Origin of the sequence: Microbacterium radiodurans (assembly GCF_008710705.1) — a bacterium.
Classification (GTDB): domain Bacteria; phylum Actinomycetota; class Actinomycetes; order Actinomycetales; family Microbacteriaceae; genus Microbacterium; species Microbacterium radiodurans.
Window position 1 is genome coordinate 683,775 of the sequence record NZ_VYRZ01000003.1, and the last position, 52,983, is coordinate 736,757.

Annotated in this window: 57 protein-coding genes and 1 tRNA gene (1 of these 58 cut by a window edge); 36 read left to right on the forward strand and 22 right to left on the reverse strand. The window is 70.2% G+C overall.

Going from position 1 to position 52,983, the window contains the following annotated elements; all coding sequences use genetic code 11:
• The 4 genes from F6B42_RS13490 to F6B42_RS13505 all read left to right on the forward strand — a co-directional run.
• Positions 1-251: the 3' portion of an extracellular solute-binding protein gene (locus F6B42_RS13490; RefSeq protein WP_191089370.1), read on the forward strand. Its footprint begins 973 nt before the window's first position; only the last 251 of its 1,224 coding nucleotides appear in the window; the start codon falls outside the window, past its left edge; its stop codon occupies positions 249-251.
• 88 nt (positions 252-339) lie between these two features.
• Entirely contained in the window at positions 340-1,695 is a 1,356-nt protein-coding gene (locus tag F6B42_RS13495; RefSeq protein WP_150420188.1) for a carbohydrate ABC transporter permease, read from the forward strand.
• Positions 1,695-2,537 carry a sugar ABC transporter permease gene (locus F6B42_RS13500; protein ID WP_150420189.1) on the forward strand — a complete coding sequence of 281 codons (843 nt, stop codon included), beginning with the start codon at positions 1,695-1,697 and terminating at the stop codon, positions 2,535-2,537. Before F6B42_RS13495 ends, F6B42_RS13500 begins: the two co-directional genes overlap by 1 nt.
• Positions 2,534-3,850, forward strand: coding sequence for a cellulase-like family protein (locus F6B42_RS13505; protein WP_150420190.1), 1,317 nt, complete (start codon positions 2,534-2,536; stop codon positions 3,848-3,850). Before F6B42_RS13500 ends, F6B42_RS13505 begins: the two co-directional genes overlap by 4 nt.
• Before the next feature lie 24 nt (positions 3,851-3,874).
• Here F6B42_RS13505 and F6B42_RS13510 read toward each other — a convergent pair whose 3' ends face one another.
• Together F6B42_RS13510 and F6B42_RS13515 are read right to left on the reverse strand one after the other, a co-directional pair.
• A complete protein-coding gene (locus F6B42_RS13510) occupies positions 3,875-4,819 on the reverse strand; it encodes an FAD-dependent oxidoreductase (protein WP_150420191.1) in 945 nt (314 codons plus the stop codon).
• Positions 4,820-4,821: 2 nt separating this feature from the next.
• On the reverse strand, positions 4,822-5,172 hold the full coding sequence (locus F6B42_RS13515; protein ID WP_150420192.1) for a LysR family transcriptional regulator: 351 nt from the start codon (positions 5,170-5,172) through the stop codon (positions 4,822-4,824).
• A 65-nt stretch (positions 5,173-5,237) separates the two neighbouring features.
• On the opposite strand from F6B42_RS13515, the gene F6B42_RS13520 reads away from it, so the two are divergent.
• The 3 genes from F6B42_RS13520 to F6B42_RS13530 all read left to right on the forward strand — a co-directional run bounded on the left by F6B42_RS13520 (position 5,238) and on the right by F6B42_RS13530 (position 8,219).
• Positions 5,238-7,049 (forward strand): DEAD/DEAH box helicase, encoded by a 1,812-nt coding sequence (locus tag F6B42_RS13520; protein WP_150420193.1) that lies wholly within the window; start codon positions 5,238-5,240, stop codon positions 7,047-7,049.
• A 115-nt stretch (positions 7,050-7,164) separates the two neighbouring features.
• Positions 7,165-7,311 (forward strand): hypothetical protein, encoded by a 147-nt coding sequence (locus F6B42_RS13525; RefSeq protein ID WP_223878509.1) that lies wholly within the window; start codon positions 7,165-7,167, stop codon positions 7,309-7,311.
• Positions 7,308-8,219 (forward strand): SDR family NAD(P)-dependent oxidoreductase, encoded by a 912-nt coding sequence (locus F6B42_RS13530; protein WP_150420194.1) that lies wholly within the window; start codon positions 7,308-7,310, stop codon positions 8,217-8,219. The genes F6B42_RS13525 and F6B42_RS13530 overlap by 4 nt, the downstream gene beginning before the upstream one ends.
• On the opposite strand, the gene F6B42_RS13535 is transcribed toward F6B42_RS13530, so the two are convergent.
• The 3 genes from F6B42_RS13535 to F6B42_RS13545 form a co-directional block, all read right to left on the reverse strand.
• The gene (locus F6B42_RS13535; RefSeq protein ID WP_223878510.1) at positions 8,216-8,806 is read right to left on the reverse strand and encodes a hypothetical protein; all 591 of its coding nucleotides are present in this window, start codon (positions 8,804-8,806) and stop codon (positions 8,216-8,218) included. The genes F6B42_RS13530 and F6B42_RS13535 overlap by 4 nt on opposite strands.
• A gap of 6 nt (positions 8,807-8,812) precedes the next feature.
• The gene (locus tag F6B42_RS13540; RefSeq protein WP_150420195.1) at positions 8,813-9,961 is read right to left on the reverse strand and encodes a zinc-dependent alcohol dehydrogenase; all 1,149 of its coding nucleotides are present in this window, start codon (positions 9,959-9,961) and stop codon (positions 8,813-8,815) included.
• 130 nt (positions 9,962-10,091) lie between these two features.
• Positions 10,092-10,964: a manganese catalase family protein gene (locus F6B42_RS13545; RefSeq protein ID WP_150420196.1), complete on the reverse strand. Its 873-nt coding sequence runs from the start codon at positions 10,962-10,964 to the stop codon at positions 10,092-10,094.
• A gap of 232 nt (positions 10,965-11,196) precedes the next feature.
• Here F6B42_RS13545 and F6B42_RS13550 point away from each other — a divergent pair, with 232 nt between their 5' ends.
• Positions 11,197-11,958, forward strand: a complete 762-nt coding sequence (locus tag F6B42_RS13550; protein ID WP_150420197.1) for an MBL fold metallo-hydrolase — start codon at positions 11,197-11,199, stop codon at positions 11,956-11,958.
• A 119-nt stretch (positions 11,959-12,077) separates the two neighbouring features.
• Complete coding sequence (locus F6B42_RS13555) at positions 12,078-12,917, forward strand: SDR family oxidoreductase (protein ID WP_150420198.1); 840 nt, start codon at positions 12,078-12,080, stop codon at positions 12,915-12,917.
• A gap of 20 nt (positions 12,918-12,937) precedes the next feature.
• Here F6B42_RS13555 and F6B42_RS13560 read toward each other — a convergent pair whose 3' ends face one another.
• Positions 12,938-13,303 (reverse strand): histone-like nucleoid-structuring protein Lsr2, encoded by a 366-nt coding sequence (locus F6B42_RS13560; RefSeq protein ID WP_150420199.1) that lies wholly within the window; start codon positions 13,301-13,303, stop codon positions 12,938-12,940.
• Between the two features lie 22 nt (positions 13,304-13,325).
• A complete protein-coding gene (locus F6B42_RS13565; RefSeq protein WP_396652471.1) occupies positions 13,326-14,144 on the reverse strand; it encodes a LuxR C-terminal-related transcriptional regulator in 819 nt (272 codons plus the stop codon).
• A gap of 162 nt (positions 14,145-14,306) precedes the next feature.
• Here F6B42_RS13565 and F6B42_RS13570 point away from each other — a divergent pair, with 162 nt between their 5' ends.
• The gene (locus F6B42_RS13570; protein WP_150420201.1) at positions 14,307-14,657 is read left to right on the forward strand and encodes a DUF485 domain-containing protein; all 351 of its coding nucleotides are present in this window, start codon (positions 14,307-14,309) and stop codon (positions 14,655-14,657) included.
• Positions 14,658-14,707: 50 nt separating this feature from the next.
• A complete protein-coding gene (locus tag F6B42_RS13575; RefSeq protein ID WP_150420301.1) occupies positions 14,708-16,303 on the forward strand; it encodes a solute symporter family protein in 1,596 nt (531 codons plus the stop codon).
• A gap of 58 nt (positions 16,304-16,361) precedes the next feature.
• On the opposite strand, the gene F6B42_RS13580 is transcribed toward F6B42_RS13575, so the two are convergent.
• Positions 16,362-16,883, reverse strand: a complete 522-nt coding sequence (locus F6B42_RS13580) for a methylated-DNA--[protein]-cysteine S-methyltransferase (protein WP_150420202.1) — start codon at positions 16,881-16,883, stop codon at positions 16,362-16,364.
• Between the two features lie 237 nt (positions 16,884-17,120).
• Between F6B42_RS13580 and F6B42_RS13585 the strand changes: the two genes are divergently transcribed.
• Positions 17,121-20,777 (forward strand): AAA family ATPase, encoded by a 3,657-nt coding sequence (locus tag F6B42_RS13585; protein WP_223878511.1) that lies wholly within the window; start codon positions 17,121-17,123, stop codon positions 20,775-20,777.
• Entirely contained in the window at positions 20,764-20,958 is a 195-nt protein-coding gene (locus tag F6B42_RS13590) for a hypothetical protein (RefSeq protein ID WP_150420204.1), read from the forward strand. Before F6B42_RS13585 ends, F6B42_RS13590 begins: the two co-directional genes overlap by 14 nt.
• 6 nt (positions 20,959-20,964) lie before the next feature.
• Here the strand turns inward: F6B42_RS13590 and mscL are convergent, their stop codons facing one another.
• Genes mscL through F6B42_RS13605 form a run of 3 tightly spaced genes read right to left on the reverse strand, consistent with a single transcriptional unit; the run spans position 20,965 to position 22,394 of the window.
• Positions 20,965-21,429: a large conductance mechanosensitive channel protein MscL gene (gene mscL / locus F6B42_RS13595; RefSeq protein ID WP_150420205.1), complete on the reverse strand. Its 465-nt coding sequence runs from the start codon at positions 21,427-21,429 to the stop codon at positions 20,965-20,967.
• A 31-nt stretch (positions 21,430-21,460) separates the two neighbouring features.
• The gene (locus F6B42_RS13600) at positions 21,461-21,784 is read right to left on the reverse strand and encodes an FmdB family zinc ribbon protein (RefSeq protein WP_150420206.1); all 324 of its coding nucleotides are present in this window, start codon (positions 21,782-21,784) and stop codon (positions 21,461-21,463) included.
• Positions 21,785-21,797: 13 nt separating this feature from the next.
• Positions 21,798-22,394 carry a 5-formyltetrahydrofolate cyclo-ligase gene (locus tag F6B42_RS13605; RefSeq protein ID WP_150420207.1) on the reverse strand — a complete coding sequence of 199 codons (597 nt, stop codon included), beginning with the start codon at positions 22,392-22,394 and terminating at the stop codon, positions 21,798-21,800.
• 66 nt (positions 22,395-22,460) lie between these two features.
• On the opposite strand from F6B42_RS13605, the gene galU reads away from it, so the two are divergent.
• The 3 genes from galU to F6B42_RS13620 all read left to right on the forward strand — a co-directional run bounded on the left by galU (position 22,461) and on the right by F6B42_RS13620 (position 24,972).
• Complete coding sequence (galU, locus tag F6B42_RS13610) at positions 22,461-23,339, forward strand: UTP--glucose-1-phosphate uridylyltransferase GalU (protein WP_150420208.1); 879 nt, start codon at positions 22,461-22,463, stop codon at positions 23,337-23,339.
• Positions 23,340-23,358: 19 nt separating this feature from the next.
• Complete coding sequence (locus tag F6B42_RS13615) at positions 23,359-24,006, forward strand: GNAT family N-acetyltransferase (protein WP_150420209.1); 648 nt, start codon at positions 23,359-23,361, stop codon at positions 24,004-24,006.
• A 66-nt stretch (positions 24,007-24,072) separates the two neighbouring features.
• The gene (locus tag F6B42_RS13620; RefSeq protein ID WP_150420210.1) at positions 24,073-24,972 is read left to right on the forward strand and encodes a large exoprotein; all 900 of its coding nucleotides are present in this window, start codon (positions 24,073-24,075) and stop codon (positions 24,970-24,972) included.
• A gap of 16 nt (positions 24,973-24,988) precedes the next feature.
• Here F6B42_RS13620 and F6B42_RS13625 read toward each other — a convergent pair whose 3' ends face one another.
• Positions 24,989-26,182: an amidohydrolase gene (locus tag F6B42_RS13625; RefSeq protein ID WP_150420211.1), complete on the reverse strand. Its 1,194-nt coding sequence runs from the start codon at positions 26,180-26,182 to the stop codon at positions 24,989-24,991.
• Positions 26,183-26,260: 78 nt separating this feature from the next.
• Between F6B42_RS13625 and F6B42_RS13630 the strand changes: the two genes are divergently transcribed.
• Together F6B42_RS13630 and mgtE are read left to right on the forward strand one after the other, a co-directional pair.
• Positions 26,261-26,333: transfer RNA gene (locus tag F6B42_RS13630), tRNA-Ala, on the forward strand.
• A gap of 240 nt (positions 26,334-26,573) precedes the next feature.
• Positions 26,574-27,932 carry a magnesium transporter gene (gene mgtE / locus F6B42_RS13635; protein WP_150420212.1) on the forward strand — a complete coding sequence of 453 codons (1,359 nt, stop codon included), beginning with the start codon at positions 26,574-26,576 and terminating at the stop codon, positions 27,930-27,932.
• Between the two features lie 397 nt (positions 27,933-28,329).
• Here mgtE and F6B42_RS13640 read toward each other — a convergent pair whose 3' ends face one another.
• Entirely contained in the window at positions 28,330-29,403 is a 1,074-nt protein-coding gene (locus F6B42_RS13640; protein WP_150420213.1) for a Glu/Leu/Phe/Val dehydrogenase family protein, read from the reverse strand.
• Between the two features lie 106 nt (positions 29,404-29,509).
• Here F6B42_RS13640 and F6B42_RS13645 point away from each other — a divergent pair, with 106 nt between their 5' ends.
• On the forward strand, positions 29,510-29,986 hold the full coding sequence (locus tag F6B42_RS13645) for a YbaK/EbsC family protein (RefSeq protein ID WP_150420214.1): 477 nt from the start codon (positions 29,510-29,512) through the stop codon (positions 29,984-29,986).
• Between the two features lie 20 nt (positions 29,987-30,006).
• Here the strand turns inward: F6B42_RS13645 and F6B42_RS13650 are convergent, their stop codons facing one another.
• Positions 30,007-30,480 (reverse strand): SixA phosphatase family protein, encoded by a 474-nt coding sequence (locus tag F6B42_RS13650; RefSeq protein WP_150420215.1) that lies wholly within the window; start codon positions 30,478-30,480, stop codon positions 30,007-30,009.
• A gap of 4 nt (positions 30,481-30,484) precedes the next feature.
• On the reverse strand, positions 30,485-31,765 hold the full coding sequence (locus F6B42_RS13655) for a DUF445 domain-containing protein (RefSeq protein ID WP_150420216.1): 1,281 nt from the start codon (positions 31,763-31,765) through the stop codon (positions 30,485-30,487).
• A gap of 59 nt (positions 31,766-31,824) precedes the next feature.
• Between F6B42_RS13655 and F6B42_RS13660 the strand changes: the two genes are divergently transcribed.
• Positions 31,825-32,097, forward strand: a complete 273-nt coding sequence (locus tag F6B42_RS13660) for a metal-sensitive transcriptional regulator (RefSeq protein WP_150420217.1) — start codon at positions 31,825-31,827, stop codon at positions 32,095-32,097.
• Positions 32,098-32,250: 153 nt separating this feature from the next.
• Here the strand turns inward: F6B42_RS13660 and F6B42_RS13665 are convergent, their stop codons facing one another.
• On the reverse strand, positions 32,251-33,420 hold the full coding sequence (locus F6B42_RS13665; RefSeq protein ID WP_150420218.1) for an acyl-CoA dehydrogenase family protein: 1,170 nt from the start codon (positions 33,418-33,420) through the stop codon (positions 32,251-32,253).
• A gap of 43 nt (positions 33,421-33,463) precedes the next feature.
• On the opposite strand from F6B42_RS13665, the gene F6B42_RS13670 reads away from it, so the two are divergent.
• Positions 33,464-33,871 carry a pilus assembly protein CpaE gene (locus F6B42_RS13670; RefSeq protein ID WP_150420219.1) on the forward strand — a complete coding sequence of 136 codons (408 nt, stop codon included), beginning with the start codon at positions 33,464-33,466 and terminating at the stop codon, positions 33,869-33,871.
• A 33-nt stretch (positions 33,872-33,904) separates the two neighbouring features.
• On the opposite strand, the gene F6B42_RS13675 is transcribed toward F6B42_RS13670, so the two are convergent.
• Complete coding sequence (locus F6B42_RS13675) at positions 33,905-35,110, reverse strand: MFS transporter (RefSeq protein WP_150420220.1); 1,206 nt, start codon at positions 35,108-35,110, stop codon at positions 33,905-33,907.
• A gap of 392 nt (positions 35,111-35,502) precedes the next feature.
• Between F6B42_RS13675 and nrdH the strand changes: the two genes are divergently transcribed.
• The 5 genes from nrdH to F6B42_RS13700 all read left to right on the forward strand — a co-directional run bounded on the left by nrdH (position 35,503) and on the right by F6B42_RS13700 (position 40,846).
• Positions 35,503-35,736 (forward strand): glutaredoxin-like protein NrdH, encoded by a 234-nt coding sequence (gene nrdH / locus F6B42_RS13680; protein WP_150420302.1) that lies wholly within the window; start codon positions 35,503-35,505, stop codon positions 35,734-35,736.
• 10 nt (positions 35,737-35,746) lie between these two features.
• Entirely contained in the window at positions 35,747-36,190 is a 444-nt protein-coding gene (nrdI, locus tag F6B42_RS13685; RefSeq protein ID WP_191089382.1) for a class Ib ribonucleoside-diphosphate reductase assembly flavoprotein NrdI, read from the forward strand.
• Complete coding sequence (nrdE, locus tag F6B42_RS13690) at positions 36,160-38,328, forward strand: class 1b ribonucleoside-diphosphate reductase subunit alpha (protein WP_150420222.1); 2,169 nt, start codon at positions 36,160-36,162, stop codon at positions 38,326-38,328. Before nrdI ends, nrdE begins: the two co-directional genes overlap by 31 nt.
• Before the next feature lie 35 nt (positions 38,329-38,363).
• Positions 38,364-39,341 (forward strand): class 1b ribonucleoside-diphosphate reductase subunit beta, encoded by a 978-nt coding sequence (gene nrdF, locus F6B42_RS13695; protein WP_150420223.1) that lies wholly within the window; start codon positions 38,364-38,366, stop codon positions 39,339-39,341.
• Positions 39,342-39,676: 335 nt separating this feature from the next.
• The gene (locus F6B42_RS13700) at positions 39,677-40,846 is read left to right on the forward strand and encodes an RtcB family protein (protein WP_150420224.1); all 1,170 of its coding nucleotides are present in this window, start codon (positions 39,677-39,679) and stop codon (positions 40,844-40,846) included.
• 93 nt (positions 40,847-40,939) lie between these two features.
• On the opposite strand, the gene F6B42_RS13705 is transcribed toward F6B42_RS13700, so the two are convergent.
• From F6B42_RS13705 to F6B42_RS13715, 3 genes are all read right to left on the reverse strand, one after another.
• Complete coding sequence (locus F6B42_RS13705; RefSeq protein ID WP_150420225.1) at positions 40,940-41,197, reverse strand: hypothetical protein; 258 nt, start codon at positions 41,195-41,197, stop codon at positions 40,940-40,942.
• 110 nt (positions 41,198-41,307) lie between these two features.
• The gene (locus F6B42_RS13710; protein WP_150420226.1) at positions 41,308-42,612 is read right to left on the reverse strand and encodes an MFS transporter; all 1,305 of its coding nucleotides are present in this window, start codon (positions 42,610-42,612) and stop codon (positions 41,308-41,310) included.
• 34 nt (positions 42,613-42,646) lie between these two features.
• Positions 42,647-43,117: a MarR family winged helix-turn-helix transcriptional regulator gene (locus F6B42_RS13715; protein ID WP_191089371.1), complete on the reverse strand. Its 471-nt coding sequence runs from the start codon at positions 43,115-43,117 to the stop codon at positions 42,647-42,649.
• A gap of 73 nt (positions 43,118-43,190) precedes the next feature.
• On the opposite strand from F6B42_RS13715, the gene F6B42_RS13720 reads away from it, so the two are divergent.
• Positions 43,191-44,096 (forward strand): carbohydrate kinase family protein, encoded by a 906-nt coding sequence (locus tag F6B42_RS13720; protein WP_223878512.1) that lies wholly within the window; start codon positions 43,191-43,193, stop codon positions 44,094-44,096.
• Here F6B42_RS13720 and F6B42_RS13725 read toward each other — a convergent pair whose 3' ends face one another.
• Both F6B42_RS13725 and F6B42_RS13730 read right to left on the reverse strand, forming a co-directional pair.
• On the reverse strand, positions 44,097-44,627 hold the full coding sequence (locus F6B42_RS13725) for a C40 family peptidase (RefSeq protein WP_150420229.1): 531 nt from the start codon (positions 44,625-44,627) through the stop codon (positions 44,097-44,099).
• A 287-nt stretch (positions 44,628-44,914) separates the two neighbouring features.
• Entirely contained in the window at positions 44,915-45,286 is a 372-nt protein-coding gene (locus tag F6B42_RS13730; RefSeq protein ID WP_150420230.1) for a VOC family protein, read from the reverse strand.
• Positions 45,287-45,431: 145 nt separating this feature from the next.
• Here F6B42_RS13730 and F6B42_RS13735 point away from each other — a divergent pair, with 145 nt between their 5' ends.
• From F6B42_RS13735 to F6B42_RS13775, 9 genes are all read left to right on the forward strand, one after another.
• The gene (locus tag F6B42_RS13735) at positions 45,432-45,857 is read left to right on the forward strand and encodes a MarR family winged helix-turn-helix transcriptional regulator (RefSeq protein WP_223878513.1); all 426 of its coding nucleotides are present in this window, start codon (positions 45,432-45,434) and stop codon (positions 45,855-45,857) included.
• Between the two features lie 22 nt (positions 45,858-45,879).
• Positions 45,880-46,341, forward strand: coding sequence for a DUF3817 domain-containing protein (locus F6B42_RS13740; protein WP_150420231.1), 462 nt, complete (start codon positions 45,880-45,882; stop codon positions 46,339-46,341).
• A 9-nt stretch (positions 46,342-46,350) separates the two neighbouring features.
• Positions 46,351-46,797 (forward strand): DoxX family protein, encoded by a 447-nt coding sequence (locus tag F6B42_RS13745; RefSeq protein WP_150420232.1) that lies wholly within the window; start codon positions 46,351-46,353, stop codon positions 46,795-46,797.
• Between the two features lie 23 nt (positions 46,798-46,820).
• Positions 46,821-47,564 (forward strand): DUF1684 domain-containing protein, encoded by a 744-nt coding sequence (locus tag F6B42_RS13750; protein ID WP_191089372.1) that lies wholly within the window; start codon positions 46,821-46,823, stop codon positions 47,562-47,564.
• 70 nt (positions 47,565-47,634) lie between these two features.
• Positions 47,635-49,146, forward strand: coding sequence for an ABC transporter substrate-binding protein (locus F6B42_RS13755; protein ID WP_150420233.1), 1,512 nt, complete (start codon positions 47,635-47,637; stop codon positions 49,144-49,146).
• A 35-nt stretch (positions 49,147-49,181) separates the two neighbouring features.
• Positions 49,182-50,129 (forward strand): ABC transporter permease, encoded by a 948-nt coding sequence (locus F6B42_RS13760; RefSeq protein WP_223878515.1) that lies wholly within the window; start codon positions 49,182-49,184, stop codon positions 50,127-50,129.
• The gene (locus F6B42_RS13765; RefSeq protein ID WP_150420235.1) at positions 50,126-50,998 is read left to right on the forward strand and encodes an ABC transporter permease; all 873 of its coding nucleotides are present in this window, start codon (positions 50,126-50,128) and stop codon (positions 50,996-50,998) included. Before F6B42_RS13760 ends, F6B42_RS13765 begins: the two co-directional genes overlap by 4 nt.
• Positions 50,995-51,834 carry an ATP-binding cassette domain-containing protein gene (locus tag F6B42_RS13770; RefSeq protein ID WP_150420236.1) on the forward strand — a complete coding sequence of 280 codons (840 nt, stop codon included), beginning with the start codon at positions 50,995-50,997 and terminating at the stop codon, positions 51,832-51,834. Before F6B42_RS13765 ends, F6B42_RS13770 begins: the two co-directional genes overlap by 4 nt.
• Positions 51,827-52,603, forward strand: coding sequence for an ABC transporter ATP-binding protein (locus tag F6B42_RS13775; protein ID WP_150420237.1), 777 nt, complete (start codon positions 51,827-51,829; stop codon positions 52,601-52,603). Before F6B42_RS13770 ends, F6B42_RS13775 begins: the two co-directional genes overlap by 8 nt.
• Positions 52,604-52,983 lie beyond the last annotated feature (380 nt).

Genomic DNA, 52,983 nt, shown 5'->3' on the forward strand with positions numbered 1-52,983 from the left:
TCCTCGCGAGCCCCGAGATGCTGCAGCTCGCCTACGACCTCACCGGTTCGGTGCCCTCGGCCGACATCCCCGTCGACAACGAGGCGACGCTGGGTCTCATCGAGCAGGGCGAGTACGCCTTCCCGAGCCCGTCGATCCCCGAGGCCGCCCAGTTCTGGCTGGCGATGGACTCCGCGGTCAAGAACATCTGGAACGGTGCCGACATCGACACCGAGCTCGCCACGGCCACCTCGGTCATCGAAGGTCAGTGACGACTCGTCACCGTCCATGCAGCGGCGCTCCCGCCCTTCGCTCCGGCGAACGCGCGGGGGCGTCGCTGCCCGGAGAAGGGTTCACGACATGTCGCTTCTGACGCGACGACCGGCTGACGAGGCGACGCGCCCCGCCACCCCGTCCACCCCCGCCCCCGACGCCCGACGGGTGCGTCTGCTGGCACTGGCGTTCATGGGGCTCGCCCACATGACCGTGCTCAAGCAGCGGTACAAGGGAGCCGCGTTCGCCGCGGTCGAGGTGCTCTTCCTCGTCGCCTCCCCGGCGCTCATCGGCAACGTCGTGGGCATGATCACCCTCGGCACCCCGCAGCCCGAGCTGCCGGTGCGCGAGCGCGACAACTCGCTGTTCATGCTCATCGACGGCGTCCTCGCCGCCGCCGTGATCGCGGTCTTCCTCGCCGTCTACGGCATCTCGGTGCGCAGCGCCATGCTCGACCACCGCCTCGGCGTGAACCGGGAGAAGACGTCGGCGCGCCGGCAGCTCTCGGCGATCACGACGCGAGCGTTCCCGGTGCTCGGTCTCGCGCCGATGATCCTGCTGATCCTGTTCTTCGTCTTCGTGCCGCTGGTCTTCTCGGCGCTCGTGGCCTTCACCAACTACTCCTCGCCGAACAACATCCCGCCCGCCAACACGGTCGACTGGGTCGGCTTCGACAACTTCGCCGCGATGTTCGGCGGCGACCAGCTCTGGGCGGGCGCCCTCGTGCGCGTCTTCATCTGGACGGTCGTGTGGGCGGTGCTCGCGGTCGGCACGTGCTTCTTCGGCGGCATGATCCTCGCGGTCATCCTCAACGAGTCGAACTTCCGCATCAAGCCGATCTTCCAGGCGATCTTCATCCTCCCGTACGCCATCCCGGCGGTCGTGTCGCTGCTGGTGTGGCGCAACATGCTCAACGGCGCGTTCGGATCGGTCAACAAGCTCCTGCTCGATCTCGGCATCATCGACACCGCCATCCCGTGGCTCACCGAGCCGACCCTCGCCCGCTTCACCGTCGTACTGATCAACCTGTGGTGCGGGTTCCCCTACTTCATGCTGCTCACGATGAGCGCCATGACCGCCATCCCGCAGGACGTCCGCGAAGCCGCGGCACTCGACGGGGCCACCGGCATCCAGCGGTTCCGCTTCGTCACGTTCCCGCTCGTGCTCTTCCAGACGGCGCCGCTGCTGATCATGTCGTTCGCCGCCAACTTCAACAACTTCGGCGCGATCTACTTCCTCACCAACGGCGGACCCAACGAGGCCGACACGACGCGGACGGGCGCCGGTTCGACCGACATCCTCGTCAGCTGGATCTACAAGATCACGATCGAACTGCTCCAGTACAACTACGGAGCGGTCATCGCCGTCGTCATCTTCCTCGTGCTCGCGCCGTTCGCGATCCTGCAGTTCCGCCGCACCAAGGCCTTCAAGGGAGAACTGTGATGCGCATCGACAAACTCGGCGCCGCGGTCTGGACCACCGTCGTCATCATCGGCTGCGTGATGCTGTCGATCGTGGTGATCTGGCCGATCCTGTTCACGCTCAGCTCGGCCGTCTCGCCGGGCCGGTCGGCGGCGGCCCTCTCGCCCATCCCGTTCGCGAACGGGTTCACGCTCGACAACTTCTCGAAGCTGTTCACGCAGACCCTCTACCCGCAGTGGTTCCTGAACTCGTTCATCATCGCCGCGTGCACGTGCATCGGAACGCTCGTGATCGCCTCGCTCTCGGCGTACGTCTTCTCGCGCTTCTCGTTCACGTTCAAGGGGTCCCTGCTCACGAGCATGATCGTGCTGCAGATCTTCCCCTCGTTCGTCGGCATGATCGCGGTCTACGTGATCCTCATGCGCATCGGCGCCCTCGACACCCTCTGGGGGCTCGTGCTCGTCTACCTCGCGGGCAACCTGCCCTACAGCATCTGGCTCGTGAAGAGCTACCTCGACACGATCCCGCACGGCCTCGACGAGGCGGCCCGACTCGACGGAGCGTCGCACTTGCGGACCTTCGCGACGATCATCATGCCGATCGCCAAGCCGATCCTGATCTTCCTCGCCGTCACGACGTTCGCTGCTCCCTGGATGGACTTCATCTTTCCGAAGCTCGTGCTGCGCAGCCCCGAGATGCAGACCCTCGCGCTCGGCCTCGTCAGCTTCGTCTCGCAGAAGAACAGCGATTTCACCGCCTTCGCCGCCGGTGCGATCATCGTGGCGATCCCGTTCATGATCTTCTTCCTCGCCACCCAGAAATCCCTCATCACCTCGCTGTCGACCGGAGCCCTCAAAGAATGACGACGCCGATCCGGGCTTACCAGCCCGTGCCGATCCCCGCCCATCTCCCCGAGAAGCTGACCATCACCCTGTGGGACTTCTCGTGGTACGTCCGCACCGGTGCGGGGGAGCCCTTCGCCGACCTGGAGGCGGCAGCCGCGGACGCCGTCGCCCGCGGCTACAACACGGTGCGCATCTGCGCGATGCCGTTCCTGCTGTTCGGCACCGACATCGACACGTCCGATCTCGAGCTCGACCGGCTCGGCGGCGCGTACGCCCAGAACGTGCGCTGGTACGACGTCGCATCGCCGACTCGCATCGACGCGCGCGCCCATCTGCTCGAGCTGTTCCGCGTGCTGAAGCGTCACGACATGTTCGTGATCCTCTCGTCGTGGGAGTACCAGCAGTCGTCGGTGTTCGCGACGGATCCGGCCTGGTGGGACGCGCTGCGCGCCGTCGCGCCCGATGACCGTCCGCTCCGTCTCGCCGAGAGCCTCGCCGATCTCGTGGCCTTCGTCGCCGCGGAGGGCCTCGACGACCGCATCGCGTTCACCGAGCTGCACAACGAGGTTCAGGCCGGCTACCTCGGCGAAGGGCTGCCGGACGCCGCCGTCGACCCCGACGCGGCGATCGCCGCGCTGACGCCCCGGCTCGACCGCGGCCTCGCCGCCTTCCATGCGCGTCACCCCGCGCATCCCGTCACCGTCAACTACGCCGGCGTGCCGGTCGGCGCGATGCGCACCCTCCCGCGCGAGATGGACGTGCTCGTCACCCACCCGTACGTCTACGGCGTGCTCGACGAGATCACCGCGGCGTTCGATCTGCGGGGGAGTCTGGCCGACTTCCCGGTCGAGGCCGTGCGCGCGGCGGGCCTCCTCCGCGCCGATGCGCCCGAGCCGACGAGCTGGGTGCTCCCCGACGAGGTGTCGTGGAAGATGCAGGCGACCATCGTCGGCAAGCCCGAGATCTACCTCATGGACTGGGTGGATGCCGCGGCGTTCGACCGCTTCCTCTACGAGCGCTACCAGGTGCACCACCACGAGATGGTGCTGAAGCTGAAGCTGTGGCTCGACGTCGCCGCCGACCGCGCGGCGGAACGCGGCATCCCGACCGTCTTCGGCGAAGGCTGGGTCGGCTACACGCCGCTTCACGGCGACTTCGAGGAGGGACCGATCGGAGCGCAGTTCTGCCGGCTCGCGATCGAGGAGTCGGTGCGCATCGGCGCGTGGGGAACGCTCGTCTGCTCGAACGCCGCCCCGCATCATCCGATGTGGCAGGACGTCGCACTCCAGCGCGAGTGCAACGACCGCTTCCTGGCTTCGGCGCGGGCCTGATCGGGGCCGTCGATCTCCCCGCCGTCAGGCGAGCAGATCGCGGACGTACGCGGCGGTGCCCCACGAGAGCGTGACTCCGGCGCCGCCGTGTCCGTACGCGGCGATGACCGGGTCGGCCCGGCCCGCCAGACGGTGTCGCGGGACGGCCTCGATGCGGACGGTCGGGCGTGCTGGCCGAAGGCCCGCGGCGGCCCCCAGCACCGGTTGGCCGGCGAGTTCCGGGACGAGCGCGCAGGCGCGTCGGAGGATGTCGGCCTGCGTCTGCGCGTCGATGCCGACGTCGTCGCTCTCGACGGCGATGCCGCCGACCACGACATCGGAAATCCGGGGGAAGACGTAGGTGAGCCCGTCGGGATTCCCGTCGTCGGTCACCCATCGCGTGAGCCCCGGGTTGGCCACTCGCACGATCTGGCCGCGGACGGGGGACGTGCTCTCCTCATCGTCCAGGAGGTCGCTGCCGCGCAACCCCGCGGCGATGACCACCGGGCCCGTCAGCTCGTCCAGCGCCTGGATCCGGCGCCGCTCGAATTCGACCCCGAGCCGGGCCGTCTGCGTGCGCAGCCACGGCAGGTACTGCGGGATCTCGATCATCGGCAGAGTCGCGACGAGCCCCGAGCTCGCACCCCCGCGCAGCTGCGACCGCGTCGCCTCGCGCACGTCCGGAAGCCCGTGTGCCCAGGCGCGGTCCGGCGTGTCCGTGCGCTCGAGCACGACGCCCTCGCTCATGCGGACACCGGTGCCCGGGTCCTCCGCGAGCGCCGCGAACCGCTGGAACGACGGAGCGAGCAGGTCGGGCACCTCGGCAGCGAGAGCGGCGTGGAACGGGAACCACAGTGCCGCGGCCACCGCGGAGACCGTGTCGGGCGTGTCGACGTCGGCGATGACGCGCACGTGGTGTCCCGCAGACGCGAGCTCGTGCGCGACGCTCAGACCGATCACGCCGGCGCCGACGACCGTGACGGGCGCCATCGTCAGCGACCCTGGCGCTTCTTGTAGGGCTTCGGCTGACCCTTCACGATGGGTGCGCGGCCCTTCCCCTTCGACGCCTTCGCCTTGCCGCCGCCGCCGGTCGGCTTCGCCTTCTCGGGAGGGGGCGGCGCGACCGCCAGCTCGGCGCGCGCGTCCTCGAGGAGGAGCTTCCCGGCCGGGGTGAGCCGCGGCCGCGATCCGTCGCGGACGAACAGCGGCGTGCCCGCTTCGACCTCGAGCCGCTCGATCGACGAGTAGAGCACGGCGAGCGAGACGCCGAGCGCTTCGGCGGTGCGCGGGAAGTGCAGCTCGTCGGCGGCGGCGACGAATCGGGCCAGATCGCGGATCTTCATCACTCCCAGCGTACGGTTCGCGGTTCGCAGCCACACGATCGGGGGCGCACGGATTACCCTGAAGGGTGTCAACTTCTGCTGAGCCCACCACCGCCCCCGCCGCCGACGAGCCGCCCGTCGTCACTTTCCGTGACCTGGGACTCGGGGAGCCGGTGCTGAAGGCCCTCTCCGACGTCGGGTACGAAACGCCGTCGGCCATCCAGGCGGCGACCATCCCGACGCTCCTCGGCGGACGCGACGTCGTGGGCCTGGCGCAGACCGGCACCGGCAAGACGGCGGCCTTCGCGCTGCCGATCCTCGACCGGCTCGACCTGACGCAGAAGACGCCGCAGGCCCTGGTGCTCGCGCCGACCCGCGAACTCGCGCTGCAGGTCTGCGAGGCGTTCGAGAAGTACGCGGCTCGCACGAAGGGCGTGCACGTGCTCCCCGTCTACGGCGGACAGGGCTACGGCGTGCAGCTCTCGGCCCTGCGCCGCGGCGTCCACGTCATCGTCGGGACGCCCGGTCGCATCATGGACCACCTCGACAAGGGCACGCTCGACCTCTCCGAGCTGAAGTACCTCGTGCTCGACGAGGCCGACGAGATGCTGAAGATGGGCTTCGCCGAGGACGTCGAGACGATCCTCGCCGACACCCCCGACACCAAGCAGGTCGCGCTCTTCTCCGCGACCATGCCGGCCGCCATCCGCCGCATGTCGAAGCAGTACCTCAACGATCCCGAGGAGATCACCGTCGCGTCCAAGACGACGACGTCCTCGACGATCACGCAGCGCTACCTCATCGTGTCGTACCAGCAGAAGATCGACGCGCTCACCCGCATCCTCGAGGTCGAGAACTTCGAGGCGATGATCGTCTTCGCGCGCACCAAGAGCGCGACCGAGGAGGTCGCCGAGAAGCTCCGCGCCCGCGGATACTCCGCCGCCGCGATCAACGGCGACGTCGCCCAGATCCAGCGCGAGCGGACCGTCAACCAGCTGAAGTCGGGCAAGCTCGACATCCTCGTCGCCACCGACGTCGCCGCGCGCGGCCTCGATGTCGAGCGCATCTCGCACGTCGTGAACTTCGACATCTCGACCGACACCGAGTCCTACGTCCACCGCATCGGCCGCACCGGTCGCGCCGGCCGCACCGGCGATGCCATCAGCTTCGTGACGCCGCGCGAGCGCGGACTCGTGAACGCGATCGAGCGGGCGACCCGGCAGCCGCTCACGCAGATGCAGCTGCCGAGCGTCGACGAGGTCAACGTCACGCGCCTGTCGCGTTTCGACGACGGCATCACCGCCGCCCTCGGCGAGACCGAGCGCATCGACCGCTTCCGCGACATCGTCGCCCACTACGTCCGCCACCATGACGTGCCCGAGGTGGATGTCGCCGCAGCCCTCGCCGTCGTCGCGCAGGGCGAGACCCCGCTGCTGCTCGAGCCCGATCCGGAGCCGCGTGCGCGCGCCCCGCGCGAGGACCGCTTCGACCGGGGCGACCGCGACCGCGGCGATCGGGGCGATCGCGGGTTCGACCGCGGTGACCGGCCGGATCGTCGGCCGCGCAACCCGAACATGACGACCTATCGGATCGCCGTCGGCAAGCGCCACCGCGTGGAGCCGCGGCAGATCGTCGGCGCGCTCGCGAACGAGGGCGGCCTGAGCCGCGGCGACTTCGGTGCGATCCAGATCCGCCCCGACTTCTCGCTCGTCGAGCTGCCGAACGACCTGCCCCAGTCGACCCTCGATCGCCTGAGCGACACCCGCATCTCGGGCAAGGCCATCGAGATCCGCGTCGACACGGGCGGGCCCAGCCGGCGCCCGCGCGAGGGCGGGAACGACCGCTTCGATCGCGACGATCGTCCGCCGCGCAAGCCCCGCCACCGCGACGGCGCCTGACGCCCGACCGGAGTGCTCGGCGGCGTGGGCGCAACCCCCGTTCGCCCCGGACGCGTCAGCGGCACAGTGGGGGTGTCCCGAGAACTCGGGGCTTCCCACTGATCGGAGTATGCGCATGACCTCTGACGACAACGGTCGCACCGACCACGACGCCGACGACCACGACGCCGACGACAGCGCGGCAGCCGCCGGCTCCGAGTCGCCCGAAGAGGGCGCCGAGGCCGAGGAAGCCGCGGAGGACGCACGCACGGACACCCCGTGACGCGGCGGCGCGGCCCCGCTCGCCTCAGCGGGCTCGCGGGGCGCACCGTCGTCATCGTCGGGGCCTCGAGCGGCATCGGGCGCGGTGTCGCGCTCCGCGCGGCGCAGTTCGGCGCCGACGTCGTCGTCTTCGGTCGCCGCGGCGAGGCGTTGCGGACGCTGACGGATCGGATCGCGGACGCCGGTGGGCGCGCCCATGCGGTGGTCGGCGATGCCGCCCGCCCGGGCGACCTCGAACGCCTCGCCGACGAGGCCGAGGCCGCATTCGGTCCGATCGACGTCTGGATCGGCAACGCCGGCGTCGGCTCGCTCGGGCTGTTCTGGGACGTGCCGATCGACGACCACGTCCGTGTGGTCGAGACGAACCTGATCGGCGCGATGCGGGGTGCTCACATCGCTCTGCGGAGGTTCGTCGACCGGGGCGAAGGCGTTCTCGTCAACACTGCTTCGGTCGAGAGCGTCGTGCCGCTCGCCTACCAGGCGTCGTACGCCGCGACGAAGGCGGGCCTGCTGAGCCTCACCCGCACCCTCCGGCAGGAGCTGCGACTCGCGGGGGCGAGCGGCGTCTCGGTCGGAGCCGTGCTGCCGTGGGCGGTTCGCACCCCGTTCTGGCGCCACGCCGGCATCCACACGGGGCGTGAGCTGCGGATGCCGCTCATGGACGAGCCCGAACCCGTGGTCGACGCGATCCTGCACGTCTGCCTGTCCCCGCGCGAGCGTCAGCCGGTCGGCTGGAAGGCGCGGATCGCCCTCGTCGGCCACCGTCTCGCGCCCGGCGTCACGGCGCACGCCGCGGCGGACGTCGCTCGCGCGTGCCTGCGTCGCGGGCGCCCGACTCCCACCAGCTCGGGCGCGGTCCGGCATCCGCTCGACGACCCGGCCACGGTCGCCGAGACACCGCGACGTTAGCGGCGGCCGACGACGCGGCGCACGATGCGATACCCGCCCCATGCTGCGAGCAGCCAGGGGCCGGCGACCAGGATCGGATCGAGCCACGTGTGTCGGAGGTCGATGCGTCCCCGGCCGAAGCGGGAGCGCAGCGGATGCCGGCGCGACTCCGACAGCACCCCGGTCTGGGTGATCGGGTTGTCGGGCCGCATCGTCGCGAGCGACCGGGCATGCGCACCGATGGCCTCGACCCGGTCGCCGAGGATGAGCAGGAGCCAGTGCGCGGCGCGGCCCTCGCTGAAGCGGCCGTACGCGAGACGGCGGATGCGGCCGGACACGCCGTGCAGGGGCTGCGCCGTGCCGTACACGGGGGTGAGGAACGCGTGCTCGATCGAGCGTTCGCGGCGGGAATCGAGCGGCTGGCGGTCGGGAAGAGCGTCGGCGACCCCCGGATCGGGATCGTGCTCCTGCGGCCACGACGGCCGGTCGGCGGGGTCGGCGTCGGCGCCCCAGCCCGGGATGCGTGCCCGCAGCGCGGCTCGGTCGACGCGCGGGTGGTCGAGCGAGGCGATGTACGGCGTGGGGATGTCGTCGATGGGTCCGGGCATGCGAGGTCAGCCTTCCGAGGGGACGACGACCGTCTTGATGCAGTCATCGAGCTTGGACGAGAACATGTGGTACCCCTCGGCGATGTGGTCGAGGGGGACGCGGTGGGTGATCAGGTCTCGCGGTGAGATGTATCCCGCGCGGATGTGCTCGAACAGGCGCGGCCACTGGCGCTTGACGGGGGCCTGGTTCATCCGCAGCGTGAGGCCCTTGTTGAGGGCGTCGCCGAACTTCACCGCGCTGAAGAGTGGGCCGTAGGCGCCGATGACCGACACCCGCCCGCCCTTGCGGGCACCGTCGATGGCCCAGTTGAGCGCGACGGGGGAGCCGCCCTGCAGCTTCAGCTTCGCGGATGTCACGTGCTGGGTGACGTTCCCGTCCGCCTCGGCTCCGACCGCGTCGATGACGACGTCGGCCCCCAGGTGATCGGTCATCCTCTTCATCTGCACGACCACGTCGCGGTGCTCCGAGATGTTCACCGTCTCGGCGTGCGCGAATTCGCGAGCCTTCGCGAGGCGGTAGTCGAGATGATCGATCGAGATGACGCGTCCGGCTCCCATGAGCCACGCCGACTGGGCCGCGGCGAGCCCGACCGGTCCGGCCCCGAGCACGACGACGGTCTCGCCCTCGGCGATCTCGCCGAGCTGGGCGCCGAAGTACCCCGTCGAGTAGGCGTCGGTGAGCAGAAGGGCGTCCTCATCCGACATCCAGTCCGGGATGACGGTGGGCCCGACGTCGGCGAAGGGGACGCGCACGAGTTCCGCCTGTCCGCCGTCGTACCCGCCCGCCGTGTGCGAGTAGCCGTAGATGCCGCCGACCGCCGTGGCGTTGGCGTTGACGTTGTGGCAGTTGGAGAACAGGCCGCGGGCGCAGAAGAAGCAGCGTCCGCAGAAGATGTTGAAGGGCACCATCACGCGGTCGCCGACCTTCAGGTTCGTCACCGCCCCGCCGAGCCGCTCGACGACGCCGACGAACTCGTGACCGAAGGTGTGGCCGATCCGGGTGTCGGGCATCATCCCGTGGTAAAGGTGCAGGTCCGACCCGCAGATCGCGGCGAGCGTGACCCGCACGATCGCATCGTGGGGGTGTTCGATGCGCGGGTCGGGTTTGTTCTCGACGCGGATCTTGTACGGGCCGCGGTAGGTCATCGCCTTCATCGGAAGCCTTTCTGGTGGAGACCTGGGCGCCGATGCAAGGGATCCCGATCGCCGCGCCGCCCAGCCGGATGTTCGGGCGGGGTGGCGAGAGAGATCCCTTGCATCGCGGCGCAGTCGCTGGGCGTGGGGATCAGAGCTTGTCGCGGATGACGCCCTCGGCCTTGTCGATGATGTTCGGCTTCGCGTCGGTGCCGTAGAAGCGGGGGTCGGGCTGCGTGGGCGGCGGCATCGGCACCGAGGTGTCGGGTCCGTCGAGGTAGGTGAACTCGCCCTTGCCGTCCGGGGTCGGCCCCGAGGCCCACGAGCCTTCGGCCGCGGCCGCGCCGTCGGAGAAGTTGATGTACTTGTACGCGTGCTCGCGCGCCTCGTTCGAGAGCGGGAAGTTCGACGGCACCGGCAGGTCCTCCACCCCTTCTTCGCGCAGCTCCTGCGCCGCGCGGATCCACTGGTTCTGGTGCATCGTGTCGCGGGCGAGGAGGAACGAGAGCATGTCGCGCACGCCCTTGTCGTCGGTCATGTTGTAGATCCGCGCCACCTGGACGCGGCCCTGCATCTCAGCGTTGGCGTTCGCGGTGAAGTCCGCGAGCAGGTTGCCGCTCGCCGTCACATACGATCCCTGCCAGGGGTTGCCGTTGGAGTCGACCGGGCGCGCGCCGGCGCCGGCGACGATCGCCGCCTGGACGTCCATGCCGCCGATGACCGCACCGAGCACGGGGTCGGACTTGGCCGCGGCCTCGGACTGCTCGGCGGGCGCCTTCTCGAGCAGCTGGGCGATCATGATCGCCAGCATCTCGACGTGTCCGAACTCCTCCGCGCCGATGCCGTAGAGCAGGTCGCGGTACTTGCCCGGGATGTGGGCGTTCCAGGCCTGGAAGCCGTACTGCATCGCCACGGTGATCTCGCCGTACTGGCCGCCGAGCACCTCCTGCATGCGCCGCGCGAAGATCGCGTCGGGCTTCTCGGGACGTGCGTCGAACTGCAGCTCTTGACGATGAAAGAACATGTCGCCTCCTGGGGGTCGGCCGAACGCCGAGTGCGCCGGCGCGGCGACCGTACGATCGCCCGGACCGCCCCGCCACGGGCCTTGACTCATCGTCGAGGCGGTGCGACCATCGCGCCCGCGACGACGCCGGACCCCGATCGGATGCCGCGACCGGCTCCCGGGGGCGAAGCTGTCAACCCCCGGGCGCCCACCGCTGCGTCGCCGCAGGATCGGCCGAACGAAAGGGAGGACCATGGCCGATCACCGTCCCCGGATCACCCGCGTCGCCAACGGCGTGCTCCAGCTCGAGCGCGGCGGCGTCAACGCGTATCTCGTCGCCTCCGACGGAGCTCTCGTGCTCATCGACGCGGGACTGCCGCGCACCTGGCCGCTACTGCAGGAGGCTCTCGCATCCCTCGGTGCGCAGGCGTCCGACATCGACGCGGTCCTCCTCACGCACGGTCACTTCGACCACGTGGGGATGTGCGACCGCCTCGTCGAGGAGTACCACCTCGTCCCGAACGTGCACGCGGGCGACGAGGAGCTCGTCCGTCATCCCTACCGATACGCGCACGAGTCCGCACGCTTCCCGTACCCCTTCCGCTATCCCGGCGCGCTGCCCATCCTCGCGCGCATGGTCGCGGGCGGTGCTCTCGGCGTGAAGGGGGTGCACGCAGCGCCGACGGTGGTCGCGGGGAGCTCGATCCCGCTCGCGGGCGGCATCCTGCCGATCGGGACGCCCGGGCACACCGACGGTCATTGCGCCTACCTGCTCGAGCGCACCGGCATCCTCTTCACCGGCGATGCGCTCGTGACCCTCGATCCGTACACCGGTCGCACCGGACCGCGCGTCGTCGCACGCGCCGCGACCGCGCGCAGCGACGAGGCGCTCGGATCGCTGGGCGCGCTCGCCGAGACCGGAGCGCACCTCGTTCTGCCCGGCCACGGCTCGGCGTGGTCCGACGGCGGCGTCGGTACGGCCGTGACCATCGCGCACTCACGCGGCGTCGACTGACTCCTCTCGACCGTGCGGCGCCGAGAGGACGTTCTCGACCGAGCGCTGCCGGTGTCAACCCCCGTGCGTCGCGACCGCGTTCCGGGATCGAGTGGGGGGCACTGACCGACGAGAGAGGGATGACCATGGAACCCCAGCAGCAGCGTGTCCCGGGATCCGACCAGGAGATGTCGCCGAAGCCCGACTTCGGTGAGGACAGCTACCGCGGCTCCGGGCGGCTCGAGGGCAAGCGCGCGCTCATCACCGGCGGCGACAGCGGCATCGGCAAGGCCGTCGCCCTCGCGTTCGCCCGCGAAGGCGCGGACGTGGCGATCAGCTACCTCGACGAGCACGAGGATGCCGAGGAGGCCCGCCGTTTCGTCGAGGACGCGGGACGGCGAGCCGTCCTGATCCCGGGCGACCTCTCCGACCCCGCGCACTGCCGCGAGGCGGTGCGGCGCACCGTCGAGGAGCTCGGCGGCATCGACATCCTCGTCAGCAACGCCGCGTACCAGATGAACCGCGAGAGCCTCGAAGAGATCCCCGACGAGGAATGGGACTTCACGTGGGCGACGAACGTCGACGCCTACTTCCACCTCGTCAAGGCGGCGCTTCCGCACCTGGAGCCGGGCTCGTCGATCATCGGGTCGAGCTCCGTGCAGTCCGACCAGCCGTCGCCGAACCTCCTGCCGTACGCGGCGACCAAGGCGGCGATCGCGAGCATCACGGCGTCGCTCGCGCAGATGCTGGGGGAGCGCGGCATCCGTGCCAACAGCGTCGCGCCGGGGCCCGTCTGGACCCCGCTCATCCCGGCGACGCTTCCGGCCGAGGCCGTCGAGAGCTTCGGCGAGCAGACGCCGCTCGGGCGCCCGGGCCAGCCGGCCGAGCTGGCGCCGGCCTACGTGCTGCTCGCATCCGACGACGCGTCCTACATCTCGGGGGCTCGCCTCGCCGTGACCGGAGGCAAGCCCATCCTGTGACGCCGGGTCGCCGGCCGAGGTCAGTGCGCGGCGTCGTAGGCGTCGAGGACCTCGGCCGGCACGCGGCCGCGCTCGGAGAGCGTGTAGCCGTTGTCGGCCGCCCACTGGCGGATGGGCGCGTAGTCGCGCTGTCCCGCCCGCTTCTGCTTGCGGCCGCCGCCCGAGGCGGACCGGCCGCCCGTGGCGTTCGACGTGCGGGCCGAGACGCGGCGCGCCGCGTCGATGTATCGCGCGAGCGAGTCGCGGAGCTGCGCGGCGTTCTCGTCGGTCAGGTCGATCTCGTAGGCGATGCCGTCGAGCGAGAACAGCACCGTCTCGCCGTCGCCGACCTCCAGGACGCTGCCGTCGAGGTCGTCCACGAGCTGATGCACGATTTTGCGGGCCATGGCGAACACCTTAGCCGCCTGATCAGGGCAGAAGACCGATTCGGCGCGCGCGAGCCACTGCGGCGTGGCGCGTCGACGCGTCGAGCTTCGCCATCGCCGCCTGGAGGTAGGACTTCACGGTCCCTTCCTTGAGATCGAGCGTCGCGGCGATCTGCGCGTTCGTCGACCCGAGCGCACAGCACGCCAGCACGTCGAGCTCGCGCGGCGACAGCTGCGCCTCGGCGGCGGTCGCCGGCTCCGCGCCGTCGCGGGCGACGGCTGCCAGGCGCTGCTCGATCACGGCGATGCGCCCGCGCACCTCCGGGTCGGTGACGGCGGCGGCGATCGTGCGGAGCTCGGCGAAGCTCTCTCGCAGATCCTCGCGCGCGGCGGCCGACAACCCGGCGGCGGTCTCCGCAGTGGGCGCGAGGCTGAGGCGGCGCTGCACCTCGTCGCGGATGCGCAGCTCGGTCGCGATGGCGTCGGCGGCCTGGAAGGCGGGGCGGACGACCGCGTCGCCGACGGGCGCCTGCGACCAGGAGCCGCAATAGAGGATGCCGCGCGCCCGCCCCGCGGTCATGATCGGAACCGCGACGAGGGTCGCGATGCCCTCGCCGAGGATCGCGCGGTCGTAGTCGTGCGTGATCGAACGCGCGGTGCGGTAGTCGAGCGCGAGACGGGGTCGCTTCTCGACCATCGCCGCACCGCCGAGGCCCCGCCCGGTGCGGACGACGAGGTCGTCGATGGCGTGCGAACGTGCACCGGCGATGGCGCTCACCGTCACGGCGCCGCCGGTCTCGAGACCGCCGAACACGACCGGGAACCGGGTGGTCCGCGCCAGGTCGTCCACCGCTCGCGACACGAGCTGAGAGTCGATCTCGGATGTCGCCGGCGCCGCCACGCACTACCTACTTCCGGGGGTGACGGCCTCGTCGCCGCCTTTCGTAGCGTCGACCCTACCACCGCGATCCGTCGAGGCGGACGGTCGCCGGCTCCCACGTTCACCCGGAGGCAAGGAGGCCCCATGAACGCATCCCGCACCGATCAACCGCCCCCCGGAAGGATCGATTATCCCGCCGTCGAGCAGTCGGCGCCGTTCCGCGAGCTCAAGCGCAAGCACCGCAGCTTCGTGTGGCCGCTCACGGTCGTGTTCCTGCTCTGGTACTTCGTCTACGTGCTGCTGTCGTCCTTCGCCGCTGACTTCATGGCCCAGCGCGTGTGGGGCGACGTCACGGTGGGTCTGATCCTCGGGCTCGGCCAGTTCGTCAGCACCTTCGCGATCACGATGGGCTACGTCTGGTACGCCAACCACAAGCTCGACCCGATCTCGGCGTCGATCCGCGAGGACCTCGAGCGGACGGAGGCCGCCTCGTGAACGACTTCTTCGACGCCGTCCGCGGCGCTGCCGGCACCGCCGTCGACGCGGTGGTGGCCGCAGGCGACACCGTCGACAACAACCCGGTGCTCAACATCTCGATCTTCGGCGCGTTCGTCGCGGTGACCCTGTTCATCGTCATCCGCGCCAGCCGCAACAACAAGACCGCCGCCGACTACTACGCCGCCGGACGGTCGTTCACGGGACCGCAGAACGGTTTCGCGATCGCCGGCGACTATCTGTCGGCGGCATCCTTCCTCGGCATCTGCGGCGCGATCGCCATCAACGGGTACGACGGGTTCCTCTACTCGATCGGCTTCCTCGTCGCCTGGCTCGTCGCCTTGCTGCTGGTGGCCGAGCTCATGCGCAACACCGGCAAGTTCACGATGGCCGACGTGCTGTCGTTCCGGCTGAAGCAGACGCCGGTGCGGATGGCCGCGGCCATCACGACGCTCGCCGTGTGCTTCTTCTATCTCCTGGCGCAGATGGCCGGGGCCGGCGGGCTCGTGTCGCTGCTGCTCGGCATCACCGAGCAGATCGGTCAGTCGATCGTCGTGGCCGTCGTCGGCGTGCTCATGATCGTGTACGTCCTCATCGGCGGGATGAAGGGCACGACCTGGGTGCAGATCGTCAAGGCCTTCCTCCTCATCGGCGGCGCGCTCGTGATGACGATCTGGGTGCTCGCGATCAACGGGTTCAGCCTGAACACGCTGCTCGAGAGCGCGGTCGCCGCCTCGCCGCGCGGCGAGGCCATCCTCGGCCCCGGGCTGCAGTACGGCGCGAACCCGTGGGACTTCATCTCGCTCGCGCTCGCCCTGGTGCTCGGCACGGCGGGCCTGCCGCACGTGCTGATGCGCTTCTACACCGTCCCGACGGCGAAGGAGGCGCGTCGCTCCGTCGTCTGGGCGATCTGGCTCATCGGCCTGTTCTACCTCCTGACGCTCGTGCTCGGCTACGGCGCCGGGGCCCTCGTCGGCCCGGAGGCGATCGCCGCCGCGCCGGGTGGCGTGAACTCGGCCGCGCCGCTGCTGGCGCTCCAGCTGGGAGGACCGATCCTGCTGGGCTTCATCTCGGCGGTCGCGTTCGCGACGATCCTCGCGGTCGTCGCCGGCCTCACGATCACCGCGGCGGCGTCGTTCGCCCACGACATCTACGCGAACGTCGTGAAGAAGGGGAACGTCCCGCCGGACGGCGAGGTGAAGGTCGCCCGCCGGACGGTCATCGTCATCGGCATCCTGGCGATCGTCGGCGGCATCGGCGTGCAGGGCCAGAACGTCGCGTTCCTGGTGGCCCTCGCGTTCGCCGTCGCCGCCTCGGCCAACCTGCCGACGATCATCTACTCCCTCTTCTGGCGCGGATTCACGACCCGCGGTGCGGTGTGGAGCATGTACGGCGGACTCGCCGCGGCGATCATCCTCATCGTGCTCTCGCCCGTGTTCTGGGGAACGGAGACGAGCGTCTTCAAGAACACCGGAGCCGCCATCTGGCCGCTGAACAACCCAGGGATCGTGTCGATCCCGCTCGGGTTCATCCTCGGCTGGATCGGTTCGGTCACCGAGCGCCGGGAAGAGGATCCCGTCAAGGCCGCCGAGATGGATGTGCGCTCGCTCACGGGCCACGGCGCCGAGAAGGCGGTCGACCACTAGGCCGGAACGGCGGCCCCGGACACCACCTGTCCGGGGCCACCGTCGGTTCCGCCGCGGCCTACACGCGGGCGGGTCGGATGCCTGCCTCGAGATCGAGCAGGAACCGCTTGCGCTCGGGGTGGCCGCCGTACTCCCCGATCGATCCGTCGCTGCGGACCACGCGGTGCGCCGGCACGACGATCGAGATCGGCGTGCGCGCACAAGCCGATCCGACCGCGCGATGCGCGCGCGGAGAACCGACCGCCGCGGCGACCTCGCCGTACGACGCGACCTCCCCGTAGGGGATCTCGCAGACGGCCTGCAGGGCGTCGCGGGCGAACCCCGGCGCCGTCAGGCGCCAGTCGATCGGGACTGCGAACGCGCGGCTCCGCCCGGCGAAGTACGCGTCGAGCTCGGCGGTGACGGATGCGGCCGACGCGGGATCGTGCGCCGGTGACGTTCTGAGCGCGAGCGCGATGTCGGTGAGGGCGGCGGCCGAGGGAGCGTCGAGCAGCGAGAGCGCGACGAGCCCATCGTCGGTGAGCACGATCAGGGCATCGCCGATCGGCGTGGGATGCACGGTGAACACGGCGCGGGTCATAGGGACATCTTGACCGTCGTCGCCGATGCGGCCCGCGCGCCGAGCGCTGCCGGTGGATCGTCCCCCGCATCCGGATGCCGGGGAGGAGCGGCGAAACCGGCGGCGTGTCGGAATTCGCGCGAAACTCGCACGGGCTGAGCGGCGCGGGGGAGGATCCGGCTTAGGGTGTCTGCTGTGTGGCGAGGAGAACGAGGAGCCGTCCGTCCGGACGAGACCCAGGGAAGCGGGGACGATCCGGTGACCCCCTCGCAGCTGAGTCTGGCCGACGAGGACGTCAGCGTCATCCACGTCGCCGAGCCCGAGCGCGACCGCATCCGCGTGCAGGCGGCTCACCTGGGCGGCCGTTCGACGCTGCTGCAGTACGTCGTCTCGGACGACGCCGGCATCGACATCACCAAGGCCCACCCCGGAAGCCTGCCGCAGTTCATCACCGGGCGCTCGACCCTGCTCTCGAACCTCTTCCGCGATGAGGTCGCGCTGCGGACGGCGCGTCTCGCCGCCGGGCGGATCACCGCGAAGGACGTCGAGCTGCGCACCACCCGCGGGCTCGACACCGTCCATCTCGGTGTCGGCTTCGCGACGTGGCGCTCGGGCGGGGTCACCTACACGGCTCCGGTGCTGCTGCGGCCGCTCGCCATCCGCCGGCACCACGGCGACTTCGACCTGAAGCTGCACGGCTCGTTCGCGGTCAACCCCGAGCTCGTCGAGGTGGCGCGCACGCACTTCGGCATCGACATCGACCGGCGAGGTCTCGCCGCCCTCGCGTACGAGGGCGGGGTGTTCAAGCCGCAGCCGGTCATCGACCACCTCCGGGCGCTCACCGCGCACGTCGAGACGTTCACGGTGCAGCCGCGCCTGATCGTCTCGACCTTCGCCGACGTCTCCGCCCGCGCCGAGCGCGACGCGGCGGACCTGGACGTGCCGGTCATCAACGCGCTCGCCGGCCACGACGCCGACCGCGAGCTCGTGGCCATGAGTCACCCCGTGCCCGACCCCGTTCCCGCCGACGACCGGCCCCCGGCATCCGATCGGCTCCTCCTCGACGCCGACGCCGAGCAGGAGGGCGTCCTCGAGCGCATCGTGGCCGGGCAGTCGCTCGTCGTCCACACGCTGCCAGGCACCGGGGGGACGCAGACGATCATCAACGCCGTCGGCGAGCTCGTCCGCCGGGGCAAGCGCGTCCTCGTCGTGAGCGCTCGGCGCTCGACCCTCGAAGGCGTCCGCCATCGCCTGTCGGGCATCGGCCTGCCGGGACTCGCCGTCTCGCCGCGCAGCGTGCACCGCGACCTCATCCGGGCGATCGCGCGCAACGAGAAGGCGCAGCAGCCCAAGATGGGCGAGATCGACGACGCGCTCGTGCGGCTGCGCGGCGTCCTGCGCGACTACCGCGTCGCCCTGACGCAGCGGCATCCGCAGCTCGGGGTCTCACCGCTCGAGGTGCTGCAGAAGCTCACGACGATCGCCGCGCAGACGCCGCAACCCGCGGCCGCGACCCGGTTCGACCTCACGACGCTCCAGCGGCTCTCGACGCGCCGCGCCGAGGCCGCGACTTCGCTGGCGACCGCCGCGCGACTGGGGGAGTTCCGCTTCGGGCCCGATGACTCGCCGTGGTACGGCGTCGCCTTCGACACCACCGAGCAGGCGCGCTCGGCGCACGCCCTCGCGACGCGTCTGCACCGGTCCGAGATCCCCGAGATCCTCGAGCGCGCCTACGAGCTCATCGGACAGACCCGGATGCGGCCGTTCACGACGCTCGCCGAACTGGGCTCCTACATCCGGCTGCTGCAGGGCATCCGCGCCTCGCTCGACCGGTTCAGCCTCACGGTGTTCGAGCGGCCGCTCGACGACCTCATCGAGGCGCATTCGACCCGGCGCGACACCCCCGACATGAACGGCGCGAACCGTCGTCGCCTGCGCCGCCTGTCGAAGGAGTACGTGCGCCCGGGCATGCACGTCACCGACATGCACGATGCGCTCGTGCGCGTGCAGCAGCAGCGGACGCAGTGGCAGAACCTCGCCGAGGTCGGAGTCGTGCCGCAGATCCCCGCCGGGCTCGACGGTGTCGCCACGCTCTGGCAGCGCGTCGACGCCGACCTGAGCGAACTCTCGCGCGTGCTCGGCCCGGGCCACGACCTGCTCGCGACGCCGATCCCCGATCTCGTGCGCACCCTCGCCGGGCTCGCCGCCGAGTCCGACGTGTTCGACAACCTCGTCGAGCGCGCCACGCTGCGCAGCGATCTCGCCGCGCTCGGTCTCGACGCCCTGCTGACCGAGCTGTCGGTGCGGCACGTTCCCGAGGCCGACGTGGCGGGGGAGTTCGAGTTCGCCTGGTGGCAATCGGCGCTCGAGGCGATGCTCCGCACCGACCGTGCGCTGCTCGGTGCGAACACGAGCGTCGTCGACCGACTCGAACGCGACTTCCGTCTCGTCGACGAGGCCCACGCCGCCTCGGCCGGACAGCAGCTGGCCGCCGAACTGGCGACGCGGTGGAAGATCGCGATCGTCGACGAGGCCGACGAGACCGCCGTCCTGAAGTCCGCGCTGCGAGAGGGAACGGCCTCGGCGGCCGAGCTCCTCTCGGCGGCACCGAAGCTGCTCCGCTCCCTCGCCCCGGTCTGGCTCGCGTCGCCGTACGAGGTCTCCGCGCTCCCGGCGCGTCCGGTGTTCGACGTCGTCCTGGTGGCGGATGCCGCGGCGCTCAGCGTCGCCGAGTCGGCCGCGGCGCTCCGGCGCGGCCGACAGGTCGTCGCCTTCGGCGACCCGGTGACCCAGCGTCCGACGCCGTTCGAGATCGCGGCCGACCGCGATGCGTCCGATGACGCGCCGACCGAGCTCGAGGAGCGCTCGGTGTTCGAGCGACTCGCCGACATCGTCCCGGTCGAGACCCTCACGCGCAGCTACCGCGCCGGCGGCGAGGACCTCGCCGAGCTCGTCAACGAGGCCTTCTACGGCGGCGAGATCGTGTCGTTCCCCTGGGCCGGGTCCTATCTCGGCCGCGGCAGCCTGAGCGTCGACTACGTCGAGGGCGGTGTCGGTGCGCCCGATCCGGTGTCCGGCGCCGTCGAGAGCCCCGACGCCGAGGTCGCCCGCGTCGTGACCCTCGTCGTCGAGCACGCGATCAACCGCCCCGCCGAGTCGCTCATGGTCGTCACGGCCTCGACGAAGCACGCGCTGCGCATCCGAGCCGCCGTCGAGGCGGCCTTCGCGGGTCGTTCCGACGTCGCGGAGTTCGTCGGTCGCGAGACCGCCGAGCCGTTCGCCGTGCTCGGTCTCGAGGAGTCGGTCGCCGAGAGCCGCGACCGCGTCGTCTTCTCGCTCGGGTATGGGCTCACCCGCCACGGCCGCGTCCTCAGCGACTTCGGCGTGCTCTCGGGTGCCGACGGCGAACGGCTGCTGACCGTCGGGATGACGCGGGCCCGCCGCTCGATGGTGATCGTGTCGTCGATCCGGCCCTCCGCGTTCGACGACGGACGTCTCGAGAACGGGGCCGCGACGCTCATGTCGATCCTCGGTGGCATCGCCGCGCGCGCCCGCGAGGCGCGGCTCGAGGATCTCGCCGACCCGCTGACCCTCGTTCTCGCGCAGCACCTGCGGAGTCTCGGCGTCGCCGTCGACGTCGCCTACCGCGGTCTGCTGCCGCTGGTGGCCCAGCGCGACGGCAAGGCCGTCGTCGTCGAGGGCGACCCCGAGACCATCGGACAGTCGCTGCGCGAATCGCTCCGGCTGCGTCCGCAGATCCTCCGGCGCCTGGGCTGGCACTACATCCGCGTCCACTCGTTCGACCTGTACAGCGACCCGGCCGGTGTCGCCGCGCGCGTCGCGGCGATCCTCGGCGTCGAGCCGGAGGCGCCGGTCGCCGAGGCGACGACCGAGCCGCTCGATGTCATCGAGTGACCGGCAGCGGGTCGAGCGCGTCGGCCCGCGCCGGGCGCGGCTGACGCCGGCACCCGACACGACGGCCGAGCCGGTCGCGTCCGATCAGACGACGGATGCCCCGGGCGGCCACGACGGCGCACCCGGGGCATCCGGCCCGAACGACGAGCGCATGCGGAACGACGTCCCGCCGCACTACTGATCGGCACTACTGAACGGGGGGCTGCTGATTCCGCGTCGCGGGTGCCGCCGGCGCTGCCGACTCAGCCCGGTTCCGCTCGAGCAGGTCGCGGATCTGGATGAGCAGCTCCTGCTCCGTGGGAAGCTTCGCCGCCTCTTCGACGACGCCGGCCTTCGCGGCCTGGCGCTCCTTCCACTTGTTCATCGGGACGACGAACACGAGATAGACCACGAGCGCGACGGCGAAGAAGCTGATGATCGCGCTGACCAGGGTGCCGAGCGGGAACGTCACCGGATCTCCGTGCACGCCGATCAGGGTCGGGCCGACGGCGCCCGTGTCGGGGTCCGGCTGATAGACCAGCGATACCAGGGGAGTGATGATGCTCGACACGATCGCATTGACGATCGCGGTGAACGCTCCGCCGATGACGACGGCGACCGCCAGGTCGATGACATTGCCGCGCATGATGAAGTCGCGGAAGCCCTTGATCACGGGTGTCCTCCTTCTCCGGCCGGGCCGGTGTCTACGATCCCGCGGGTGCGGGCGAGGACTTCGCCTCCGACGTCGATGATGCCGAAGACGACGACGACGCGCCACCGCCGGACGCGGCGCCCGATGCGCTCGACGAACCGGACGCGTCCGACGAGCCCGACGAACCCGACGAACCCGACGAGCGCGAGTCGGTCCGATAGAAGCCGGCGCCGTTGAAGGTCACGCCGATCGAGCCGTACTGCTTGCGCAGCTCGCCGGAGCACTCCGGGCACACGGTGAGGGCGGAATCGGCGAAGGACTGGACGGCGTCGAAGCGGTGCCCGCAGTTCTTGCAGGCATAGGCGTAGGTGGGCATTGTTCCTCGGCTGTCAGCGCGTCTCGGTGGCGAGGACGACGGTTCGGGTGGGGGTGACGACGCCGTCGACGGGCTGGTCGTGCAGGTCGCGCGGCACCTCGTCGACGAGTTCGGAGTCGAAGACGACAGCGTAGACGGGCGGCGGGTTCTCCATCGAACCCAGCGTCTTGTCGAAGTAGCCCCGGCCCCAGCCCAGCCGCATCCCGCCCGCGTCCACCGCGGCGGCGGGGATGACGAGCAGGTCGACCTCGCTCAGAGCGAGCGGGCTGAGCACCTCGCCGACCGGTTCCGGCAGGCCGAACATCCCGTCGGCGACGGCGCCGCCGGGTTCGGCGACGATCCAATCGAGCAGACCGTCGGTCCGGGTCACCGGGAGGAGGACGCGCACACCGGCGGCGACGGCGGCGTCGACGAAGACGCGGGTGCCGGGCTCGGTGGGGGTGGAGAGGTAGCACGAGAGCGACCTCGCGCCCACCTGCGCGATGAGCCGATCGAGCTGAGAGCGGATGCCGTCGGCCGCGCTCTCGCGAGCGGCATCCGACATCATCGACCGACGCTCCCGCAGCTCCGCCCGGAGCGCGCGCTTGGCGTTGTCGATCGCGTCGGACATGACCCCGATTGTAAACGGTGGGAGTCGCGCGTCTCGCGGAACGCGACCGGTCGATATGGTGGTCCCATGTCTCAGCAGCGCATCAAGGCCGTCATCCCTGCCGCGGGTCTCGGTACCCGCTTCCTTCCCGCGACGAAGGCGATGCCGAAGGAGATGCTGCCGGTCGTCGACAAGCCCGCGATCCAGTACGTCGTCGAAGAGGCGACGCAGGCCGGCATCGACGATGTCCTGATCATCATCGGTCGCAACAAGAACAACCTCTCGAACCACTTCGACTCCGTCCCCGAGCTCGAGCACAACCTCACCCGCAAGGGCGACGACGTCAAGCTCCGCAAGGTGCAGGAGTCGTCCGACCTCGCCGACATCCACTTCGTCCGTCAGGGCGAGCCGAAGGGTCTCGGTCACGCGGTGCTGCGCTCCCGCGCGCACGTCGGCGACTCGAACTTCGCCGTCATGCTCGGCGACGACCTCATCGACGAGCGCGACCCGCTGCTGCCCAAGATGCTCGCCGAGCAGGAGCGCTCTGGTCTCACGGTCGTCGCTCTCATGGAGGTCGATCCCGACCAGATCCATCTGTACGGCGCTGCCGCGGTCGAGCCGACCGACGACCCCGATGTCGTGAAGGTCACGGGCCTGGTCGAGAAGCCGAAGAAGGAGGACGCTCCGTCCAACTACGCCATCATCGGTCGGTACGTGCTCAAGCCGAACGTCTACGAGATCCTCGAACGGACCGAGCCGGGCAAGGGCGGTGAGATCCAGCTGACGGACGCGCTGCAGGAGCTCGCGACCACCGAGGGCGTGCTCGGCGTCGTCTTCCGCGGTCGCCGCTACGACACCGGTGACCGGCTCGACTACATCAAGGCGATCGTGCAGCTGGCGAGCGACCGGGACGACCTCGGTCCCGAGCTCCGCCCCTGGCTGCAGGAATTCGTCGCGACCCTCTGACCCCCCGAACGGACTCTGCGTGGACGAGACTCCACCGCGCCACCACGGACCGGTGGCCATCCGGCTCGTCCGGCCGCGCGACGCGCGCGTCCTGCAGAACGAGCTGCTCTCCAATCGATCGTGGCTCAGCCGCTGGGAGGCGACGAGTCCCGACGGGCCGGTGTCGTTCGACATGCGTCTCGGCATCCGGCGTCTGCTCCAGCAGTACCGTGACGGCGGCAGCATCCCCTTCGTCATGGAGTACAACGGCGAGGTCGCCGGCCAGCTGAACGTCTGGGGCATCGCGCGCGGTTCGCTCTCGTCGGCCACGATCGGGTATTGGGTGAGCGAGCGGTTCGCCGGGCGGGGGATCACTCCCACGGCCGTCGCGCTCGCGACCGACCTGTGCTTCACCGAGATGCGCCTGCACCGCATGGAGATCTGCATCCGCCCCGAGAACACCGCGAGCCTGCGGATCGTCGAGAAGCTCGGCTTCCGCTACGAGGGGCTGCGGCGTCGCTACATCCACATCGACGGCGACTGGCGCGACCACTTCGCCTTCGCGCTCCTCGCCGAGGACGTCCCGGCGGGTGTGCTGCGCCGCTGGCTCGACGGGCGCGTACCGCCCGGAGCCGGTGCGGTGCCCCTCGCGGACCGTCGCGCCGCCGGCATCGAACCTTCAAGCTGAACCCGAACCTCAGACACGCGGGCGCGCTGGCGCGTGTCGTGCCCCGGGCGCTCTAGCGTTGTCCCCATGGGTGGGCAGATCTTCGGCGGCGGCGTCATCGTCCTCGTCGCGGCGGCATTGTGGATGGTCTATCTGCTGCCGAGCTGGCACAGCCGGCACCGCTTCGATGCCGCCGAGCGCAACGCGATCCGCCTGAATCAGGCGCTGCGCGTGCTCGCGGAATCCGCCGAGACGCCGCGTGAGGTGCAGGTCGAGCTCACCGCTCGCACCGCTCTCGCCCAGCAGAAGCTCGCGCGCCGCGTGCAGCACGAGCGCGAGCAGGAGCGCCTCGAGGCCGACCGTCGGCGTCTGGCCGAGGCACGTCGTGAGGCCCGGGTAGCCCGGGCGCAGACCGCCGACCTCCGTCGGTCGCAGACCCGCCGTCGCGTCCGCCTCGGGGCGACCGTCGCGGCTGCGGCATCGCTCGCCCTGGCGGGCTGGGGCGTCTTCCTCGCGATCACCACGGGTGCGAGCATCGTGCTGTGGTCGGCCACCGCGGCCTTCGCCGTCGCCGCGGTCGTGCTGCGTCAGCTGGCCGTCGTGGCGCGTCGCGCGGTCGCCCGTCCCGCCGCGCAGACGGCCCCGCAGGCCGCCGACACCATCGCGGCTGCGCCGCAGCTGCAGGACCTGGCCGTCACCGATGTCCGTCTGACGTGGACGCCGCGCGAACTGCCTCGGCCGCTCACGGCCTCGGCCGGTTCGCAGGCCGCCGCCGTGCTCGACGAGGTCGACGCCCGCGAGGCGCTTCGCCAGGCCGCCGTGACCGAAGCGATCCGCGAGGAGGCCGCGCGTCGCCGGCCCGCGTCGCTCGAGGCGACTCGCGCCGCACGCAGCGCCGAGCCCGACTTCGCGCGGATGGGCGTCGTCGACGATCGCGAGATCGAGGACCACGTGCGTCGGCTGCTGCAGCAGCGCGCTGCCGGCTGACCGGGGCGCGCGCCGCTCATCCCTCGAACAGGACCCGTCCCGCCCCGACGACGAGCCGGCGCGCCGGTGTGCGCACCAGGGCGTCCATCGGGTTCTCGGCGTCGACGAGCACGATGTCGGCCCGATCGCCGACGCGCAGCGCGTTCGGCGCCAGTCCGATGAACGGTGCGGACGCGCCGGTGGCGATGTCGACGACGCGTCGCAGGTCCTCGTCGCGCACGAGGCCGGCGGCGCGGGCGTACTGCCATGCGATGCCGAGCAGATCGCCCGTGCCGTAAGGGCTCCACAGATCGCGGATGCCGTCGGTGCCGAACCCGAGGCGGACCCCCGCGGCATCCAGTTCCGCCAGCGGCAGCTGGGGGAGGCGCAGCGGGGCGACGGTCGTCATCGTGATGTCCTGCGCGGCGAGGGCCGCGAGGAGGTCGGCTCGTCGGTGCGGGTCGACCTGCGCGATCGCGAAGCCGTGCGCGATGTTGACCCTCCCGGCGAGCCCGAGCCGCTCGGTCCGATCGATGATGAGCTCGATCTGGAATGCGCCGAGGTCGGCGGAATCGTGGAGGTGGATGTCGATCCCGACGCCGCGGTCGGCGGCGATCGCGAAGATCCCGTCGAGCTGCCCCACCGGGTCGCGATCGATCGAGGCGGGGTCGAGCCCGCCGATGACGTCCGCGCCGCCGCGAGCCGCCTCGTCGAGCAGGTCGAGCACGCCGGGGCGCCGGAGCACTCCGTCCTGCGGGAACGCCACGATCTGCAGGGCGACGGCCTCGCCGTACGCGGCCGCAGCCTCGCGGACGCACTCGATGCCCCGCTGCGCGACCCCGAGGTCGACGTCGACATGCGAGCGCACCGCCGTCGTGCCGTGACGCACGAACTCGGCGAGCACCCGGGCGGAGGTCTCGACGCTCGGGATCCCGAGCTCGTCGCGACGGGCGCGTTCGTGCTGAATGCGCCCGTCGGTGCCGCCCGCTCCGCCGTACGGCTGCCACGGCAGACCCCACCACGACTTGTCGACGTGCGCGTGGGCGTTCACGAGCCCGGGGAGGGCGAGACGGCCGCATCCGTCGATCGTCCCGGCGTCGGCCGGGGACGCGCATTCCGCCGTCGCGGCGGGGGTCACCGCGACGATGGCGCCGTCTCTGATCGCGAGGTCGCTGGACTCCGCGCCGAGCGGGCGGACGTTGCGGATCAGGGTCACGGCGCGGTGCTGCATCCCTCCATTGTCCGCCCCGTCGCCGGACCGTCGGTGGCGCGGGAGGCCGGTTCCACCGTGATAGTGTGGGGGAGTTCCGGGCCTGTGGCGCAGTTGGTAGCGCGCTTCGTTCGCAATGAAGAGGTCAGGGGTTCGAATCCCCTCAGGTCCACCGAAACCATCGAATGGCTCACCCGCCCGGGTGGGCCATTCGTCGTCACGACGGGCTCGGGCATAGGGTGGTCTGTCGGATGAGCCTCCGAGAACCGGGAAGCGAGGTGAGGTGCTCCATGAGCGGTGATAGTCGCCATCACGAACCCAGCGCCTCGCGCGCGCCCGGCCTGCTCGTCGACTGATCCTCCGAGCGAGGCGGCGCCCGCGTGTGCGCGCCCCCGTCGAGAGGAGAGCTCCCGTGACCCCGGAGCAGATCAACGAACTGACCATCGTCGTCGACGGCATCGCCGCACCGTTGACCCGCGGCGACCTGCCGTCGGCTCGGGCCGCGCTCGCGACCGTCGAGCCGGAGCGGCTCGCCGATGTGCTCGAACGCCTCGACGGGCGGCGACGGGCGGTCGCGTACCGGCTGCTGCCGAAGGACCACGCGCTGCACGTCTTCGAGGACCTCTCGCCCAACCTCCAGGGTGAGCTGATCGGCGACCTGCGCGACGCCGAGGTCGCCCAGATCTTCGCCGACCTCGACCCCGACGACCGGGTCTGGCTCGTCGACGAGCTTCCGGCCTCGCTGGCGTCCCGACTCATGCGCGGGCTGCCGGGCCGCGAGCGGGAGATGACCGCAGCCGTCCTCGGGTACCGTCGCGGCTCGATCGGCCGGCGGATGAGCCCGGAGTTCGTGTCGCTGCCCGAGACCGCCACGGCCGCCGTCGCGCTCGCGCGCGTCCGGTCCCGCCTCGACGACGCCGAGACGGTGTACACACTGCCGGTGGTGGATGCCGGGCGCCGCGTGATCGGCGTCGTGAGCCTCCGCGATCTGCTGCGCGCCGGGCCGGACGCCCCGATCGGCGAGCTGATGCAGCCGGCGCAGACGGCCGGCGTGGACGACGACGCCGAGAGCGCGGCGCGGCGCTGCACCGATCGGGGGCTTCTGGCGCTGCCGGTGGTCGACAGCGAGGAGCGGCTCGTCGGCATCCTCACGGTCGATGACGCGGCGCGCATCCTCGAGCACGAGGAGAGCGAGGATGCAGCTCGTCAGGGCGGCGCCGAGCCGCTTCGCCGGCCGTACCTGTCTACTCCCATCGCGCAGATCGTCCGGTCGCGGGTGGTGTGGCTGCTCGTCCTCGCGGTCGGGGCGACCCTCACCGTCCAGGTGCTGTCGGTGTTCGAGGCGACCCTCGAGCAGATCACGGTGCTCGCTCTGTTCGTGCCGCTCCTCATCGGCACGGGCGGCAACACCGGCAATCAGGCGGCGACCACCGTGACGCGTGCGCTCGCGCTCGGCGACGTCCGCACCCGGGACGTGCTGCGGGTGCTCGGACGCGAGGTGCGGGTGGGTCTCATGCTCGGCGGCATCCTCGGGACCATCGGCTTCGCGGTGACGAGCCTCGTCTACGATCCGCTCATCGGCACGGTGATCGGTGCGACCCTCCTCGCGGTCTGCACGATGGCCGCGACGGTCGGCGGCGCCATGCCCCTCGTGGCGCGCGCCATCCGCGTCGACCCGGCCGTGTTCTCCAACCCGTTCATCACCACGTTCGTCGACGCCTCGGGTCTCGTGCTGTACTTCCTCATCGCCCGGGCCGTCCTGCAGATCTGACCCGCCGCGGCCTCCTGCTCCGGTTCCGGCTCCGGCTGCGGTTCCGGCTCCGGCTCCGGCTCCGGTTCCGGGATGCAAGGCATCGTGCGCGACGCGCCGGCGTGGATGCCGCCGAACCGGCGCGCCGGTTCGCCGGCGTGGATGCCGCCGAACCGGCGCGCCGGCCATGATCCGTTGCATCCCGGTACGAGCCGGGCGGGGATCGAATCTCGGCTCGGTTGCTCGCCCGCTGGTGTCGGGTCGCATGTGCCTCAGCCCGCCGCCGGCTCCGGCTCCGGTGCCGGGATGCAAGGCATCGTGCGCGACGCGCCGGTTCGGATGCCGCCTAGGCGGCGCGCCGGCCATGATCCCTTGCATCCCGGTACGAGCCGGGCGGCCCCGCGCACTCGCGGGAGGGTCAGACGAGGGCCTCGCGGGCTGCTCCGACGGCGAGTCGCTCGGCGGCGAGCGACTCCGCGGCGGCGAGCGGGGTCGAACCGCGGGCATCCGCTTCGTCGAAGATCCGTCGGACGGTATCCCCGATCGCCGTGACGCGCGTCATGATCTCGGCGCGGCTGCCGCGGTGCTCGGCGGCGAGGTCGAGCCAGATGACACCGCCGGCGTTCACGACGAAGTCGGGAGCGTAGAGGATGCCGCGCGCAGCCAGCCGCTCCGCTCCGGAGTGATGCGCGAGCGGGTTGTTCGCCGGGCCGCACACGGCGCGGGCGGCGAGCTCGTCGATGACCTCGTCGGTCAGCACGCCGCCGATTCCGGCGGGGACGAAGACGTCGGCCTCGATCCGGTGCGCCTCGCTCGGCTCCACCCACGTGGCGCCGAGGTCGGCCGCGAGCGCGCGCTTGGCCGGATCGACGTCGGTGACGGTGAGCACGGCGCCCTCGGCGGCGAGCTGGAGGGCGAGGCGGCTGCCGACCTGACCGAGTCCGGCGATCGTGATGCGGCGCCCCGCCGCCGACTCCGCGCCGGCGGCACGCTCCAGCGTCGCGAGCAGCGCCGCGTGCACGCCCACGCTCGTGGGGCCGGCGGGCTCGCCCGAGCCGCCGACGCGGTCGGGGAGGCCGACCACGTGACGGGTCCGTTCGCTCACGACGAGCATGTCCTCGGTCGTGGAGCCGACGTCCTCCGCCGTCCGGTACGAGCCGCCGAGGGTCTCGACGGCGTCGCCGAGGTCGAGGTAGGCGGCGCGCCGCCGCTCGCCGGCCAGCACGGTGCCCTCGGGCAGCCCGATCACGGCCTTGCCGCCTCCCGCGTCGAGCCCGGCCGCGGCGTTCTTCAGCGTCATCGCGGCCGAGAGGCGCAACGCGTCCTGGAGCGCGTGGCTCCAGTCGGGATAGGTCCAGGCGCGGGCGCCGCCGAGCGCGGGGCCGAGCGTCGAGGAGTGGAGCGCGACGGCGATGAACAGGCCGCTCCGGCGCCCCGTGATCACCTCCACCCGCTCGTGGGTGAAATCGGGCAGGGGCAGGGCGTGCGTCATCGCGGTCCTCTTCCGGCGGAGCCTCGTGGGCTCGTGCTCTTCGGATGCCGCGGCGTTGCGGCATCCGGGTCCATTGTGCACCCGCGGCCGCCCCTAGGGTGGGACCGTGAGCGAACATCTGCCGTCCCGCAGCCGCCTCGTCCACGACGCGCTGCGCGCCGCCGGCATCCGGGGGGAGATCATCGTCCTGCCCGATGCCGCTTCGACCGCGGCCCTCGCCGCCGCGGCTCTCGACGTCGAGGTCGGCGCGATCGCGAACAGCCTCGTCTTCTGGTCCGACGGCGAGCCGCTGCTCGTGATGACGAGCGGTGCGCATCGCGTCGACACGGCGGCCCTCGCACGGCGGCTCGGACGCGGCGAGATCCGGCGGGCGAGCATCGACCAGGTGCGCGCCGCGACGGGACAGGCGATCGGGGGCGTCGCGCCGACCGGGCATCCCACGCCCGTCGCGACGATCGTCGACGAGGACCTCTCCCGCTATCCGCGCATCTGGGCGGCCGGCGGCACCCCGCACACCGTCTTCCCGCTCACCTTCGCCGAGCTGGTGTCGCTCACCGGCGGCGAGGTCGCGAGCGTCGTCTGAGGATCCCCCGAGGGGCCACGTCAGGCGCGCGGGCTGTCGAACGACCAGGCGTCGGGATCGGTCGCGGACGCGACGTCCCAGTCGTCGGTGTCCCACGTGAAGGTCGCGACGCCGCATGTCGGCATCTGGCCGATCCGTCCGCCCGAGAGCTCCTCGGCCAGCACCGTCATGCCGGGGTCGTGGGCGACCAGCAGCACCGCGTTCATTCCGCTCGCGGCGGCGGTGTCGCGCAGACGTCGTCCGCCCGCGCCGTAGAGCTCGGGGATGTGGTCGACGGGCAGGCCGAGCGCCTCGCCGAAGGAGGCCGCGGTCTCGCGCGCGCGGAGCGCCGTCGACGCGAGGATGCGGTCGACGCGGACGCCCGCATCGACGACACGCCGCGCCATCTCGGGGGCGTCGCGTCGTCCGCGCGCGTTGAGCGGCCGCTCGTGGTCGTCGAGACCGGGGGAGCCCCAGTCGCTCTTGGCGTGGCGCACGAGGATCAGAGTGGTCACGGCGTCATCCTCCCGTTCCGTAGACCGCATGGGCGATGGCGAAGATGACGAGTCCCGCGAGCGAACCCACGATCGTGCCGTTCAGGCGGATGTACTGCAGGTCGCGTCCGACCATGAGCTCGATCTTCTCGGTCGTCTCCTGCGCGTCCCAGCGCTCGACGGTGTCGGTGATGATCGAGGCGATATCGGAGCGGTGGCGGTCGACCAGCACGGCCGCGGCCTCGGTCACGCGAGCGTCGATCCGCTGCTGCAGCGCCGCGTCGCGCGTCAGGCGATCGCCGACCTCGACGAGGGCCGCGGTCACGCGGCGGCGGAGCGGACTCTCCGGATCGCCGAGGGCGCGGACGAGCCCCGCTTTCGCGGTTCCCCAGGCCTCGGCGGCCAGCGCCCGCACCCGCGGGCTGTCGAAGACGGCGGCCTTGGCGCTCTCGAGGCGCGCGGATGTCTCGGTGTCGCCCTGCAGGTCGCCCGCGAGGCGCTGGAGGTAGCCGTCGACAGCGCGGCGCGCCTGATGATCGGGATCGGCGCGCACCGCGCCGACGAAGGTGAGGGCCTCGCGGTACACGGTGTCGTCGACGAGACGCGTGGCGACGGAGGGGACCCAGGAGGGCAGCCGCCGCGAGACGAGGCCGGTGAACACCGACCGGTTGGCGGTGAGCCAGCGTTCGATGTTGTCGATCGCGAGGTCGACGGCACCGTGGTGACCGCCGGACTCGACGACGCGATCGAGCCAGCCCCCGAGTGCAGGACCCCACGACGGGGCGAGCAGATGCTCGCGGGCGAGGTCCTCGAGAAGGTCCTGCACCTCGTCGTCGCTCAGCGCGTTCAGGATGCCGGCCGCCGCCGACGAGGCCTCGGTCGAGACGCGCTCGGCGTTCCGCGGCTGCTGCAGCCAGGCTCCCAGGCGCGCCGCGATTCCGATCGACTCGAGCTTGCCCCGCACGACTCCCGAGGCGAGGAAGTTCGTCTCGACGAACTCCCCGAGCGTCCGCCCGATCTCGTCCTTGCGCCGCGGGATGATCGCCGTATGGGGGATCGGGATGCCGAGCGGATGCCGGAACAGGGCCGTCACGGCGAACCAGTCCGCCAGCGCGCCCACCATGCCGCCTTCGGCGGCCGCCCGGACGTACCCGAAGGCGGGGATCGTCTGCTGCAGCGGGAACGAGATCGCGAACACGACGGCCATGAAGACGAGCGCCCCGAGAGCCACGGCCTTCATGCGACGCAGACCCGCGCGGCGCGCCTGGTCGGCGGGGGTCAGGTGATCGGTCGGCGTGCGGGCCATCCGGTCATCCTCGCATGCGGTTCGAGCCGGGCGGGGCGGGTTGCGCGTAGTCTGACCGCGTGATCGACGACATCCAGAAGCGGGCGCTGCGCCGCACGAGCATCCTTGAGGGACAGGTCCGGGGACTCGCTCGGATGATCGAGAACGAGGACTACTGCATGGACATCATCGCCCAGTCCCGGGCGATCCAGAAGGCACTCGCCTCGCTCGACAAGCTGCTGATCGAGAACCACCTCCGCACCCACGTCACCCACATGTTCGAAAGCGGCGGCGAGCAGCGCGAGCAGGCCGTCGCCGAGCTCCTGAAGGCCTACGACCTCGAGACCCGCTGACCCCCGTCCACCTCCCTCCCCTCCCTTCCCTTCCCTTCCCTCCCTTCCCCTCCCTCCCTTCCTCCCGTCGACTCGCCAAGAAGCGCGGGTCCAGCCGGGTCGCGACCCGCAATTCGTGGCGAGTCGACGGCCGGGTCGGGGGGGGGTAGGGGGTCAGGGGGCGAGCGGGCCCAGCCAGGCGGTGGCGACGGTGCTGTGCGCGGACTCGGGGTCCGAGGGGTGGAACATGCCGGCGAGGACGTCGCGATACAGGCGGCCGAGCTCCGACCGGGTGAAGTACGACGAGCCGCCGGCGACCAGCATCCCCTCGTCGACGATCGCCTTCGCGGCGGTGACGGCGCGGTGCTTGAGCCCGCTGAGCTTCGCGAACCACAGCGCACCATGGTCGACCCGGTCATCGAGGTCGTCGGCGATCGAGGCGAGCTGGGGGAGCAGACCGTCGTAGGCCAGCGCCATCTCGGCGACCCGCCAGCGGATGTCGGGGTCCTGACTGTAGCTGCGGCCTGTCTTCTTCGAGGTGCGCGCGTGCGCCGTCTCGACGGCGAGGTCGAGCGCGCGTCGGGCGACGCCGGTGTAGACGGATGCCAGGAGCAGCTCGAACACGGCGAAGATGCCGAAGACGAGGGGGTCGGGCGAGGGGCCCGGGGCGAGCCGGCGGACGATGCGCTCCGGCGGGGCGACGGCGCCGTGCAGCTCGGTCGTGCGCGACTGCGTGCCGCGCATCCCGACCGTGTCCCAGTCCTCGCGCGCGGTCACCGCATCGCTGCGCGGGACGAACCCGAACACGAGCTGCGGGGCGTCGTCGCTCGTGGTGTCGAGCCCGTGGAGTCCGAGGTGGTCCCACACCGGCGACAGCGACGTGAAGATCTTGGTGCCGGTGAAGGCGTACCCGCCGTCCGGGCGGGGAGCGGCATCCGTGTCGCTTCCGAACAGCACGAGGTCGTTTCCGGCCTCGCTGATGCCGAACGCGAAGACCTCGCCGCCCGCTGCGCCCTGCTGGACGAACCGCAGCGCATCGTCGCCGCGGTCCGCGAGCACCTTCGCCACGCCCGTCCACACGAGGTGCATGTTCACCGCGAGGGCGGTGGCGGGGGCCGCGCCGGCGAGACGCTGCTGCAGGATCGACGCCTCGGCCAGGGAGAGGCCGGCGCCGCCGAGGCGCTCGGGAAGGAGGATCGCGAGATACCCTGCGGCGCGCAGCTCCGCGAGGTCCTCGTCGGGGAACGCGTTGGCAGCGTCCACGGCGGCGGCTCGCCCGCGGATGCGCTCGATGAGGTCGTCGGGAAGATGCCGGGTCGGGTCGAAGGCGCTCACGGCTTCCATTCTGCTCCGCGCCGTGCGCCTCCGGGCGGGAGAGGATGGGGGCATGATCTCGACCGACGCCGCCCTCGCTCTCCGCGACGCGGGGCTCGTGTGGCATCCGACCTCCGGCGACCGATTCCAGCTGAACGAGCCCGAGTTCGACGCCGACGTCTTCACCGTGAGCGAGATGACGATCGAGCCGCGCCGCTACCCGACCGGGACGATCCTCGCCTTCAACGGCACGACGGAATGGGCCCTCGACTCGGTTGCGCTCGACGAGGCGCTGTGGCTGCCCCGCGAGGACCAGCTGCGCGAGCTCCTGCGGGCGGGGTTCCGCAGCCTCACCCGCCTCGCCGACACCCACCGCGTCGAGATCGAGTTCGCCGGCGAGTCCCTGGCGTTCGAGCATCCGCAGCCCGAGGACGCGTACGCCGCGGCGGTGCTGGCGATGCTGCAGCGAGTCCGCGGCTGATCGAGGGCGTTGCCCGGCGGCGCCGAGCGCCGATCACGTGATGGTGTGCACCGGCTCGGTGTCGGGGATCGGCGACGAGTCTCGTCCGCGCAGGTCGGGGAACCACCTGACGCATGCTGCCGCGACGCCCAGGCCCACACCGGCGAAGAGCGTCCCGGCGATGTACGCGCCCTGCGGGCCGACGCCGTCGATGAGGAAGCCGGCGACGGCGGATCCGGCGGCTGCGCCGATGAGCTGGCCGGTGCCGATCCATCCGTAGGCCTCGGCCGTCTCGCTGAACTTCACACTCGCCGAGGTGATGGCGAACATGACCGCGAGCGCCGGCGCGATGCCGATGCCGGCGATGAGCAGCGAGCCGCCGAGCCACCAGGCGTTGAGCGAGAAGATCGTCGCGGTCAGTCCGACGGTCACGATCAGGAACCGGCGGGCCATGGCCCAGCGTCCGATCGGGATGTGCCCGAACGACAGTCCGCCGGCGAGGCTTCCGACGGCGAAGACGGCCAGCACGAGGCCCGACTCGAGGCCGCTGTGGCCGAACGACGCCACCACCCCGGCCTCGACCGCCGAGCAGGCGCCGATCAGGAGGAAGCCGGTCGCCGTCGCGAGCATCACCGGCGGCTTGACGAGCACGCGTCCGAGCGCCCGGCGGCTGCGCGGGATGCGGACCCGACCGAGCTCGGGCGACATGATGAACCACGCTCCGCCGCCGATGAGGATCACGACGACCAGCAGAAGGCCGGGAACGGTTCCCGCCTGCAGCGCGACGAACGTGATGAGGACCGGCGCGATGATCCAGATGATCTCCTGCAGCGACGCGTCGAGCGAGAACAGCGGCGTCAGCTGCCGCGAGGTCACCATCTTCGGGTAGATGGTGCGCACCGCCGACTGCACCGGCGGGGTCGAGAGCCCCGCGACGAACCCCAGGACCATGTAGAGGGGGAGGGGAAGGGTGAGCAGCGCGAGCAGGGCGATCGCGGTGGCGCACACTGCGAGGGTGAGCGTGAGGACGCGCCGCATCCCCCAGACGCCCATCCATCGGCTCGTCACCGGTCCCGCGATCGCCTGCCCGACTGAGGTGGCCGCCAGGACCAGACCGGCCGCCCCGTAGGAGCCGGTCACGTGCTCGATGTGGAGCAGGACGGCGAGGCTCGTCATCCCGTTCGGAAAGCGCGCGGTCAACTGTGCGGCGATGATGCGCGCGACACCCGGTGTGCGCAGCAGTTCTCCGTATCCCGCCACCCTCCAACGCTAGTCACTCCGAGGGCGTCGCGGCGACATCCCCGCCGACGGATGCGACACGCCGACGACACGCCGGGGCGGCCGGATCCGTCCGAATCGGATGTCGGTGGGCGGTCGTAGCGTGCTCCCTGTGGACAGATCCGGGCCGACGCGCCGGAAGCCGCGTGATCACGGCTCAGTCGTGACGGCGAGCACTGCCCGCGGCTGTGGATGAAACGGTGGACAAGATGTGTCGTACCTGGGGAGAGCGGGGGAAAACTACAGACTTGTAACTACTACCCCTTGTGGTGCGCCCCGATGTCGGCACCCATATGTAGTATTGGACTCCCGGCGGATCCCCGCCGAGGGATGCGCTTCCAGAAGCGCGAGAAGTGAAGGGAATCACACTCGACATGGCGATCACGGTCTACACCAAGCCCTCCTGCGTGCAGTGCAACGCGACCTACCGTGCGCTGGACTCGAAGGGCATCGAATACGACGTCCTCGACCTCTCCGAGGACCCGGCGGCTCTCGAGCACGTCAAGTCGCTCGGCTACCTGCAGGCGCCCGTCGTCGTCACCGACGAGGACCACTGGTCGGGCTTCCGTCCCGACAAGATCGACGAGCTCGCCGCCCGCTTCGCGTAATCCCATGAGCATGGCGGTCGCGACGCGGGCGCCCCTGCTCGTCTACTTCTCGAGCGTCTCGGGCAACACCGCGCGATTCATCGACAAGCTCGGTCTCCGGGCGCTCCGCATCCCCCTGCACTCCTCGTCCGATCCCCTCGTGATCGATGAGCCGTTCGTGCTCGTGACCCCCACCTACGGCGGGGGTCAGGGGCGCGGCGAAGAGAAGGGCGCGGTGCCCAAACCGGTCGTCCGCTTCCTGAACGACGCACGCAACCGCACTCTGCTCCGAGGAGTCATCTCCACGGGCAACACGAATTTCGGCGAGTCGTACTGCCTCGCCGGCGACATCATCAGCCGCAAGTGCTCCGTGCCGCACTTGGACAAGGTGGAACTGTTCGGCACGCCAGAAGACGTCGAGCGCGTGAGCGCAGGATTGGAACGATGGTGGAATCAGCACTGGAAAAGGCCTTGACCGACAACGACTTCAAGGTCGACCTGCGCTTCGACGGGCTCGATTACCACGCCCTGAACGCGATGCTCAACCTGTACGGCGCCGACGGCAAGATCCAGTTCGACGCCGACAAGCGCGCCGCGCGGGAGTACTTCCTGCAGCACGTGAACCAGAACACCGTCTTCTTCCACTCGCTCAAGGAGCGCCTCGATTACCTCGTCGAGAAGGAGTACTACGAGCCGGCCGTCATCAAGAAGTACTCGCTCGAGTTCATCCAGCAGCTCAACGACTTCGCGTACGGCAAGAAGTTCCGCTTCGAGACCTTCCTCGGCGCCTTCAAGTACTACACGAGCTACACGCTCAAGACCTTCGACGGCAAGCGCTACCTCGAGCGATTCGAGGACCGCGTCGTCATGACGGCCCTCGGTCTCGCGGACGGCGACGAGGCCCTCGCGACCCGGATCGTCGACGAGGTCATCTCCGGTCGTTTCCAGCCGGCGACCCCGACGTTCCTCAACACCGGCAAGGCCCAGCGCGGCGAGCTCGTCTCCTGCTTCCTGCTGCGCATCGAAGACAACATGGAGTCGATCGCCCGCGGCATCAACTCCGCTCTCCAGCTGTCTAAGCGCGGCGGCGGCGTCGCATTGCTGCTGTCGAACATCCGCGAGGCCGGCGCGCCGATCAAGCAGATCGAGAACCAGTCGTCGGGCATCATCCCCGTCATGAAGCTGCTCGAAGACAGCTTCAGCTACGCCAACCAGCTCGGTGCCCGCCAGGGCGCAGGCGCGGTGTACCTGTCGGCGCACCACCCCGACATCCTGAAGTTCCTCGACACCAAGCGCGAGAACGCCGACGAGAAGATCCGCATCAAGACGCTCTCGCTCGGTGTCGTCATCCCCGACATCACCTTCGAGCTCGCGCGCAACGGCGAGGACATGTATCTCTTCTCGCCGTACGACGTCGAGAAGGTCTACGGGATTCCCTTCGGCGACATCTCGGTCACCGAGAAGTACCGCGAGATGGTCGACGACGCCCGCATCAAGAAGACGAAGATCAACGCCCGCGAGTTCTTCCAGACTCTCGCGGAGATCCAGTTCGAGTCGGGTTATCCGTACATCATGTTCGAGGACACGGTGAACAAGGCCAACCCGATCAAGGGCCGGATCAACATGTCGAACCTGTGCTCGGAGATCCTGCAGGTCAACACCCCGACGACCTACAACGAGGACCTGTCCTACAGCCAGATCGGCAAGGACATCTCCTGCAACCTCGGGTCGATGAACATCGCCCTCGCGATGGACGGCAAGGACCTCGCTCAGACGGTGGAGACCAGCATCCGCGCCCTCACCGCGGTCAGCGACCAGAGCCACATCCGCTCGGTCCGCTCGATCGAGGACGGCAACGACCGCTCGCACGCGATCGGCCTCGGCCAGATGAACCTGCACGGCTACCTCGCCCGTGAGCACGTCCACTACGGCTCCGACGAGGGCATCGATTTCACGAACATCTACTTCTACACGGTGCTGTTCCACGCCCTGCAGGCGTCGAACAAGATCGCGATCGAGCGGGCGTCGGCGTTCGAGGGCTTCGCCGACTCGACCTACGCGTCGGGGGAGTTCTTCGACAAGTACATCGAGCAGGAGTGGGCTCCGCAGACCGACAAGGTGAAGGGTCTGTTCGACGGCATCCACATCCCGACGCAGGACGACTGGCGCGAGCTGAAGGCGTCGATCCAGCAGCACGGCATCTACAACCAGAACCTGCAGGCGGTGCCGCCGACCGGCTCGATCTCGTACATCAACAACTCGACGTCGTCGATCCACCCGATCGCGTCGAAGATCGAGATCCGCAAGGAAGGCAAGCTCGGCCGCGTCTACTACCCGGCCCCCTTCATGACGAACGACAACCTCGAGTACTACGAGGACGCGTACGAGATCGGCTACGAGAAGGTCATCGACACGTACGCCGCCGCCACGCAGCACGTCGACCAGGGCCTGTCGCTGACGCTGTTCTTCAAAGACACGGCCACCACCCGCGACATCAACAAGGCGCAGATCTACGCTTGGCGCAAGGGCATCAAGACGATCTACTACATCCGCCTGCGTCAGATGGCACTCGAGGGCACCGACATGTCCGAGTGCGTCAGCTGCATGCTCTGACGGATGCCGGAACCCGAACCAGGAATCGAAGCGACATGACCCCTGAACCGCTCAAGCTCGTCGACCACGTGCAGGCGATCAACTGGAACCGCATCCAGGACGATAAGGACCTCGAGGTCTGGAACCGTCTGGTGAACAACTTCTGGCTGCCCGAGAAGGTGCCGCTGTCCAATGACATCCAGTCGTGGAACACACTCACCCCCGACGAGCAGACTCTCACGATGCGCGTGTTCACGGGGCTGACGCTCCTCGACACGATCCAGGGCACCGTCGGCGCCGTCTCGCTGATCCCCGACGCGATCACCCCGCACGAGGAGGCCGTCTACACGAACATCGCGTTCATGGAGTCGGTGCACGCGAAGAGCTACTCGTCGATCTTCTCCACGCTCGCCTCGACGCCCGAGATCGACGACGCGTTCCGCTGGTCGGTCGAGAACCCGAACCTTCAGAAGAAGGCCTCGATCGTCATGGATTACTACCGTGGCGACGAGCCGCTCAAGCGCAAGGTCGCCTCGACCCTGCTCGAGTCGTTCCTCTTCTACTCGGGGTTCTACCTGCCGCTGCACTGGTCGGCGAAGGCGAAGCTGACGAACACAGCCGACATCATCCGCCTCATCATCCGCGACGAGGCCGTGCACGGCTACTACATCGGCTACAAGTTCCAGAAGGGCATGGAGAAGCTCACCCAGCCCGAGCGCGACGAGATCAAGGACTACACGTTCTCGCTCCTGTACGAGCTCTACGACAACGAGGTCCAGTACACGCAGGACCTCTACGACGCCGTCGGTCTGACCGAGGACGTCAAGAAGTTCCTGCACTACAACGCCAACAAGGCGCTGATGAATCTCGGCTTCGAGGCGATGTTCCCCGCGACGGTGACGAACGTGAACCCCGCGATCCTGTCTGCCCTGTCGCCGAACGCCGACGAGAACCACGACTTCTTCTCGGGGTCGGGCTCGTCGTACGTCATCGGCAAGGCCGAGGCCACCGAAGACGAGGACTGGGACTTCTGATCTGAATCGCGCGAAAGTGGCGCGTTCTGCGGGCTCGCCTCGGCGATACCCGCGGAACGCGCCACTTTCGTCGTTGACCCAGCGCGCCCGCGCCCGTAGTGTTGCGAGGCTGCGCGAATCCGCACAGCGTCACCGGAGGACGGCATGACCATGCGCGACGAGCGCCTGTTCGCAGCGGACCTGGACCAGTTCCAGCTCCGCAATGAGCCGTACCCTCCGGTGCGAGACGTCTGACACCGCCACTGTCAGAACGCCCCGCACCGCACAGGTCCGGGGCGTTCGTGTGTTCCTCTCCATGCGCCCGATCCCGGACCGCCATCACAAGGAAAGGGACCATGGAGAAGCTCTCGAACAGGCTCCTGTCGTGGGCGAGCATCATCGATGAGAAGACTCTCGATCAGGCTCGCACCGCGTCGGGCATGCCGTTCATCCACCCGCACCTGGCGCTCATGCCGGATGCGCACCTCGGCAAGGGGGCGACCGTCGGCTCGGTCATCCCGACGCTCGGCGCGATCATGCCGGCTGCCGTCGGAGTCGACATCGGATGCGGCATGATCGCCGTCCGGACGCAGTTCACGAAGTCGCAGCTGATCGGCCGCGACCTCGGCGGGCTGCGCGAGCAGATCGAGCGGGCGATTCCGCTGTCGGCCGGTCGCGACAACCGCAAGATCGTCGCGACCGCCGAGCCGCGCATCGCCGAGCTGGAGGAGCTCGCCGAGAGAAGCGAGTTCGACCCCGCCCGCTACGCCGGGCATTGGCGGAACCAGCTCGGATCGCTCGGCTCGGGCAACCACTTCATCGAGGTCTCGGTGGACGAGATGGACGCGGTCTGGATGTTCCTGCACTCGGGCTCGCGTGGAGTGGGCAACAAGGTCGCGACGCACCACATCGGTGTCGCTCAGCGCCTCGCGAAGCAGTGGTGGATCGACCTGCCGGACCCCGACCTGGCCTACCTCGTCGAGGGGACAGAGGAGTTCCGGCGCTACATCCGCGAGCTCCGGTGGGCCCAGCACTTCGCGCTGCTCAACCGCGAGGAGATGATGGACCGCGTCACTCGTCAGCTGTCCGAGACGATGGGGGCCGACGTCGAGGAGCTCGAGCGAATCAACTGCCACCACAACTTCACCGAGAGCGAGAAGCACTTCGGGAAGCAGGTGTGGGTGTCCAGGAAGGGCGCGATCCAGGCGGATGCCGGTCGGCCCGGCCTCATCCCGGGATCGATGGGAACGGCGTCCTACGTCGTATCGGGACTCGGCAACCCGCTGTCGCTCAACTCGTCGCCTCACGGTGCCGGACGTGAGTACTCGCGGTCGGCGGCGCGGCGCACGTTCACCCGTGATCAGCTGCGCGAGGCGATGGTCGGCATCGAGTTCCGCGACACCGATGCCTTCATCGACGAGATCCCGCAGGCGTACAAGCCCATCGACCGGGTGATGGAGGACGCCGCCGAGCTCGTCGAGATCCGACACACGCTGCGTCAGCTCGTCAACGTGAAGGGCGACTGAAGCTCAGCGGACAGCCATGTGAAGGTGGCGCGTTCCGCGGGATCGCACCGGCGATACCCGCAGGACGCGCCACCTTCGCCGGGCGGTACGGCCTCACTCGAGCGTGCGGAGTGCGGCATCCGCTCGCTCGGCGGCGTTGCGGCGCAGGATGCCGTGGACGATGAGCACCGCGCCGACGCCGAGGCCGATCAGCGCCGGCAGAGCGGCCGAGGCCGACATCGCCAGCACGAATACGGCGATCGCCACCCCGACGGAGCCGAGAGCGATGAAGAGCGCACCGACGAGCTTCTCGCGGTCGATGCTCAGACGCGCGACGACACGGGATGCTGCTGCTTTGAGATCGGGCGACATGCTCACACGCTAGCGGCGACGCGCGGCCCATGCGGAGGGGATCTGCGCCGCGGAGGCTGTTCCGGCCAGAACCGTCCTCCGTCCCGCAGATCTCCTCCGACTGGTGATTGTCAGGCGTCGCCCTGGCCGATGTCGGCGGCCTCGGCGACGGCAGTCTCGTGCGGACGGCCGAGGTGACCGAGCGTGCGCCCGGCGACGGTCATGATGCCGATCGCGATGATCAGCGCGCCGACCCCGAGCCAGTAGGGCGCGCTCGGGGTCACCGCAGCCGCCAGGGGGCCGGCGACCGCGGGAGCGATCGCGCCGCCGATGAATCGCACGCCCGAGTAGGTGCCGCTCGCGACGTTCCGCGGCAGATCGGTCGCCTCCATGACGGCCTCGGTCAGGGCGGTGTTCAAGACGCCGAGGAAGAGACCCGCGACGATGACGGTGGTGATGAGCACACCCGCATCGTCGATCCCGATGGCGAGCACGGCCTCGGCCACGGCGAGCAGCCCGAGCATCGCGAACAGCACCGGGCGCAGCCCCAGTCGGCGCGTCAGCACGGGAGCCGCGAGCACCGAGGTGAGTGCGACGGCGAGACCCCATCCGAAGAAGACGAGGCCGAGCTCGTGCGCCCCGAACGTCATGCCGGCTCCCGCTGCGGCCGCCTCGATCGGGTACGGGCTGTAGGCGAGGAGGACGAAGAAGGCGACGTTGTAGAAGAAGGCCGTCAGCGACAGCGTGAGGAGCGCAGGGTTGCGCAGCGCGCGGAACGACGCGAAGAACGACACCTTCGCGGGCGCGGCGGCGCCGGCGGCGGGCGCGGGGGAGCGGAAGACGACGAGGATCGCCAGAAGGGCGAGGGCCATGAGAGCCGCGGTGCCGAAGAACGGCCCGCGCCACGAGAGCTCGCCCAGCGCCCCGCCGAGCAGCGGTCCGACCGCGAGTCCGATCCCGAGCGACGCCTCGTACAGCACGATCGCCTGTCGGCTGCCTCCGCTGGCGGCCCCGACGATGGCGGCGAGCGCCGTCGCGATGAACAGGGCGTTGCCGACGCCCCATCCCGCGCGGAAGCCGATGATCTCCACCACACCGCCTGACAGGCCGGCCGCCGCGGCGAACACCACGATGAGGGCGAGTCCGACGAGCAGAGTCCTCTTGACGCCCAGGCGCGAAGACACCCAGCTCGCGAAGAGCATGACGATGCCGGTGATGAACAGATAGCTCGTGAACAGGAGCATCGTCTCGGACGGCGTCGCCTCGAGCTCGCGGCTGATGGCGGGAAGGATCGGGTCGACCAGCCCGATGCCCATGAACGACACCGTGCACGCGAACGCGATCGCCCACACGGCGACCGGCTGCCGCCAGATCGAGGTTCCGCCACCACTCGGCTGCGTGGTCGCCGCGGCGTGCGTCGCGGTCGTCGCGGTCATGATTCCTCCACCTGTTCCGTCCTCATCTCGTCGTTCATCGCAGTTCGGGCTCGCCGAGCAGCGCTTCGAGCAGATCCGCCGCGCGCGCGAGCGCCGCCCGGTCCGTCTCGTCGAGCCGGTCCCAAGCCGGGCTCGTCAACCGCCGCGCCTCCTCCCGGAAGCTCCGGAACTGGGCGCGACCGGTGTCGGTGATCGATACGAGCGATGCGCGCCCGTCCGTAGGATCGGCGGTCCGCGTGACCAGACCGTCTCGCTCCATACGCCGGACGAGCGTCGTCATGGTCGGCTGACTGACGCGCTGCCACTCGGCCAGATCGCTGACCCGCGTCGCCCCCAACTCGTCGAGAGCCGCCAAGGTCCGCCACGTGCCGGCCGCAGTCGGCGACTCGACACGCCGTGCGACGGCCCGGTTGTAGCGGCTGGACGCCGACATCAGGCGGATCGCCGCGCTCGGGAAGCCGTCGCTCCCACCAGCGTCATCACGAGCAACCTCCGAAAACTGCATAGCAAAACTATATACCTTGCGCCGGGCGGCGGCGCTAAGCTGACCGCGCCCACCAACCAGCCCTCGGAGGATGATGAACCAGCACCGCGCACCCGAGGTCCTCGTCGTCGGCGAAGCTCTCGTGGACATCGTCCGCTCGGGCGAGGGCGACGTCGAGCACGTCGGCGGGAGCCCCGCGAACGTGGCGCTCGGGCTCGGCAGGCAGGGCGTTGCGGTGGCCCTCCTCACCCGCATCGGCGACGACGCGCGCGGCCGCAGCATCCGAGAGCATGTGGCCGCCGCCGGCGTCGATGTGCTCGCTGCGTCGACGACCGCCGACCCCACCTCGACCGCGGTCGCGACGATCGGCGCAGACGGATCCGCAGACTACGAGTTCGACATCCGGTGGGACATCGACCCGAGCGCGACCCCTGCGACGGCCCGCATCGTCCACACCGGCTCCATCGCCGCATTCCTCGAGCCCGGCGCCGGGCGGGTCCGCGAACTCATCGCACGAGCCGGCGACGCGATCGTGACATTCGACCCGAACATCCGGCCCGCCCTTCTCGGTGAACGCGACGACGCGGTCCGGACCTTCGAGTCGATCGTGCCGCTCTGCACGATCGTGAAGATGAGCGACGAGGATGCCGCGTGGCTCTATCCCGGTGCCGCGGTCACCGAGGTGCTCGACCGCCTCCTGTGCCTCGGCGCCGAGGCCGGGTCGATCACCCGCGGGGGCGACGGCGCGATCCTGGCCTCGGCGCGGGGCGCCGTCGAGGTCCCGGGCGTCGCCGTCGCCGCGGTCGACACCATCGGTGCGGGCGACACGTTCATGGCTTCGCTGATCCATTCGGCACTCCGCGACGGCATCCCGAGTACGCCGGAGCAACTGGCGACCGCGGGCGGGCGCGCCGCGCGGGCGGCTGCGATCACGGTCTCGCGAGCCGGCGCCGACCTCCCCTGGTCACGCGAGCTGGACGGCCCCTTCGAGGCGAGCTGATCACCGGCCGACGTCGTCGGATCCGCGCAGCGCCGACAGCGACTCCGCCTGCTGACGCTGGGCGGCTGCTTCGGCCGTCTCGTCCGTCGGCCAAGCTCGGGGCTGCGCGCCGGCGAGAACCCGATCGAGAGGAACCCAGCCCCACCACGCCGGCGCCGTCCAGCCGGGGGGCGGCGGCAGCGACTCGACCTCGTGGATGCGGTCGATGCGCACTCTGTCCCACGCGTGGATGATGCGGCCGTCGCCGAGGCTCAGCCCGACATGCCCCCAGGAACCCTCGACACCGTCGATGACGCCGACGGCGTCGTAGAACACGAATGCGCCGCGGGGCGGGTCGCCCGTCCGGCGGTGGTCACGGTAGAGGTCGGCCGAGTCGGCCGCGGAGTCGCCGCCGAACACCTCGAGATCGTTGGGCCGCTCTACCGCATCCTCGACGAAGGCGAGGCAGCGTGTGGCGTAGGCGGGGGAGCCGAGACGGGCTCGCGCCCACTCGATGGCGTGGTCGGCGATCTGGCTCGTGCTCCGGTGCATCGCACGAGCGTAGGGGAGGCGGGCCGTGGTACGCCAGAGCGCACACGACGATGCCCCCGGCATCCTTCTCGCGAGAAAGGACGCCGGGGGCATTCGTGTCAGCTGTCAGCGGCCGCCGTTGATGAGTCCGAGCCATTGACCGAACGGCTTCTCGCCGCGTATGTCGGTGTGGTGCTCGGCCTGCTCTTCGTGCGTGATCATCTCGATCCTCCCCGCCTCGTGCTTTTCTCGATCCTGCACGGGGGACGGCTGCAACGGAGGGTCCTTGACGCCGGCCCATCGAGGCGTTATCCGCGCGCAGGAAGCTGCTGCAGCGTCCACGAGTTGCCGTCGGGGTCGTCGAAGGTGACGAAGCGTCCCCAGTCCTGCTCGTCGACGCCGCGCGCGTCCACCCCCGCCTCACGCAGTCGTGCGAGCGCTGCGTCGGCGTCCGCGACAACGGCCTGGACGTTGTCGCGCGACCCGGGTGCGAGCCGGCTGCCGAGGCCGGTGCCGATCGCGATCGAGCAGGCCGATCCCGGTGGCGTCAGCTGCACGAACCGCAGCCCCTCGTACGGGGTCTCATCGTGGTCGGCGTGGAAGCCGATCCGCGTGTAGAACTCCTTCGACCTGTCGACGTCGGCGACCGGCACGAAGATGAGCTCGATCTTCAGATCCATGACACGCTCCTTCGCTGTCGTCCTCGTCGACGCGCTCGTCGACATCGACGGGATGCCGCGAAGGCTACGCCCCATCGCCGACACGGCGCGAGACCGATGCGATCCTCCTCGGCGCGGACGGCCCGCTCCTCCTACAATCGAGGACGTGCCGGAAACCACCGCCCCGCAGCGCGAACCGAGATTCAGTCCCGTAATCGCGCTGATCGCGGTGTCGGCGTCCTGGGAGGGACGGCTGTCGGCTGCGCTCCGCGATCTCGGGCTGTCGACCCGCAAGTTCGGACTGCTCGGTCACATCGGCTCCGAGCCCGGGATCTCGTTCTCGGAACTGGCCCGCCGCTCGCACATCACCGTGCAGTCGGCGCACACGGCCGTCCGCACGCTCGTCGACGAGGGACTCGTCGCCGATGCGACCGCTCACGCGGGATCCGCATCGGATCTCCGGATCACGGCGAAGGGGATCGCGGTCATGGAGCAGGCGCACCAGCGTCTGCTCGAGCTCGACTCTACGCTGAGCGACAACATGCCCCGGCTGGCCCAGTCGATGGACGGCGTCCGCGCAGGAATCGTCTAGGCCGTCCGGATAGGGTTCGGGGGTGTTCCGAACCCCGCTGACCGCCTTCCGTTCACTCGCGATCGCGGAAGCGATCTCGTGGACGCTGCTCATCCTCGGACTGGTGATCCGCGCGCTGTTCGACCTGCCCGTCGCGGTCACGATCGGCGGCGGCATCCACGGGTTCGTCTTCCTCTGCTACGGCGCGACGGCCGTGCTCGTCGCATGGAACAACCGGTGGCCGCTCGTGCCGACCGTCTGCGCGGTCGGCGCCGCCGTCATCCCGTACGCGACCATCCCCACCGAGATCGTGCTGCGCCGGCGCGGTCGCCTCGCCGGATCCTGGCGCACCGAGGCGAGCGACGATCCGCGCGACGCGCGTGCGCTCGATCGGCTCCTGCGCTGGTTCGTCAACCGGCCGATCGTGCTCGCCGTCATCCTCGCGGTCGGGATCGTCGCCGCATACACCGCGCTTCTCGTCATCGGGCCTCCCGGTCGCGCGTAGCGTCGACGGATGCTGCGCACCCTCGCGCGAGCCCTGCTCGCCGCCCTCCTCATCGCCGCCGGCGTCGCGCACCTGACCGTGCTGCGCCGCGGGTACCGGATAGCCGTGCCCGACTGGGCGACCCGCCTCCTGCGCACGGACAAGGACATGATCGTGGTCGCCAGCGGCGCCGTCGAGATCGTTCTGGGAGCGGCCGTGATCGGTCTCCCGCGCGAGCGGCGCCGGGTCGGCGCGGCCGTCGCCGCCTTCTTCGCGGCCGTGTTCCCCGGCAACGTCCATCAATGGCGGACCGGCGCATCGGCGCCCGGCCTCGACACGGATCGCCGGCGGGCCGCGCGACTGCTGCTGCAGCCCGTGCTCGTGATCTGGACGATCTGGGCCACGGGGGAGCCCCGCGACACGCCCGGGCGAGCAGTTCGGCGGCGTGCAACAGTGCGACACGGAATTTCTCGGTGACACGCCACGTTTGGTTGCCTGTCATGGTGAGCACATCCGCGTCCGCAGCAAACGACTATCTCGCATGGGCGGAGTCCCGCCGCGCGGCCGTGACCGCGCCGCTCGGTTCCCTCTCCCTCGTCCTGACCTCCTGGTCGGCGCCCGGAGAACCGGCCGTGCCCGACGAGGAGGCGCGCGCCGGGCACCCGGTCGACGCGCAGCTCACCCGGCTCCAGCGCAGCGACATCGAGTCGGGTCTGCCGCAGGAGGGTTACCGCATCTGGCGGGAGGACTCACCGGCCCGTGAGGCGTTCGAGGACATCGAGCGCTGGGACTACGACCCGGCGTGGGTGCTCGAGGGCCGCTTCGAGCTCGTCGACGAGGACCGCGTCGTCCCGTTCGAGCACATCAAGGACGGCGGTGCGACCCGTGGCCTGCCGGTCTCGGGAGATCTCGTCTTCGACATCGACGGCACCGAGTACCGTCTCGCCGCGTTCGACACGAACTACGGCGGACCGAAGCTCCATCTCGTCTTCGGCGATCGCACCAACGGCGCCGAGAGCTACGGCGCCGGCCGGTTCCTCTTCCTCGATCACCCCGGCGCGACCGGCGACCTCGTCCCCGGCGACAGCATCCCGGTGACGGTCGACTTCAACCGCGCGGTCGTTCCGCCGTGCGGTTTCTCGAATCAGATGAACTGCCCGCTGCCGCCGCTGCAGAACCGCCTTCCGTTCCCCGTCCGCGCGGGCGAGAAGAAGGTCCGCTACGCCGGCGACTTCGCCCTCTGAACATCCCCCGAAACGGTCGCGCGCCCGCACCTCGCGCCGCCGCATCCCACTCCACAGCAAAGGAAACCCCGTGACCTCACGCGGCCTCTCCCGGTTCGCCGTCGCCACCGCCGCGGCGACGGCCGGTCTTCTCGTCCTCGCCGGATGCTCCGGCGCCGCCGATCCGGCGGACTCCGCCGCCGGCGACTCGAACGTCGAGATCGTCGTCGGCTCCCAGAACGAGCCCACCAACCTCGACCAGATCTTCGGCGGATCCTCCGGTGTCACCGAGGTGTTCACCGGCAACGTCTACGAAGGCCTGTTCCGGATCACCGATGACGCCGAGGTCGAGCCGCTGCTCGCGTCGTCGACCGAGATCTCGGACGACGGACTGACCTATACGTTCACCCTCGAGGAGGCGACCTTCCACTCCGGCAAGGAGCTCACCGCCGAGGACGTGAAGTACAGCCTCGAGCGTTTCGTCGGCGAGGAGTCGATCGCCGCGCGCAAGCGTCAGCTCAGCGTCATCGACACCGTCACGGCCGTCGACGACAAGACCGTCGAGGTGACCCTGTCGCAGCCCTCGATCAGCTTCACGTACAACCTCGGCTACGTCTGGATCGTGAACGAGGATGCCGGCGACCTCACCGCCAGCGAAGACGGCACCGGGCCCTACGCCCTCGCGGACTACCGCAAGGGCGACTCGATCAGCCTCGAGGTGAACGACGAGTACTGGGGCGACGCACCCGCCAACGGCGGCGTGGTCTACCAGTACTACGCCGACCCGACGGCGCTGAACAACGCCCTGACGACCGGCGCGGTCGATCTCGTGACGAGCCAGTCGAACCCCGACAGCATCGGCGAGTTCGAGGCGGCCGGCTTCCAGATCATCGAGGGCACCTCGACGACGAAGGAGCTGCTCGCGTTCAACGACCGGGTCGCGCCGTTCGACGACGTCCGCGTCCGCAAGGCGATCTATTCCGCCATCGACCGCGAGAAGCTCCTCGACGCGATCTGGGACGGGCGCGGCGAACTGATCGGCTCGATGGTCCCGCCGTCGGAGCCGTGGTACATCGACCTCGCCGACAACAACCCGTACGACCCCGAGCTCTCCGAGCAGCTGCTCGCCGAGGCCGGGCAGTCGGGCGGCTTCACGTTCACGGTCGACACCCCCGACTCCGGCGTCCACTCGACCGTCGCCGAGTTCCTGAAGTCGGAGCTCGCCAAGGTGGGCATCACGCTCGAGATCAACATCATCACCGACGACGAGTGGTACCAGAAGGTCTACACCGAGAAGAACTTCGAGGCGACGCTGCAGGGTCACGTCAACGACCGAGACATCAACTTCTACGGCAACCCCGACTTCTACTGGGGCTACGACAACGCCGACGTGCAGACATGGCTGGCCGACTCGGAGGCCGCGGCATCCGTCGAGGAGCAGACCGAGCTCATCAAGAAGGCGAACCAGCAGATCTCCGATGACGCCGCGAGCGTCTGGCTCTACCTGAACCCGCAGCTGCGCATCGCGGCCGAGGGCGTCTCGGGCGTGCCGAAGAACGGTCTGAACTCGCTCTTCTACGTCTCCGACATCACGAAGGCCTGATCTCCATCACCCGGTATCTGTTCCGACGGACAGGATTGCTGCTGCTGGCGTTCGCGCTGGCGGTGGTGATCCTGTTCGTCGTGCTGCGTGTGCTCGGCAACCCGGTGTTCGCGCTCATCTCGGTCGGAGCGACCGACGCCGAGATCGCCGCGGCCGCGGCGCGCCTGGGCGTCGACCGACCGATCCACGAGCAGTTCCTGTCGTACCTCGGACAGCTCGCGAGCTTCGACCTCGGTCGCTCGTTCACGAACAACCTGCCGGTGGGCGACGAGATCCTGCGGCGCCTGAACGTCACGCTTCCGCTCACGCTGATCGCTTTCGCGCTGTCGGTCCTCATCGCCGTTCCGGTCGGCTTCGTCGCGGCGTGGAAGTCGCGCACCTGGTACGGCACGGCGTTCTCCGCCGTGTCGCAGCTCGGCGGCGCGATCCCCGTCTTCTGGGTCGGCATCCTGCTCGTCGCCGTCTTCGCCCTGAACTGGCGCCTCCTCCCGGCCGGCGGCTTCCCCCGTCGCGATTGGGAGGACCCCGCGGCCGCCCTCGTGTCGCTCACCCTCCCCGTGCTGACGATCGCGCTCGTCTCGGGCAGCGACCTGGCCCGCTACGTGCGCAGCGCCACGCTCGACATCCTCGGGCAGCAGTACCTGCGCGCCGCCCGCGCCACGGGGCAGAGTTTCACCACCGCGCTGTGGCGGCACGGGGTGCGCAACGCCGCCCCGCCGCTCATCGCAATACTCGCGATCCAGCTGTCGACGACGTTCGTCGGCGCAGTCATCATCGAGCGCGTATTCGCCCTGCCGGGACTGGGTGACATGCTTCTCGTCGGCATCAAGGAACAGGATTTCCCGAGCGTGCAGGGCGTTCTGCTGTTCTCGACGGCGCTCGTGCTGCTGCTCGGGTTCGCGGCCGACATCCTCCAGCGCGTCATCGATCCGCGGCTGCGCGACACCATCTCCGGCAACCGGCGATCGAAGGCGGCGGCATGACGGCCACGACGCTGCCCGACACCGGGACGACGGCTCTGCCGCAGCGGCGCCCGCGCCGGCGACGCTCGATCAACCTCGCCGTGGGCGGTGCGCTGTTCGGGCTCATCGCCGTCATCGGCCTCGTGTCGGTCTTCTGGACCCCTTTCGCCTTCGACGACACCGGCGGGGGACGCCTGCAACCGCCGTCGGCAGAGCACTGGGCCGGCACCGATCGCCTCGGTCGCGATCTGTTCACCCAGCTCATGATCGGTGCGCGGCTCGCCCTCGCCGTGGGTTTCGGCTCCGTCGCGATCGCAGCCGTCGTCGGCATCGCCCTCGGCCTTCTCGCCGCTGCGGCGCGCCGCTGGGTCGATGATGCGCTGACGAGCCTCCTCGACATCGCCATCGCGTTCCCGACACTGCTCCTCGCGATGCTCATCGTCGCCTGGCGGGGCGCGTCGCTCGAATCGGCCATCCTCGCGATCGGCCTCGCGGGTTCCGCGGTGATCGCCCGGCTGACGCGCATCGCCGCCACGCGCGTGCTCGCCATGGACTACGTCACGGCGGCACGGACGTCCGGCACCGGCACCGGCGGGATCATCGTCCGCCACGTGCTGCGGAATGTCTGGCCGACGCTCATCGTCCCCCTCGCGCTGCAGTTCGGCGGTGCCGTCGGCGCCGAGGCGTCGCTGTCGTATCTCGGCCTCGGGTCGCCGCCGCCGAACGCATCGTGGGGTCGCATGCTGGAGGAGGCGCAGAGCACCGTGCTCGTCGCGCCGACCGCGGCGATCCTGCCCGGCATCCTGCTCGTCGCGTTCATCATCGGCGTCAACCTGCTCGCCGACGGACTCCGAGACGTCGCGGACCCGGCCTCGAGGAGCATCCGATGACCGTCATCCTCGAGGCGACCGGGCTGGGAGTGCGGCTCGGCGACGATCGCACGCTCGTCCACGGCATCGATGTGTCCCTCGCGCCGGGGGAGCGGCTGGGCGTCATCGGCGAATCGGGCTCGGGGAAGTCCCTCACCGCGCTGGCGATCCTCGGGCTGCTGGCGCACCCGCTCTCCGCGTTCGGGTCGGCGCTCGTCGACGCGGGCTCCGAGCGGGTCGAGGTCGTCGGCGCGAGACCCCGCCGGCTCGACGCCGTGCGGGGGCGCACGGTGTCGGCGGTGTTCCAGGAACCGCTCGCCTCGCTCGATCCGCTGATGCGCGTCGGCAAGCAGATCGCGTGGCCGCTCGCCGCGCACCGGGGTCTGCGCGGCGACGCCCTCCGGCGGGGGGTGCTCGACGCCCTCGCCGAGGTGCAGCTGCCCGAACCCGAGCGGATCGCGCGTTCGTTCATCCACGAGATCTCCGGGGGGCAGCGCCAGCGCGTGGCGATCGCGCTCGCTCTGGCCGCCGGACCCCGGATCCTCATCGCCGACGAGCCGACGACGGCGCTCGACGTCACCGTGCAGGCGGGCATCCTCGAACTCCTGCAGCGGGAGGTCTCGCAGCGCGGCATGACCCTGCTGTTCATCAGCCACGACCTGCCCGTCGTGTCGCAGATCGCGGATCGTGTCCTCGTCATGCGCGACGGCCGTCAGATCGAGCTCGATGAGACGACCCGCATCCTCCGCGCCCCGCGGCACGAGTACACGCGTCGGCTCGTCGCCGCCTCCCGCGCTCTGGACGGGTTCCTGCCGCCGGCGACCGAGCACCGGCCGGAAGGAGCGAACGATGTCTGACCCCACACCGATCCTCGAAGCGGATGCCGTCGAGTACTCCTACGGGCGCGGCGCGCAGGTGCTCCACGGCGTCTCTCTGAAACTCGCGCCGGGCGACGCGCTCGGTCTCGTCGGGGAGTCCGGTGCCGGCAAGACCTCGGTGCTCCGGCTTCTCCTCGGACTGGCGACCCCCACCCGGGGGCGCGTGCTGTTCGACGGCGACCCGCTGCGCGGGGACGACCGCCGAGGCATCCGCTCACTCCGCCGTGCGGTGCAACCGGTGTACCAGGACCCGTTCTCCTCCCTGGATCCCCGCATGACGGTCGGCGCCTCGATCGCCGAGCCGTTGCGTTCGCTCGGCGTCGAGCGCGACCGGGCCCTCGTCGAGGCCCGTGTCGCCGAGCTCCTGACCGCCGTCGATCTCGATCCGGATGCCGCGAAGCGCTACCCGGACGCGTTCTCGGGCGGACAGCGTCAGCGCATCGCGATCGCCCGTGCCCTCGCGCCGCGTCCGCGGGTGCTGCTGGCAGACGAGCCGGTGAGCGCTCTCGACACGTCGGTGCGGATGACCGTGATCGACCTGCTGCAGCGGCTCGCCCGCGAGCAGGGCATCGCGATGCTCCTGGTGTCGCACGACCTCACGATCGTCTCGGCACTCTGCCGTCGCATGGCGGTGCTCGAAGCGGGACGCGTCGTCGAGGAAGGGCCGACGGGGGAGCTGCTCACTGCGCCGAAGCATCCCTACACGTCGCGTCTCGTGGCGTCGGTGCCGCGTCTGCCCGCGGCGTGAGGCGGCGCGACACGCCCGGGATGTGGGGTTGTTTTGCCAGGATGCCGGGAGCCGCGTAACTTATTACTTGTTCGCCCCACAGGGAAGAGCGAGAAGGCCGGAAGGCCTCGCCGCCCCCTCAAGCGGCGGACCAGATCCCATCCCAAACCTCGTTGCGAGAACAGGACTTCGCGTCTAGGATGGGTCTTCTACCCCGAACGCCGGTCTGAGACCGCATGAACCAGAGGTTTGTGACGTTCGTGGGAGTGTTTGGTGCCTTCTGGGCTGGTTGTGAGACTGGCTGGGGGAGCGTCCGATCCTTGAGAACTCAACAGCGTGCACTTGTCAAATGCCAAATAACCTCGTCTCCACTTCGGTGGGGTGAGATTCCTTTGGATCAA

Bases quoted from the DNA above. Each gene is read 5' to 3' on its own strand.
- F6B42_RS13495 (WP_150420188.1), top strand. From the start codon at position 340: ATGTCGCTTCTGACGCGACGACCGGCTGACGAGGCGACGCGCCCCGCC.
- F6B42_RS13500 (WP_150420189.1), top strand. From the start codon at position 1,695: ATGCGCATCGACAAACTCGGCGCCGCGGTCTGGACCACCGTCGTCATC.
- F6B42_RS13505 (WP_150420190.1), top strand. From the start codon at position 2,534: ATGACGACGCCGATCCGGGCTTACCAGCCCGTGCCGATCCCCGCCCAT.
- F6B42_RS13510 (WP_150420191.1), bottom strand. From the start codon at position 4,819: ATGGCGCCCGTCACGGTCGTCGGCGCCGGCGTGATCGGTCTGAGCGTC.
- F6B42_RS13515 (WP_150420192.1), bottom strand. From the start codon at position 5,172: ATGAAGATCCGCGATCTGGCCCGATTCGTCGCCGCCGCCGACGAGCTG.
- F6B42_RS13525 (WP_223878509.1), top strand. From the start codon at position 7,165: ATGACCTCTGACGACAACGGTCGCACCGACCACGACGCCGACGACCAC.
- F6B42_RS13535 (WP_223878510.1), bottom strand. From the start codon at position 8,806: ATGCCCGGACCCATCGACGACATCCCCACGCCGTACATCGCCTCGCTC.
- F6B42_RS13540 (WP_150420195.1), bottom strand. From the start codon at position 9,961: ATGAAGGCGATGACCTACCGCGGCCCGTACAAGATCCGCGTCGAGAAC.
- F6B42_RS13545 (WP_150420196.1), bottom strand. From the start codon at position 10,964: ATGTTCTTTCATCGTCAAGAGCTGCAGTTCGACGCACGTCCCGAGAAG.
- F6B42_RS13550 (WP_150420197.1), top strand. From the start codon at position 11,197: ATGGCCGATCACCGTCCCCGGATCACCCGCGTCGCCAACGGCGTGCTC.
- F6B42_RS13555 (WP_150420198.1), top strand. From the start codon at position 12,078: ATGACCATGGAACCCCAGCAGCAGCGTGTCCCGGGATCCGACCAGGAG.
- F6B42_RS13560 (WP_150420199.1), bottom strand. From the start codon at position 13,303: ATGGCCCGCAAAATCGTGCATCAGCTCGTGGACGACCTCGACGGCAGC.
- F6B42_RS13570 (WP_150420201.1), top strand. From the start codon at position 14,307: ATGAACGCATCCCGCACCGATCAACCGCCCCCCGGAAGGATCGATTAT.
- F6B42_RS13580 (WP_150420202.1), bottom strand. From the start codon at position 16,883: ATGACCCGCGCCGTGTTCACCGTGCATCCCACGCCGATCGGCGATGCC.
- F6B42_RS13590 (WP_150420204.1), top strand. From the start codon at position 20,764: ATGTCATCGAGTGACCGGCAGCGGGTCGAGCGCGTCGGCCCGCGCCGG.
- F6B42_RS13600 (WP_150420206.1), bottom strand. From the start codon at position 21,784: ATGCCCACCTACGCCTATGCCTGCAAGAACTGCGGGCACCGCTTCGAC.
- F6B42_RS13605 (WP_150420207.1), bottom strand. From the start codon at position 22,394: ATGTCCGACGCGATCGACAACGCCAAGCGCGCGCTCCGGGCGGAGCTG.
- galU (WP_150420208.1), top strand. From the start codon at position 22,461: ATGTCTCAGCAGCGCATCAAGGCCGTCATCCCTGCCGCGGGTCTCGGT.
- F6B42_RS13620 (WP_150420210.1), top strand. From the start codon at position 24,073: ATGGGTGGGCAGATCTTCGGCGGCGGCGTCATCGTCCTCGTCGCGGCG.
- F6B42_RS13625 (WP_150420211.1), bottom strand. From the start codon at position 26,182: ATGCAGCACCGCGCCGTGACCCTGATCCGCAACGTCCGCCCGCTCGGC.
- F6B42_RS13640 (WP_150420213.1), bottom strand. From the start codon at position 29,403: ATGACGCACGCCCTGCCCCTGCCCGATTTCACCCACGAGCGGGTGGAG.
- F6B42_RS13655 (WP_150420216.1), bottom strand. From the start codon at position 31,765: ATGGCCCGCACGCCGACCGATCACCTGACCCCCGCCGACCAGGCGCGC.
- F6B42_RS13665 (WP_150420218.1), bottom strand. From the start codon at position 33,420: ATGGAAGCCGTGAGCGCCTTCGACCCGACCCGGCATCTTCCCGACGAC.
- F6B42_RS13670 (WP_150420219.1), top strand. From the start codon at position 33,464: ATGATCTCGACCGACGCCGCCCTCGCTCTCCGCGACGCGGGGCTCGTG.
- nrdH (WP_150420302.1), top strand. From the start codon at position 35,503: ATGGCGATCACGGTCTACACCAAGCCCTCCTGCGTGCAGTGCAACGCG.
- nrdI (WP_191089382.1), top strand. From the start codon at position 35,747: ATGGCGGTCGCGACGCGGGCGCCCCTGCTCGTCTACTTCTCGAGCGTC.
- nrdE (WP_150420222.1), top strand. From the start codon at position 36,160: ATGGTGGAATCAGCACTGGAAAAGGCCTTGACCGACAACGACTTCAAG.
- nrdF (WP_150420223.1), top strand. From the start codon at position 38,364: ATGACCCCTGAACCGCTCAAGCTCGTCGACCACGTGCAGGCGATCAAC.
- F6B42_RS13700 (WP_150420224.1), top strand. From the start codon at position 39,677: ATGGAGAAGCTCTCGAACAGGCTCCTGTCGTGGGCGAGCATCATCGAT.
- F6B42_RS13705 (WP_150420225.1), bottom strand. From the start codon at position 41,197: ATGTCGCCCGATCTCAAAGCAGCAGCATCCCGTGTCGTCGCGCGTCTG.
- F6B42_RS13710 (WP_150420226.1), bottom strand. From the start codon at position 42,612: ATGACCGCGACGACCGCGACGCACGCCGCGGCGACCACGCAGCCGAGT.
- F6B42_RS13715 (WP_191089371.1), bottom strand. From the start codon at position 43,117: ATGCAGTTTTCGGAGGTTGCTCGTGATGACGCTGGTGGGAGCGACGGC.
- F6B42_RS13720 (WP_223878512.1), top strand. From the start codon at position 43,191: ATGAACCAGCACCGCGCACCCGAGGTCCTCGTCGTCGGCGAAGCTCTC.
- F6B42_RS13725 (WP_150420229.1), bottom strand. From the start codon at position 44,627: ATGCACCGGAGCACGAGCCAGATCGCCGACCACGCCATCGAGTGGGCG.
- F6B42_RS13730 (WP_150420230.1), bottom strand. From the start codon at position 45,286: ATGGATCTGAAGATCGAGCTCATCTTCGTGCCGGTCGCCGACGTCGAC.
- F6B42_RS13745 (WP_150420232.1), top strand. From the start codon at position 46,351: ATGCTGCGCACCCTCGCGCGAGCCCTGCTCGCCGCCCTCCTCATCGCC.
- F6B42_RS13750 (WP_191089372.1), top strand. From the start codon at position 46,821: ATGGTGAGCACATCCGCGTCCGCAGCAAACGACTATCTCGCATGGGCG.
- F6B42_RS13765 (WP_150420235.1), top strand. From the start codon at position 50,126: ATGACGGCCACGACGCTGCCCGACACCGGGACGACGGCTCTGCCGCAG.
- F6B42_RS13770 (WP_150420236.1), top strand. From the start codon at position 50,995: ATGACCGTCATCCTCGAGGCGACCGGGCTGGGAGTGCGGCTCGGCGAC.
- F6B42_RS13775 (WP_150420237.1), top strand. From the start codon at position 51,827: ATGTCTGACCCCACACCGATCCTCGAAGCGGATGCCGTCGAGTACTCC.